We start from the raw sequence: 57,671 nt of genomic DNA on the forward strand, positions 1-57,671 counted from the left end.
ATAATCACCTCTTCCTACATGCTTAGGATCATTAATAAGAATGTCCCGCATGACATCGTTAGGTGACATAAGTATATCTGTTATATAAACCTTCCCCTTGGCATTAGCCTCGAGAACTCCTGTTTTCATTATACTCTCAAAACCGCTTTTATCCGTATAATGTATAAAGACACTTTCACCACTCAACCCCAGCGGATCCACCCACATCAGCGGGTTAGGCGCATACTGATAAAGGTTCAACCCACCGCGCAGCCCTATCGGATCCTGCGTGGTGAAACGCCCCACCTCGGGTTCGTAGTAGCGGAACAGGTTGTAGTGCAGGCCGCTTTCGTCGTCCTGATATTGCCCGGCGTAGCGCAGCGGCTGCTGATACTGCGCGCCCTGCCGCTTCGCCGCGCCGGCCACCGTCTGGCCCTGCAGCTTGCCGAAGGTGTCGTATTGCCCGGACCAGCACAGGTTGCCCGCCGCGTCGGTCACTTCCAGCGGCGCGCTGTTCAGATCGGTATGATACCAGTAAATATCCGCCGAGCGGCTGTCGCCCGCCTGCTCCAGCGCCGCCAGCGGGCTCCACGGGCTGGCCGGATCGTAGCTCCAGCTGCGGCGGCTGCCGTCGTCGCGCTGCTCCTGCAGCAACCGGTAGCCCTGCCACAGGAAACGGGTCGTCTGTTCGGTTTTGCCCTTGTAGCGCACCGCTTTGCGGCTGCGGCGGCCCAGCGCATCGTAATGGTACTGCGCGTCGAACTCGCCCTGCGGGCCGCGGCCGTGCGCCTGCACCAGCCGGTTGTCGGCGTCGTAGCGGTAGTGCTGTTCGTACAGGCCATTGCGCCGGCTGATCAGGTTGCCCCAGGCATCGTAACGGTAAAACAGTTTTTGCCAGTGCGTCAGGCGATTGTCGGCGATCGGCGCCAGCGGCAGGTGCGCGTCGATGTCGCTCTGCGGGCTGCGCTCGCCCAGCAGGTTATCCGCCAGATCGTACACCAGCCGCGCGCCCGGTTTGCCCTGATTGGGTTCGCGGTGTTGCAGCAGGCGGCCTTCGGCGTCGTAACCGTAGTGCACTTCGCCGCGCAGCGCGTCGCTCACCCCGGCCAGCTCGCCGCGGCCGGTGTAGCGATAAGCGCGCCACAGCACGCCGTCTTCCGGCCGGGTCAGTTTGTCGTGGCCGAAGGCGCTGCTCTGCCAGCTGCGGCGGCCCATTGCGTCGTAACGCCGCTGCTGCTGCAGCGCGCCCTGGCTGCGGCCGGTTTCCCGGTGCAGGCGATCGCGGGTGAATTCGCTTACCACCTGCTGGTTGAATTTAATGGCGCTGGCGTGGCCGGAGCCGTAATACAGCCACTGCAGGCGATCGCCCTGCGGCAGCGTCAGCGCCTGCAGGTTGGCCAGCGCATCCCATTGGTATTGCAGCTCGCCGTTCACGCCCTGCTCGCCAAGCAGCCGCCCGGCGGCGTCATAGCGCATCTGCACGCTGTCCGGCTCGATGCCCAGCGCCGCGCCGCTCGCCGTCGGCAGGCGGTTCAGCTCGCGCAGCCGTCCCATGGCGTCGAAGCGGTAATGCCATTCCGCGCTGGCGTTGCCGCGCCAGACCAGCTGCCCGGCCTCGTCGAAGCGGAAGCGCTGTTCGCGCTGCGTCAGCTCACCCGCGCTGCCCGGCAGGCCGACCTCGCGGTGCTCCTCCAGCAGCCCGGCCGCGCCGTAGCGATAATAGTGGCGGGTGTCGTCCGGGCGCTCTTCGGCCAGCACTCGGCCGACCGCGTCGTAGCTGAAGCGGTATTCGCCGCCGTTGCCGTTCTCCAGCCGCGTCAGCCAGCCCTGCTGGCTGTAGTGATAGCGCCGGGTGCGGTTGATGCGGTCGGTAATGCTGACCGGCAGCCCCAGGGCGTTGTACTGCCAGCGGGTCAGGCTGCCCAGCGCGTCCTGATGTTCGGCCAGCTGGCCGTGCGCATTCCAGTTAAAACGCTCTTCGCCGCCGTCCGGGTGGATCAGGGTGTGCAGGCGCCCGCCGTTATCCCATAGGTAGCGCGTCTGGTGGCCTTCGGCATCGGTCTGCGCCGTCAGTTGCCCCAGCGCATCGTAGGTATAAGCCGTGACGCTGCCGGAACAGTCGGTGTAGCGCGTCAGCTGGCCGCGGGCGTCCCACTCCAGCTTCACTTCCCCGCCCAGCGCGTCGATCACACTGGCCGGCAGGCTCTCTTCGTCATCCGGATAGCGGTACAGCGTGGCATTGCCCAGCGCATCGACATAACGCGTCGGGCGCCCCAGCGTGTCCCAGTGCTGCGCCTCGCTGCTGCCATCCGGGTACGCGACGGCGAACAGCCGGCCGCTGTTGCGCGAATATTGATAGCGCGTCACGCGGCCGAGCGGATCGGTCTCCGACAGCAGGCGGCCATAAGGATCCCATTCGCTCTGGCGCTGCGCGCCGCCGGGCAGCAGCACGCTGCACAGCTCGCCGCGTTGGTAGATAAAACCGTAGCGGCGCTGGTCGAAATCGGTGTACTGCGCCACGTTGTCGTCGTCATCCAGCCGCCACTCCGCGCGCTTGCCGTCGCCGCGCACCGCGCTGCGGCGCCCGCCGGCGAAGTCGTAACCGAACTCAAGGGATTCTCCGGCGCTGTTGCGGTAGGCCGTCACGCGCGGCACGCCGTCGATCTCTTGCCATTGGTATTCGTTCAGCAGCCCGGCGGCGTCCTGGTGGCTGATCATCAGGCCGTCGCGCCAGCCAAAGCGGCGCGTCACCTCACCGGCGCGGTTGCTCACCGTCGTCAGTTGGCCCTGCTCATCGTAACCGTAGCGCGCCAGCGTCCGTTCGCCTTCGGCGGTTTGCAGCGCCACTTCGCGCAGGCGGCCCTGCGCATAGCGGCACATTAGGCGCTGCCCGGCGCTGTCCACCAGTTCGCTCAGCAGCCCCTCGTCGTCGTAAAACAGCGAGGTGGCGTTGCCGATGGCGTCGGTGATCATGCTGAGCCGGCTCGGCTGCTCGCCCGCCAGCGGCGGGTAGTAGAAAATCTGTTCGCCGACGTCAAACAGCTGCCAGCTGCCGTCATCGTTGTGCATCAGCCAGCATTTTTCGGCTTCGCAGTAAGTTTTGTGGCCGCGCGGCACCATAGGGAAAGCGACGAAGTCGCCGGAAGGCGCGCGCCACACCAGGCCGTCCTGATACGGCTGCAGGCTGCTCTCCCAGAACAGATTCCAGCCGCGGCCCAGTACGCTGTCGCCGGGGTTGCCGCTGCGCCAATAGCGCTGCCAGGCGACCGGCAGGCGCGATGGCAGCACGAAATCGAGATCGTCTTCGCCGTCGAGGAATTTCTGGCCGCTGACGATATCCACCGGCCGGGCGATAATGCCAACCGCGGCGGTCGCGGTCATCAGGGTGCCGGCACGGCAGGCGATGCGCGCCAGTTTGTTGATGCCGGGCAGCTTGCCCAGCAGTTTGCCGAGCGCCCCCAACTTGCCGGCGGCGCCGCCCACGCCGCCCACCAGGCCGGCGAACAGCAGCGTCAGGTCAGAGACCTTGTACAGCCAATCCGGCACTTCGGGCTTGATCGGCAAGGTGGTGACGGTGCCGCCGCCGATAAACACGTTGGGTGAGCCTTCCATCACCTGCGCGTCGCAGTTGGTTTTGTCCCCCACGCGCGAGGCGGGCTGGCCGTTGATGCTGACCTTGTCTGAGCCCTGCGCCATCTGCATGCTCGGGCCGTCGTCGCTGCAGGCCACCTGGCTATTGGTGGCGAGCGCGGCGGGTTTGCCGTTGATGAAAACGTTGGGGGAGCCGGTGACGATATTGCCTTTGGGGGTCAGGCTACCGGCACCGGCGTCGGCAATGCCGTCGCGCGCCGCGGTGGCCGCCTCCCCGGTGAGATATCCCACCGCCAGGCTGGCGCCGATGAGCAGTACGCCGACGCCGATACAGGAAGCCGCCAGGCCGGCGACGAACAGCGCACCCGCCGCCACCGCGCCTGCGGCGGCGATCAGGCCGCCGACAAGGGTGCCGGCAATCATGCCGGCCAGGGCATGGGAATGCCCGATAATATCGCCGACGCGGGCCGCTTCGGTCATCGTAAGGTCCTTTTACGTGAAGAGTTCATCGTTATGCCGCCCGGTAGCTGCTCAGCACCTGCAACAGCAGCGCGTCGTCTTGCGGCGTCAGCTTGCGCGCCATCGCCAGGGTGAACACCAGCACCCGCCCCTCCGCCAGCGCGAACACCGCCTGGTTTTGCCAGATGCGCTTGCCGTCGCGCAGGTAGCTGGCGCGCACCCATTCACCGGCGGCCAACCCGTCACCCAGCGTCGCCGGTTCGCGGCTTTTGAACGCCCAGCCTTTCAGCCCCTGCGCCAGCGCATCGAGCTGGCGGGTGACGTAGCCTTCCAGGTTCTCCGCCGGCTGCAGCGCATCGCGGGAAATATTGACTGAGGGGGAAACATCATCGCCGGCCAACAGGACGTTGACGGTGCGATCGGCATAGCCTTCCGGCAAAGCGACGCTGCCTTCGCTGAAAGCGCAGCGGGATAAAGCGGACATGCGAGGATCCTTTTGCATAAATAATGCTTAAGCATCGCATAACTTAGCCTTGAAATAAAACCATCAGGCGCCGCCAATGTTGCGCGGCGTGACCGCGTTCACTGTGAAAAAGAGCGTGGCCGGAATCTGGCCGGGAATCAAACCGTCATATTACAGAATTATCTGAAACCACTGGCGCGCCGCCGCGCCGATTATGGCTATACTCGGCTCTCGTCCGTTTTCAGGAGATCAGGATGCTGAGATTCACCCGTAGTACGCTGCTGTGCGCCGCGCTGGCCGCGTTCAACGCCGGCGCCGCCGAAACGCCGACGTTCGGCCCTGAGCTGCAGGGCTTTCACTACCCCTACCCGTTGCAGCAGTTCAGCTTCACCTCGCAGGGGCAGCCGTTAAAAATGGGCTATATGGACGTGCCGCCGGAAGGCGCCGCCAACGGCCGCACCGCGCTGTTGCTGCACGGTAAAAACTTCTGCGCCGCCACCTGGCAGGACACCATCAAGGCGCTGAGCAAGGCCGGCTACCGCGTGATCGCGCCGGACCAAATCGGCTTTTGCGCCTCTACCAAGCCGGCGCATTACCAGTACAGCTTCCAGCAGCTGGCGCAAAATACCCACGGCCTGCTGCAGAACCTGAACATCAGCAAGGCCATCGTCATCGGCCACTCCACCGGCGGCATGCTGGCCACGCGCTACAGCCTGATGTATCCGCAGGCGGTGGAACAGCTGGTGATGGTCAACCCGATCGGCCTCGAGGACTGGAAGGCGAAAGGCGTGCCGTGGCGGAGCGTCGATCAATGGTTCGCGCGCGAGCTGAACACCACCGCCGAGGGCATCCGCAATTATGAGCAGCACACCTACTACGGCGGCCGCTGGAAGCCGGAGTACGATCGCTGGGTGGATATGCTGGCCGGGCTGAACAACGGGCCGGGCCACCGTCTGGTGGCGTGGAACTCGGCGCTGATCTACGACATGATCTTCACCCAGCCGGTGTACTACGAGTTCAAGGATCTGCAGACCCCCACCACGCTGATGATCGGCACCGCCGACACCACCGCCATCGGCAGCGATATCGCCCCGCCGGCAGTCAAGGCCAAAATCGGGCATTACGCGGTGCTGGGCAAACAGGCGGCGAAGCTGATCCCGCACGCCACGCTGATCGAGTTCGCCGGGCTGGGCCATGCGCCGCAAATGGAGGAACCGGAGCGTTTCCATCAGGCGTTGCTCAAGGCGCTGCAACCCTGAGCGGCCGGTTGGCGCGGCCGCCGCACGGCGGCTAAACTTTCAGCTGGCACTCAATTGCAGGAGACAGCCATGCGACAGATTATTGCCAGCGCGTTCGTCAGCCTCGACGGCGTGATGCAGGCGCCCGGCGGGCCGGACGAAGACCGCAGCGGCGGCTTTCGCTTCGGCGGCTGGACCGCGGCCTACTGGGATGACGCCGTCGCGGAAACGATGAGCGATCTTTTCTCTGCGCCTTTCGATCTGCTGCTCGGGCGGCGCACCTACGATATCTTCGCCGGCTACTGGCCGCATATCACCGACGAGGCCGACCCGTTTTCCGCCGACATCGCCCGCGTGTTCAATCAGGCCACCAAGTACGTCGCCACCCACCACGGCGAGACGCTGGCGTGGGAGAACAGCCAGTGGCTGGGGCGAGACATCCTCGCCCGGCTGCGCGAGCTGAAGCGCACCCAGGGGCCGGTGCTGCTGGTGCAGGGCAGCAGCACGCTGATGCAACAGCTGCTGGCCAACGACCTGGTGGACGAACTGCGTCTGCTCACCTACCCGGTGTTGCTCGGTGGCGGCAAGCGGCTGTTCGATGACAACGCGGCGCCGGCGGCCTTCACGCTGACCCACTCGGTGGTCTCGCCCGGCGGCGTGATCGTGGCCCACTACCGCCGCGCCGGCGAGGTGACGACCGGTTCTTTCGTAGCGGAAAGCGCGGCGGCGGCCGGGTCAGTGTAAATGAAGTAGTTGTCTTGCAACCGGCTGGCATCCTTCTCGGCGTCAAGTGTCAGACAAAGCTCAACGTCTTTGGCAAAGCCGCGTTCTATCAGCTCCCGGGCAGAACTGCACTCGAACAATATGTTAATTGGTAGCGTTCGATAGCAAGCTGCGGCCGCCAAGGCTTCTGGGGACAGTGTTTTCCCCGAGAACAGAGAGGCTATGCCGCCTGCAACCACCCAGTCCTCTAGCGCCGGACGCAAACTGCCGTCCGGCCACTTCTCGCCCCCAGCAACGATCAATATTTTTTTGTACCCGTTGCAAGCATCCGCCGTCGCCGTCAGATTTCTCAAACAGCCGGCGTACACCACGGCTCCTGACTCACGAGCCTTAAACGCCAGTGCAGAGCCATTAGGTGATGGCAGCACTAATTTTGTGCCCGGATTCAACGCGGCCAGTGAAGCAGGTGAAAGAGAGTAGCCTTCTCCGGCGAAGCGTCGGTTGGCATTGGCAACTACCGCCCCGAATGTTTCGGCATACTGCTGTACCCTGTCATCTTTCCATGGATAAGGGTAAACCACCGCACCTCGAGATAATGCAACGCTCACACAGGTTGCGAAAGACATCACATCGACGATAACGACGCAATCCACATCCTGCGCCATCAATTCAACCGCCTGAATTCCCCATTCAAGACGAACATCGAATCTTGATTGTGAAAAAAAACCGCTCATGATCACGCTCCCAAAAAAGGGCCGTCAGGCCCTTGTATAATGAGACGATTTGCTCAGTTTATCAGGCAAACAAGATATCGCTCTGCTCGACCTGCCCGACCACATGGATCTTGAAGTCGGCGGCGTAGCTGTTGCTCTGAGTGTTCATCAGCAGATCGGTGGTGCCGTTGAAGGCGTCGAAGTTGAGCTGGATCTCGCCCTTCTGGCCGCTGAAGGCGCTGCCGCTGTCGATAAAGCGCAGCTCGCTCAGGCTATTGTTGAAGCGCAGGCCGGAGAGATCGATTTTGTCGATGCCGTGCTCGAAGTCTTCAATCACGTCGAACGCCGCCATCGTGGACTCTTTGGCATTGAGATAGACAAAATAGTCGGTGAAGTTGTTGGCGTCTTTGCCGCCCCACAGATGATCCGCCCCCAGACCGCCGTACAGGATATCGGAGCCGGCGTTGCCCGCCAGCAGGTTGTCCTGATCGTTGCCGATGATCACATCGCGCCCGCTGCCGCCGATGGCGTTCTCGATGATCGCCCCGCGCGCGATGGCGACGTTCTGCGTACCGCCGCCGACGCTGGAGAACGCGCCGTCGTTCAGGTTGATCATCTGCTGCTGGCTGTAGCCGGAGAAGTCCAGCGTGTCGTTGCCGCCGGCGTCCCACACCGCGAAGTTGACCGGTTTGCCGTTGTCCGCCGTGGCGGTCAGGAAATCGCGCCCGGTGTTGGAGTTGAAGCCGTACACCGTGTCGCCGGTGCGGGTGTTCATGTTGGCGCCGTACAATTTTTGGATCGCGGCGATGTCATCCACCATCGGGCCATAGCCATAGACCCCTTTGGTGTCGGCGCCGGTGTAACCGGCGTTGAAATAGCTCATGATCGAGTATTGCAGCGAATCCTGATAATAAGCCGCGTCGTTCTGGTAGCTCGGGTTGCCCAACGACGCGTCATAAGATCCCGGGTGCGCCAGCCCCAGGGCATGCCCCAGCTCGTGGGTGAAGGTCTGGCTGCTGAAGTCGCCGCTAACCGGCGCCTGATGGGTGGCAAAGTTCTTGTTGAACCACACCGTGCCCGCAAAGGCGTTATCGCTGCCCGATTTGGAACTCGGCGGGTAATAGGCGTACGCGTTGATGGCATTCGGGCCGCTGCCGGCGGCGGTGCTGCCGTCGGCGCGCTGGGTGAAGTAAGCGAAGGTGATGTCCGCGCGGTGGTTGATATCGGTGGACGCCGCCTCGGTAAAGGTCACGTTCGCCACGTCGGCCCACGCCTGCATCGATTTCAGCGCCTGAGCCTGCGCCGCCTGGGTCAATGGCTGCAGCCCCTTGTCGCCGTCACCGGTCTGGCCGATGCGGTTCAGCGCGCTCTGCGTCAGGAAGGAATAGGTCAGCGCGACCGGCTGGTGATACACCTGGTCGCCGTTGTGCGTCAGGCCCGGCCGCGTCAACTGATCGGCGGCGCGATCGAAGCTGAAGTTATCGCGGATTTTACCCAAATTATTAATCGCCGCCCCGCCGCGCTGGTTGCTGTACAGATTAGCGTTGTCCAGCGTGAACAGCGCGCCGTAGCCCAATCCGTCATAGGGGCTGCCGGGCTGGTGATAGTAAAACTGATAGTTATGATCGTTGGGGGATGTGGCGGCCAGGCTGGTGAACTCATCGTCATCTTGCAAAATGTCGTTGTGGCGACTGCGCATTGTATTCTCCTTTTACACAATAGGAACCCACTCGCTTTGTAAGACTATTCATCAGTCGTTCTAATCTAAGCCAAGGCTTAGGAATGACCAGTATAGTGACTCACCCCGCTGGCGCGAGCCCACCCGGCCTGGCTTCACCGCGCCGGGCATAGAGATGGAGATACGCATAACAATTTGTATTCTCACTATATTAATGAGAAAAATGAGCGCATTAACGGGTTAATTATTCGTCTTTTTGCGTATTTTATCACCGATCAGATCAGAATAATCGAGGATTAAAAAACCTAATCCTTCCCTCATCATCAAGATAGGTACGTGCTAAAGTGTGAACGGACAGCCGAAAGGAGTGACCCGATGCCAACCCATTTCCTTATGCGCGCCTTGCGCCGCGCCAGCCTGACAGGAGTCGTTATGAGCATATTGTGCAGCAGTGCCCTGGGCAGTTCACTGCCGTTGCTGGAACCCGCCGCGTTGAAGGGCGACTGGCAGCTCGCCGCCATCGGCGACGGCAAAGCCGTCTGCGAGGTGCAGCTGAGCGACGAAACGGTAGCCAACACCAACGCCTTCCGCTTCACCGCCTCCGCCCAGTGCCTGCAGCCGCTGGCGCTGCACGCGCTACCGGTCGCCTGGCGGCCGACGCCGGACGGCATGACGCTGACCGACGCCGAAGGGAGCATGGTGGCGTTTCTGGCCCTGACCGCACCGAAGCGCTATGAGCTGATCGACCGCAACGGCCCTTCGCGCTTTGTGCTGATCCCGCGCTAACCCTTCAGGCAAACAGCAAGCCGAGCAGCGCGCCGCCCGCCAGCACCCACAGCGGATGGAGGCGCTTGCTCATGCTCAACCCCGTCGCCAGCGCCACGATCGCCGCCAGCCGCCAGCTGGGCGCGGAAGCCTCGGCGATCAAGAGGCCGCTGGCCGCCACCAACCCCACGGTCAGCGGCACCAGCCCGGCCTGCACGATGCGGCGCCACGGGCGATCCTTAAAGCGCCGCCAGGCGCCCATCACCAATAGCGTAACGATGGAGGACGGCCCGAATTTGGCGACCGAAGAAACCAACAGCCCTGCCCAGCCGGCCACATGCCAGCCGACCAGCGGCACGATCATCATGTTCGGCCCCGGCGCGGCCTGCGCCATGGCGAACAGCGCGCTGAACTCCTGGGCGCTCATCCACTGATGCACCTCAACCACCTGCCGCTGCATTTCCGGCAGAATGGTCATGCCGCCGCCGAACGCCAATAAAGAAAGCTCGGTGAAGATCAGCGCCAACGCAATCAACACCCCGCTCATGACGGCCACCGCCACATCAGCAGAATGCTCAGCGGCGCCAGCACCAGCATGGTCGGCAGCAGCGGCAGGCGCAGCCAGGCGATGGCGATCAGCGCCAGCGCGACGATCGTCAGAGCCGGCCATTTACCGCGCAGCGGCAGCAGCATCTTGATCCCGGTAGACAGCAGCAGCCCGGCGGCGGCGGCGGCCAGCCCGGCGAACACATGCTGCACATGCGGATCGTTTTGAAAGCGGGCGTACACCACGCCCAGCCCCACCACGATCGCCGTCGGCGCGCTGATGAGGCCCAGCAAGGCGCACAGCGCGCCGCGCAGCCCGCGAAACTCCATGCCCACCGCCACCGACAGGTTGATCACATTGCCGCCGGGCAGGAACTGGCACAGACCGAGCAGCTCGGTAAACTGTTCGCCGCTCAGCCAGCGCCGGCGCTCCACCAGCATACTGCGCGCCATCGGCAGCACGCCGCCGAAGCCGATCAGCCCCAGCCACAGAAAGCCCAAAAACAGCTCCGCATTACCCGGCGCTGCCGCCGGGTGCGGTTTTAACGTATTGATATCTGACATGACATTGCCGTTCCACATCGCTTGTTTTGATGTCTGGTATCATGCGCGCCGCCGTGCCATGATGTCTAATGCATTCCGGAGAAACTAACAATACCTTTGAGGTATGGCTATGATCGAACTGCGTCGCCTGCGGGCATTCGTCACCGTGGTGGAAGAAGGCAACATCACCCGCGCCGCCGAGCGGCTGTTTATCCAACAGCCGCCGCTGACCCGCCTGCTGCAGGGGCTGGAAGACGAACTGGGTGTAACCTTGTTGCAGCGCCTGCCGCGCGGCGTGCGCGTCACCGAAGCGGGGGGCGTGCTGTTTGAAGAGGCCCGTGCCCTGCTGGCGCGCGCCGAACGCCTGCGCGAAGCGGTACAGCGCGCCGCCCGCGGCGAGCAGGGCCACATCGCCATCGGTTTCACCAGTTCCGCCGCGCTGCATCCGTTCGTGCCCAACCTGCTGCGCCGCTACCGCGACATCCTGCCGGGTATCACCACCCAGTTGGAAGAAGCCGGCAGCGGCGAACTGATGGAGGCGTTGCTGGAACAGCGCCTCGACGCCGCCTTCGTGCGTTCGCCGGCCAACGGCATTCCCGGCCTGAGCGTCGAGCCGGTGCTCAGCGAGCCGATGATCGTCGCCCTGCCGCTGGGCCACCGGCTGGCGCAAGAAACGCAGCAGCCGCTGCCGCTGGCCGAACTGGCCCACGAGGCGTTTATTCTCTATCGCCGCCCGGCCGGCCAGGGGCTGTACGACGCCATCCTGGCCGCCTGCCACCGCGCCGGCTTCAGCCCGCGCATCGTGCAGGAAGCGCCACGCCTGCCGGCCACCCTCAGCCTGGTCGGCGCCGGGCTGGGGTTGTCAATCGTGCCCGGCTCGATGCGGCGGCTGGGCGGCGACGGCATTGTCTACCGCACCCTCGCCGAAGAAGCGCAGCTCAGCGCCCCGCTTTACCTGGCGCTGCGCCGCAGCCCGGCCTCGCCGATCGTCGAGCGCTTTCGCGAACTGGTCGCCGAGGCGGTTCAGGCCTCGGGCTGATCGGTGATGCGCGTCAGGTGGATCATCAAATACAGCAGCTCATCGTTCGACATCTCCATTTGCAGCAGATTCTTCACGTAATCGCGGATCAAGAGCGCGCCGCGATAGGCATGCGGGTACTCGGCCATCATCTGGGCAAACAGAAAGTCGGCCTTCGAGGTCATCTGTTTGCCGTCGAGCATGCGCTGGATAAAGAACTGCATATGCACTAAAAAGCGCGCGTAGTTCAGCGAATCGGTGTCGATATTGAGGCGAAAGTGATACTTGATGATATTGAAAATATCTTTCAGCATCTTCACCGCCAGCAACGTGTGCTCCATGTTTTGCACTTCGGTCTGGCCGTTGACCAGGTGAAAGGCGATATTGCCCGCTTCCTCTTCAGGCAGTTGGATACTCAGCCGCTGGTTAATGTAGGCCAAGGCTTGCAGCCCCACCGCAAACTCTCGCGGGTAGAAACGCTTCACCTCGAACAGCAGGCGGTTTTGGATGGCGATACCCTTGTGATGACGTTCGATAGCAAAACTGACGTGATCCACCAGCGTAAAGAAAATCTGTTCATTAATGTTGCCGTTCAGTTGGCGGTTGGCCTCACTGAGGATCATCTGCACAATTTCGATGTGTTCCGTCGGGGCAGTTTCAATCAGCCGCAGGTAATCGCGCCCCTTTTGCCCCTCCTGCACCACATACACTTTCTCAATGGCGGCCGGGTTGATCTCGTCTCCGGTTTTGCTGTTAAAACCAATTCCCTTGCCCATGACGATAACCTCACGGTTATCGTCGTCCGCGGTTAACACCAGACTGTTGTTGAGCACCTTAATGACTTTCATCGTCTCGGCCGTCACCTTGCTTATTTGCCTAACCTGCCATTGGCGGCGATAAGCTGCCGATACCAGTCAAAACTGCGTTTTTTGATGCGCCGCAGATCCTTAAGATCCCGTTCTCCGCGGTTCACGTAGATAAATCCATAGCGCTTGGCGTAGCCCTGATGCGTGCTGACGACGTCAATCGCCGCCCACGGGCAGTAACCGAGCAGCTCGACGCCATCGTTGATCGCCAGCCGCATCTGTTCGACATGCTGCCGCATGAATTCAATGCGATAGTCGTCGTCGATGGTCTCATCCGCCCGCAATTCATCCGGCGCGCCAATGCCGTTCTCCGTGATCAGTATCGGCAGGTGATAGCGTTCGAAGGTCTTGCGCAGCGTTAAGCGCAGGCCAACCGGATCGATCACCCATCCGTAGCGCGTCTTGCCGACAAACGGGTTTTCCGCCGCACGATACACGCCCGGTTCGCCGAGCATGATTTGCTGATCGCCGGCGCGTGCGCTCACGTCTGCACCGTCGCCGCGGCTGGCGGCGATCGTGGCGGTGGAATAGTAATTGATCGCCACATAATCCGGTCGTGCCGCCAACAGCAGCGCCGCGTCCTCCGGCTTCCTGTCCGGCGCCCACCCCCGATCCTCGAGATAACGCCAGGCCAGGGCGTTGTAGCGGCCATGCACCGCCACATCGAGAAAACTCCAACAGCGTAACGTCTCCCAGTTATGAGCGGCAATGGCATCCAGCGGATTGCAGGTCTCCTGATACATCGAGGTGGTATTGATCGCCGGGCCAATTTTCCCGCCGGGACAGCGCTGATGGCATAATGCCATGACTTTGGCCTGAGCGACCAACATATGATGACTCTGCTGATACAGCGTCCGTTTGTCAGGCAACGCACCGCCTTTGGGCGTGCCGATAGCGCCGGGGTGCAGGATCATGGTGTTCTGTTCATTGATGGTGAGCCAATACTTCACCCGATCGCCGAAGGCGTCGAACAGCACGCCGGCGTAAGTGACAAAAGCCTCGATGGTGGCGCGATTGGACCAGCCGCCCTGCTGCTCCAGCACATAAGGCAGATCGAAATGATACAGCGTCACCACCGGCTCGATGCCGTGCGCCAGCAATTCGTCGATCAACTGCCGGTAAAACGCCAGCCCCGGCGCATTGACTTCGCCGACGCCATCGGGCAACACGCGCGTCCACGCAACCGAAAACCGGTAGGCCTTTAACCCCAGTTCTGCGAACAGCTTCACATCCTCGCGAAAGCGATGATAGTGATCGCTGGCCACCGTAAAATCCGCCGTGCCTGCGGGATGTTCAAGCATATCGACGATCGACGGGCTTTTTCCGTCTTCATTCCATGCGCCCTCCACCTGATAGGCGGAAGTCGACGCGCCCCAGAGAAACTCGGCGGGAAAATCGTGCAAGCGTTGATAAATCATGCCGGCTCCTTATTGGCCTTCAGCGCCATAATCGTCTCACCGGCATGAACGCCATGCGGCTTAGGTAACACCTGAACCTGAAACGCTTCGCTGTTGACGATCAATACCGGCGTCGTCAGATCGAAGCCCAATGCGGCGATCGCGCCGATGTCAAAACGCACCAGCTCGTCGCCGACCTTCACGCGATCGCCAATCTGCAGTCCGGAGTCAAAGTGCTGGCCACCCAGGTTTACCGTGTCGATGCCGATATGCAGCAACAGCTCCGCACCGTTGTCCCCCTTGATGCCGACCGCATGTTTTGACGGCAGGAAAGTCACGATCTCGCCGTCCAGCGGCGCACGCAGCACCCCTTCCGACGGTATGATCGCCATGCCCTGGCCCAACAAGCCCTGTGAGAAGACGTCATCGTTGACCTGATCCAACGTCACGGCTTTGCCAGTCAGCGGGCTGAAAACCGGCGATACCTCGTCGGCCGCCACCTGAGTCACTTCGGTCGCCTCCTCGACCGGATCGTCGAAGCCAAGGATCCAGGTCAGGGCAAAGGTCACGACGATGGCAATGGCGCAAGTGATCAGCGCATGCACGATATTCATCGGGTTCTCACCGATAAACGCCGGCAAAGCAGCCAGGCCAGGAGAAACGAAGGCATAGCGCACCAACCCGCTCAACCCGGCGTAAATGCCGGCGCAGCCACCGCCGATCATCGCTGCGATCAACGGCTTGCGCAGTTTCAGCGTCACCCCGTACAGCGAGGGTTCAGTGATCCCCAACAACGCGGTAAAACCGGCGGAGGACGCCAACTGGCGCAAATTCGTGTTCTTGGTGCGGAATGCCACACATAGCGTCGCCGCACCTTGCGCAATATTGGACGCCAACATGCCCGGCCCGTTAATCATCTCAAAACCATTCTTGGTCAATTGGCCGGTGGCGATCGGTGTCATCGCCCAGGCGGTGCCGGTGATCACCAAAAATGGCTGCAGCCCGCCCATCAACATAGGAATCAGCCAGCTAGCCCTACCATCGACGATCGCCGCACCGGCGGCCACCATGTCATTGAGGAAAATGCCGAACGGCCCGACCACCACCAATGCCAGCGGCGCGGTGACCAGCAGCACAATCATCGGTTTGGTGAAGAACTTGATCATCGTCGGCGAAACCTTCTCGGCAAACCGCTCGATATAGGACATCAGCCACACGGTAAAAATGATCGGCAACACCGAGCCGGCATAATCCGCCAGCCGCACCGGCATGCCGAGAAAATCAATCGCGGTGCCTGCCGCCAGCATCTGAGCCAGATTAGGGTGCAGCAACGCGCCGGCGAGGGTCATCGCCAGGATGGGATTGCACTCGAATTTTATCGCGGCACCGTAAGCCAACAGCACCGGCAGGAAGAAAAACGCCGCATCGGCGACGGTATCCAGCAATCGATAGGTCGTGCCGGCGGGATCTATCGCCCCGGCCAGCTTGAGGATCGCCAGCAGTGCCTTGATCATCCCCGCGCCGGTAATGGCCGGGATCACCGGGGTAAAGGTCGTGGAAATCACGCTGATAATCCGTGACACCACGCCACCTTTCGGCTGCTGCTTTTGAGCGCCGGTTTGCGGCTGGCCAATCTCCTTTTGCAGCACGCGGAACGTTTGCTGCACGTTATTGCCGACCACGATCTGAAACTGGCCGCCGCGCACCACCACGCTGATAACGCCCGGCAGGGCTTCGATCGCCTTCGAATCCACTTTAGCGTCGTCGTTGAATTCCATACGCAAACGGGTCGCGCAGTGCGTCAGCTTGCTGACGTTGCCTTTACCGCCGACCCGCGCCAATATTTCTAAGCCAAGTTTCTGATAGTCCATCGTTTTCCCCAGTAAAATGCAAAAAAAAAGACCAAAATGGAAATGCGCCTCGTCACAAGGAGAAGTGCATTCCTATTTTGGTCTTGCCTGCTTTAGCAGTAACACGCCGCAATAAAAATGGTGTGCGGTCTTCTCGACCGCGCTAAAAGTATCACCATACTCGCGAATACTCGGCAATAGCCAGACGTCAGCGTTGTGAAAGGCGTCACGATTTAGCGTAAATGCACTGCAATGTCGCCGCTGCACGCTTTTTGCGCACACCCATAGCGCAATCGGAAGGAAATAACCCAAAATAATGCGCTTTATTGTCACTTTGTTTATTTAATTACAGGGGAAGATTAATTCAGATCCATGACTATTCAACTTCCGGGCAATTAATTAAACCTGCACTCACTTAGTAACAAACGCAAACAAATAAGCGCCTACGCAATACATTCCAGCCGCTAGGATTTAAGGGTCACAGCCTATTCCCGCCGATGACAAAAAATCATTTCAATGGCGATCGCGCCTTCCCCGTCGCCTGCTGCTGCAGGCGCACGGTTTATATTGGAGAAAATGCTATGCTATCGCGTCGTGATATATTGAAAGTCTCCGCCGTCAGCGCGGCCGCCGCCGGCATGATCGGCGGCATCGCCAAAAATGCCGCTGCCGACGACCATCGTAATATCGTGCCTCCCAGCAGCTATCAGCCGCCTGCCGATGCGCAGCATCTCTATAAATACAAATTCACCGACAGCAAAAAACGCAGCCTGCCCAACGGCTGGGCACGCGAAGCCACCGTCGAGCAATTCCCGATCTCCGAAGGCGTGGCGGGCGTCGACATGACGCTGGAGCCGGGCGGCGTGCGCGAACTGCATTGGCACGCCATCGCCGCCGAATGGGCATTCATGCTGGAAGGCCATGCGCGCATCACCATCCTCGATCCCGAGGGAAAATGTGAGGTGGCGGATTTCGGCCCCGGCGACGTCTGGTATTTCCCGAAAGGCTATGGCCATTCCATTCAGGCGCTGGCGGACGGCGCGCATTTTATTCTGGCATTCGATAACGGGCATTTCTCCGAATTCGGCACCTTCAGCATCACCGACTGGGTGGCGCATATGCCGAAAGAGGTATTGGAAAAAAGCGTCGACATGCCGGCGGCGGTATTTTCCAAGGCCAAACAGGGTGAAGCTTATATTGTCGGCGGCGCCGTCCCGCCCACATTACCATTGCCGAAAAACGACGGCGGATTAAATAATGCCCCGCTGACCCACCGCTATGAATTAATGAAGCAAAAGCCGTTCTTTGAAAATGACGCCGGCAGCGTCCATTTGGTGTCGTCGAAAGAATTTCCTATTTCCACCACCATGACCGGCATCATCGAGATCGTGAAACCCGGCGCGATCCGGGAATTGCACTGGCACCCCAACGCCAACGAATGGCAATACTATATTGCCGGCAAAGGCCGGATGACGGTGTTCAGCTCGCACGGCCACGCGCAGACGGAAGAGTACGCCCCTTCAGACGTCGGTTACGTGCCGCAGGGCTTCGGCCATTACATCGAGAACATCGGCGATGAGGATTTGAAGGTACTGATCGTGATGGACAACGGCATTTATCAGGATATTTCGTTGTCCGACTGGCTGGCGAAAACCCCGGCTTACCTGCTGGCGGACAACTTCAATAATCAGGTTGAGGACTGGCAGGATAGACCGAAAGACAAACGGGTGATGTCGCGGCGCAGCCGCTGACGCTGCGGCGAGGGAGAGACTCCCTCGCCGCTTTCTTTACTGCTTGCGCTGCTCCGCCACCTGTTTGGCGGTGACCTTGCCCTGCTTGTCGCCAAAATGGCCGACCACGAAGTTGGCGACCGCCGCCACTTCCTCGTCGGAATAGGCGCTGCCGAACGACGGCATCATCTCATGCCGCTCGCCGACGCTGATGCTCGTCCCCTTCAGGATAGCCTGCACCACGCTGCGCCCCTGCGGATCGTTCACCGCCGTGCTGCCCACCAGCGACGCGTACTCGCTCTGGCGGCCCGGCCCGTTCCACTGGTGGCAGCCGCTGCAGTCGTTGGCGAACATCCGCCGCCCGAGCGAGCTGTCTTGCCCGCCCGGCAGGATCGGGGTGGAAGCCCCCGCGCCCTTCGGCTGCAAGTTCACCGCTGCCGCGCTGTCGCCGGCAATCGGTTCGATGTCGCGCAGGTATTTCACCAGCGCCAGATTATCTTCCGGCGTCAGGAACTGCAGGCTGTTTTCCACCGCTTCCGCCATCGGGCCGGCGGCGCTGCTGCGCCCCGGCGCATGGCCGGTGGCCAGATATTGCGACAGCTGCTGGTCGCTCCAGCCGCCGATGCCGGTCTGTTTGTCCGGCGTGATGTTGGCGGCGAACCAGCCCTGCACCACTTCACCGCTCAGGTGCTTGCTCTGGTTAAGACCGAACCCCAGATTGCGCGGCGTATGGCACTCGCCGCAGTGGCCGAGCGCCGTCGCCAGATAGGCGCCGCGATTCCACTGTTCATCCTTGTTGAGATCCGGCGCGAAACGCTGCTCCTGGAAGAACGCCAGGTTCCAGAATTTCATGCCCCAACGCTGGTTGAACGGGAACGACAGCTCGTTTTGCGGGTTGGCCTGTTTCACCGGCGGCAGACTGAACAGATAATCCTTGATCGCCAGCACGTCATCGCGGCTCAGTTCGGTGTACGAGGTATAAGGCATCGCCGGATACAGATTGCCCTGTGGGCCGATTCCCTCACGCACCGCGCGTACGAACTGATCGTCGCTCCAGTTGCCGATGCCGGTTTCCTTGTCGGCGGTGATGTTGGTGCCGTAAATGGTGCCGAACGGCAACTTGAAGGCGAAGCCGCCTGCATAAGGCGCGCCGCCCGGCGCGGTGTGGCACGCCACGCAGTCGGCGGCACGCGCCAGGTACTCGCCGCGCGCCAGTTTGTCGGTGATGCCGGCCGGCGCCCCGGCGATCGGCGCCGCAGGCTCAGCGCCGGTGGGCCGCAGCAGCGTATACAGCGCGTATCCTCCCGCCAACACCACCACGGCGATAATCAGCCATAACAGCCCTTTCAAGGCATTGCTCATCGCATCTCTCCCTAACCCAACGCCTTGGCGGCCTGGTGGATGGCGGCGCGAATGCGCACATAGGTGGCGCAACGGCAAACGTTGCCGCCCATCGCCGCGTCGATGTCCGCATCGCTCGGGTTCTTGCTTTGCGCCAGCAGCGCGCTGGCGCTCATGATCTGGCCGGACTGGCAGTAACCGCACTGCACCACGTCCAGATCAAGCCAGGCTTCCTGCACCGCCTTGCCTTCCGGCGTGGCGCCCACGGCTTCGATGGTGGTGATTTTTTTGCCGACGGCGGCGGAGACCGGCGTCATGCATGAACGCACCGGCACGCCGTCCAGATGCACGGTACAGGCGCCGCACATGGCGATGCCGCAGCCGAATTTGGTGCCGGTCAGGCCGGCTTCGTCACGCAAGAACCACAGCAGCGGCATGTGCGGATCGCCCTCGAAGGTCAGCGGCTGCTCGTTTACGGTTAATTGAATCATCAGGTTCTCTCCTTGTCAGACGCCGGATTCGCAGTGGGATTATGCAGCGGCAGGCTCAGCGAGGTGCGCGGCCGCCCGAGCAGCGCCAGCGCGTTGCCGACTGCCGGGGCAATGGTCGGCACCCCCAGCTCGCCCACGCCGGTCGGTTTCTCGGTCGAGGGCACAATGATCACCTCGATCTCCGGCATCTCATCGATGCGCAACGGGCGGAAGTTATTGAAGTTGGACTGTTCGACCACGCCGTCTTTCAGCGTGATATTGCCGTACAGCGCCAGGCTCAGGCCGTAACCGATGCCGCCCTCGATCTGCGCGCGGATCACGTCGGGGTTCACCGCCACGCCGCAATCCACCGCGCACCACACTTTATGCACTTTCGGGATGCCGCCTTCGCCGATCGACACCTCGGCCACCTGCGCCACATAGGTGTCGAACGCCTTGGCGACGCCCACGCCGCGCGCGCGTCCGTCTACCACTTTAGCGCCCTGCCAGTCAGCGGCTTTCGCTACCGCCCGCAGCACGCCCGCCGCGCGCGGCGCATCGCCCATCAACGCCAGTCGCCCTTCCACCGGATCCTGGCCGGTTTCCTGCAACAGCTGATCGATAAAGCTCTCCACCGCGTGGCCGGTGTGGGTGCTGGCGACCGACCGCAGCGAGGTGGTCGGCACCTTGCCGGGCACGATATGCGCATCGCAGCGGAAGGCTTCGAAGGTGTATGAGACCTCGCTGGCGCCCTCGACCATCATCTGATCGAGGCCATTGACCACCAGCGCATCCATCGCGCTGTGGCGCGTCCAGGAGTGACCGACCACGGTATCGGTCCAGCCCACCACCTTGCCGCCCCGAATGGCGCCGCGCAGGCGGTGCAGGATCATCGGGCGATACCAGCCGTTGCGGATGTCGTCCTCGCGCGTCCACACCACCTTCACGCCGTGGCCGGGGCCGATGCCCTTGGCCGCCGCCGCCATGTCGGCCGCCAGATCCGGCCCCAGCGTCGGGTTGCCTAAATCGATGCGCCGGCCGAAGCTGCCGCCCGCCAGAATGGTTTCAATCTGTACCTTGTCCGGCGGCAACTCGAACAGATCGCACAGCTGCTTGTGGTCGAGCGTTTGGATTTGGCAGCCGTAGCGCGCCTTGACGCTCTCGCCGTCCCAGAACAGATAGCCGTCCAGCGGTTCCATCGGCGCGTGCGCGACGTACGGGAAGGTGTATTCGGCCTCGATCACCTTGTCGGCCTTGTCGAACACCTCGTCCGGCTTGCCAAGACTCTTCGCCACCACGCCGGTTTTCTGCGCCACCTGACGGAATTCGGCGTAGATTTCCTCGGTGTTGCGTCGCTCCGCCTGCGCGTCGTCCCAGGTGACCCGCAGCCGGTCCCGCCCCTGGATCGCCGCCCAGGTATTGTTGGCGTAAACCGCCACGCCGGTGGCAACCTGTTTCACCGCCACCACGCCCGGTACCGCCAGCGCGCGTTCGGCGTCAAACGTCGCCACCTTGCCGCCGAAACGCGGCGGTTTTTTGATGGTGACGGTCAACATGCCCGGCTCGTGGATATCCTGCGAGAACTGCGCGCTGCCGTTGGTTTTCGCCAGCGAATCGACGCGGTGCAAACCGCGCGTTTTGCCGATCAGGGTGAAATTGGCCGGATCCTTCAGCGTCAGGCTAGCGGGATCGGGCGGCGGCAGCGTGGCGGCCAGCGCGGCGAATTCGCCGAAGCCCGCTTCGCGCCCGCTGGCGGCATGGCGGATCTTGCCCGCCTGCACGGTGATTTCCTGCGCCGAGGTTTTCCAGCTCTGCGCGGCGGCCTGCACCAACAGCGCGCGCGCCATGGCGCCCATGCGCCGCATTTGCTCATAGGCATTGGCCACCGAGCTGGAACCGCCGGTGCCCTGGAATCCGAAGGCCAGGTTTTTGTAGACATTGGTGTCCACCGGCGCGGCCACGACCCGTACCTGTGCCCAGTCGGCATCGAGCTCTTCGGCGACCAGCGTCGCCATGCCGGTATAGACCCCCTGGCCCACTTCGGTGTGTTTACTGATGACGGTGACGACGCCGTCGGCGCCGATCTGAACGAAGGCGTTGGCGTCTAACGCCGCCGCGCCGGAGGCGATCGGGGCAGCCGAACGCGCCAGCGCGCCGGTGGATGGCAGATAGGCGCCGATCACCAACGCCCCGGCGCCGACGATAAACCGCCGCCGCGAAAGCGGAACTTGGGATATGCTCATTGCTCATGACTCCAAAAAAACCGAAGGCGTCACTGCCTTCGGCGAAACAAATCTTGTTATGGGAATGGCTTGTTGCGCCCGTCAGGTGATATAGCGCAACAGAGCAATAATTAGCGTAGCCTATTATCCAGTAGACTTAATGTTGAAGAGGGTTTTTCTATTGGAGAATCGTGCGGTGCGGGCAGGCACCCGCACCGGGGTCAACTCTGCGTCGTCGCCAGATAGGAGAAGACGCTGAGCAGGTTGATTTGCGCCGCCATGTTGTCGCTGTCGAAGGCCACGGTCAGCGCGTCCTGGCGCTCCACGCCAGGCACCAGGCTGAACAGATCCGCCAGCACCGGTTTGGCCGCCATCAGCGTCAGCCGGTAAGGCGGCATAAAACGGCGCTCCACCGGCAGTCTGGCGCCCTGGCGCACCTGTTGCATCGCCCGCTCGCGGATCTCCGCCCGCGCCCGCTGTGGGCTGAGCGATTCGGCGGCGGTTTGCGAGAGGGCACGCTTCACGCACACATAGCCAGACTGCGGATAACGTTCAGCAATCCAGCGTTGCAGCTCATCGTCACCGCTCACCAGCCACAGCGGCACATTCAATTCGGCCGCCGCCGCCGCATACAGATCGCTTTCGCCCACCACTTCGCCGTTCAGGCTGACGCGATAAAAGGCCCGGCCGTTGATGGTATGCGCCAGCACGCCGCGTTCGCCGGCGGCGCTGTGGTAGCCGATAAACATCAGGCCGTCGTAGCGTTGATGCTGCAGCCCTTCCACCATCGACAGCCCGCGCGGTTTGCCCTGCACCAGGCGCGCTCGCGCATCGATGCGATCGGCGCGCAGGTTCTGCATCATGGCGTGGCTGTCGGCCACCGTCACCTCGGTAGCGCCGCCGGCAAAAGCGCCGTCGATCGCGGCGTTGACTTCCTGCTCCATCAGCTCGCGCGCCGCCGCATAGTCGGCGTGGACCGGGTTGCACTGCTCCGGCCGCATCACGCCGGCAATACCTTCGATATCCGCAGAGATAAAGACCTTCACATCAGGCTCCCGTTATTTAATTTGCCGCCGCCAGCCGATCGAGCAGCGGGCCCAGCGCTGCGCGCGCATGCTGCTGGAAACCGCTAACGCCTTCGGCGCTCAGCAACGCATCCAACACCGCGTATTCGGTGGCGTCCGCCGCCGCCGCAAACAGCGGCTCCAGCCGTTCGTCCGGCAGCGTAGCCCCCAGCAATCGGGTGGAGAACGCCAGCGCAATGTCGCCGGAGCCGTGCCCCCAATGGCTGCCCACCCGCCCCAGGCCCGCGCCTGCTCTGCGGGCAATGCGGCTCAGCTGGCGGCTGTCCAGCGCCCGATCGCAGGCGATGATGATAATGACCGAACCGGCGTCCACCTGCGGCGGTGGATCCGCCAACAGCTTGCCCAGCGCCGGGCCAACGCGCACGCCGCTCAGCGTCAGCGAGTCGAGCGTGCCGAAGTTGGCCAGCACCAGCACGCCAAGCGTGGTGCCCAGCCCCGGGCAATAGCGCGAGGCGGTGCCGATGCCGCCCTTCAGGCCGAAGCTGCTCATGCCGCGCCCGGCGCCGACGCTGCCGCGTGCAAAGCGGGTGGAATGGTTATCCAGCGCGCTGAAGACGTGCTCCTCACGCACCGCCATCGCCTGAATATCGTTGAGGTAACCGTCGTTGCACTCCAGTACCAGCGGATTAATGGTGGCGCTGCCGCGGCCGATCTGCGGGTAGCGCAAGCAGCTGCGCCGCACCATGGCGTTGAACAGCGTGCCGACAGCGAAGGTGTTGCTCAGCAGAATAGGCGTCTGCAACTCCCCCAGCTCATTCAATTGCACCAACCCCAGCGGCTTGGCGAAGCCGTTGAGCACCGCGCTGCCGCACGGCAACGGTTGGTTGAACAGATCGCCCGGCGGCACGATGGCGGTGACGCCGGTCTGGCATTCGCCGTCGGCCAAGGTGTGATGCCCGACGCTGACGCCCGGCACGTCACACAGGCTGTCGGTCGGCCCGGCCGGATAGCGCGCGCCCGGCAGGCGGCGATGGCGCCGCCAATAGCTCAGCAGATTGTCGAGGCTTTGTTGTTCAAACACCTGGCTGTCTATCATGGTTCCCTCATCCGCCGTTAGCCCATCAGAAAACCAGAATATCGCGCAATACGCCGCGCCGTAAATTGAAAGCCGAAGGCGCAGGTAAAATTTACCGCCTAATGCATCCCCCGCCACACAATCTCCGCCCCCAACACCAATAGCCCGCTAAAAAAGCCGCGGCGAAAAATCAGCGGGCTGCTGTGACGACGCACGATCCCACCCAACCACATGCCGCCCAGCGCCGGCAGCAGCGCCAGTAGCGAACCGCCGAGCAGCGCGCCGGGCAGTGCCTGATGCCAGGCTAATCCGGCGGCCAGCGCCAGCGTCGAGACGGTGAACGACAGCCCCAGCGCCTGCACCAGATCGTCACGCGCCAGGCCCAATGCGTTCAGATAGGGCACCGCCGGTATGACGAATACGCCGGTGGCGCCGGTCAGCACGCCTGTCACCAGGCCGCACAGCGGCCCCAGCCAAGGCTCTGCCGTGGCGGAAACGCGCCAGTCGAAACGGGTGAATCCCAACAGCGCATAGCCGATCAGGCAAACGCCCAGCGCCAGCGGCGCCAGGCGGCCATCGGTTGCGGTGAGCGCGCCGGCGCTCAATAACGTGCCCAGCATGACGCACAGCATCATCGGCCAGAGCCGTCGGCACAGCGCCCCCAACCGTGGCCCGCACAGCAACTGCCACAGGTTGGTGATCAGCGAGGGCAACAGCAGCAGCGCGGCGGCCTGCCCCGGCGGCATCATCAGGCTGAGCAGCCCCATCGACACCGTCGGCAACCCCAGACCGATCGCCCCTTTGACCGTGCCGGCCAGCGTAAAAATGCCCGTCAGGGCGATAATCTCGAGTAACGTCAGCGACATGCGTCTATCCTTATGGCGAATCAACGGCCCGATTGTGGCCGGCGCCGCGCCGCGGCACAATGCGGCAATGGCAGAGCCTGCCTGCGGCAAAGACAGAGGAAGAACGCATGCATTTTGACTTTATCGATCTGCGACTGTTGGTGGCGGTGCTCGAGACCGGCAGCATCACCGCCGGCGGCGAGCGCGTCGGGCTGTCGCTGGCCGCCGCCAGCGCCCGCATTCGCGGGCTGGAACAACAGGCCGGCGTGGCGCTGTTGACGCGCAATCCGCGCGGCGTCCAGGCGACGCCCGCCGGTGAGCGCCTGTTGCAACACGCGCGCGTGCTGCTGCAACAGCGTGACCGGCTGCGGGGTGATATGGCCGAGTTCGCGCCGGGCCAGCGCAGCCAGCTGCGCATCGTCGCCAATACCGTCGCCGCCGACGCTTTTCTGCCGGAGCTGTTGGCGGATTTTCTGGTGCTGCACCCGCACACCGACATCGCGCTGGAGGAGCTGCCCAGCCCGGCCATCGCGCAGGCCATCGCCGAACGGGCGGCGGATATCGGCATCGTGGCGGACCACGCCGATCTGCGTGGGCTGGCAAGCTACCCTTTTCGCCAGGATCGTCTGGTGCTGGCGCTGCCGCCGGGGCATGCGCTCAGCGGCCGCCGCACGCTCAGCTTTGCGGACGCCCTGCCTTTTGATTTCATCGGCCTGCCGGAAGAGAGTGCGCTGCAACAGCATCTGGAACAGCTGGCGATACGCAGCGGCGGCCCGATGCGGCTGCGGGCGCGCGCGGCTAATTTCGACGCCATCTGTCGCATGGTGCTGCGCGGCGCCGGGCTGGCGGTGGTGCCGGAAGAGAGCGCCCAACGCCATCCGGAGATCCGACACGGCGCCCTGACGCTGACGGACGAGTGGGCGACCCGGCGTCTGTCGATCGTGGTACGTGAGCAGGCGCAGCTGCCGCTGCCGGCGCAGCGGCTGGTGGCGTTCCTGCGCCATGCCTGAGGCGGCTCAGTGCGTGCCCGGATCTGCACGCAGCCGCGCCACCTGTGCCTCCACGTCGCGCCAGGCCGGTTTGTCGCCGGCATAGCGTTGGCGCAGATAATTCACCAGCGCCGTCACCTGCCGATCGGAAAAACTGTCCTTGAAGCCCGGCATAAAGCCCAATTCGGCGGTGGCCGGTTTGGGGATCCCTTGCAGGATCACTTTGATCAGGTTATCGGGGCGATCGCTGAAGATATTGGTGTTATTGGCCAGATCCGGGCTGACGCCGAACAGCTGCGGCCCGCCGGCGGCGGCGCTGTGGCAGGCCTGGCAAGCGCCCTGAAACAACCGCTCGCCCGCCAGTTGACCCGCAGGCAACGCGCGGGCCGCCAACTGCGCCTGCGGTTCCACATTCAGCGTCGCCTTGGCGCTCAGCGACATCACATAGTTGGCCATCGCCCGCAGATCGCTTTGCGGCAACGTCGCCAGTTCGCTGACCACCGGCCCCATCGGCCCGGCCGCCACGCCGTGCTCGGCGGAATGCCCGGTGCGGAAGTACTGAAACAGCTGCTCCTCAGTCCAGGGCTTGTCCGCATTGGCCAATTGATTCAGCGCCGGCGCTTCCCACCCGTCCACCATCCCTCCCGCCAGGAAGGCCGCGCCGCCCTTTTCCGCCCCCAGCAGATTACGCGGCGAATGGCAGGCGGCGCAGTGGCCAAGGCCGTTGACCAGATAGGCGCCGCGGTTCCACTGCGCGCTTTGCTGCGGATCGGGTTGATATTCCCCCTGGCGCAGGAATAGCGCGTTCCAGCCCGCCATCAGCGGCCGCAGGTTAAACGGGAAGCGCATCTGATTGGCCGGATTGCTCTGGCGCACCGCCGGTTGCGACATCAGATAAGCGTACAGCGCCTGCATGTCGCCGTCGGTCATTTTACTGAAGGCGGTGTAAGGAAATGCCGGATAGAGGTGGCGGCCGTCGCGGGCGATGCCCTGACGCATCGCCCGATCGAATGCGGTAAACGACCAGTTGCCGATGCCGGTTGCCACGTCCGGGGTAATGTTGGTGCTGTAGAGCGTGCCGAACGGCGTCGCCATCGCCAACCCACCGGCGTTGGTCGCCCCTTCCGACGCGGTATGGCAAACCGCGCAGTCTCCGGCGGCGGCCAACTGACGGCCGCGCTCCAGCGTGGCGGCCGACCAGGTGCCGGCGCCAGGCGTCGCCACCGGCGCGATCTCCGTCCGCCATGGCAAGGCGCTGCCGGCGATGCCCAGCACCGCGCCGAACAGCCCCGCCGCGCCGCCGAACCACCATTTACCGCGCTTCTTTTTCTTGGGCGGCGCGGCCTGCCGCTCGGCATCCGGCCCGTTCAGCGCTTCACGCAGCTTGTCCGAGGTGATCGGCAGCTCGCGAAAACGAATGCCGGTGGCGTCGAACACCGCGTTGGCGATGGCCGCCGCGCTGGGCACCGACGCCGACTCCCCGGCGCCCAGCGGCGGATCGTAAGGGCGCGGCATCATGACCACGTCCACCTCCGGCACCTCCGGGAAGGTCAGGATCGGGTAAGCCCCCCATTCTTTGGCGGAGACCGTCGATTCCTCAAAGGTCACGCGCTCTTTCAACACCCGGCTGGTCGATTGCAATACGTTGCCATGAATTTGGTGGCGCACGCCGTCCGGATTGACCATCATGCCCGCGTCGTGGCCGACCACGATGCGCGTCACCGCCACTTCGCCGCTGGCTTTGTCGATCGCCACGTCGGCCACCCAGGCGGCCCAGGCCGCGCCAAAGCCGGGAAACTTGCTGTGGATGTAACGGGCATAGGCAAAGCCGCGCCCGCGCAGCACGCCGTCTTCCGCCGGGGTCTGCATCGGTTCGGTGTGCGGCGTCCAGCCGGCGCGTTCTGCGGTGCTGCGCATCAGTTCACTGGCGCGTTCGTCATGGATATAGCGCAGCCGATATTCCAGCGGGTCGACGCCGGCGGCGTGGGCCAGCTCATCGATATAAGATTCGTGGGCGAAGGTGTTCGGCAAGGCGGAAACGCCGCGCATCCAGGAGGCGCGCACGATCGGCGCCATGTCCTCGATGCTGACGCGCAGCGCCGGATACGCATAAGGCGGCACCGAAGTGCGGTCGCCCATTTCATAGGCCACCGGCAGCGGTTCGACCCGGCCGGTCAGCAGCAGCGCCAGCGTCGGCGCGCCGTTGGAAGGGTAATAGGTGCGAAAGTCATAGGCGACCGGGTGCCCGGCGGCGTCCAGCCCGCCGTCCACCTCCATCAGCTGCGCCGTGCCCTTCGGTTCCCACACATGTTCTTGTTCGCGGGTCAGCTGCACCCGCACCGGCCTGCCCACCGCGCGCGACAGCAGCGCCGCGTCGGCGCAGACGTCATCGGCGCAATTGCGGCCATAGCAACCGGCCGCCTCCATGCGAACGATCTCGATCTGCGCTTCCGGGTATTCCAGCAGCCAGGCCAGATCGGCGCGCAGCAGGTGCGGGTTCTGGCTGCCTGACCAGACCTGCAGGCGCTCCGGCCGGTAATCCGCCAGCGCGCAGGAAGGGCCAATCGAGGCATGCAGCTGATACGGCCACAGGTAGCTGCGGGTGAAACGCCTGTCGGCCGCCGCCAGCGCCGCGTCCACATCGCCGGTATCGTGCACCACCCGGGTCGAGTGCGGATTGTCGCGCAGCGCCTGCGCCACGTCGGTCATCTGCGGCAAATTGCGGCGCCAGTCTTTCCAGCTGACCTGCAGCGCCTGCGCCGCCTTGATCGCCTGCTCTTCGCGCTCGGCGACGATGCCGATGAAATCGCCGATCACCACCAGTTTGACGATGCCGGGAATATGCGCGATCGAAGTTTCATCCACCGCCAACAGGCTGGTGCCGACAAATTCGCCGCTGTCGTACCCGGCATAGGGCGGCCGCACCACCCTGCCGTGCAGCATGTTCGGCAGGCGCATATCGTGTACGTAGGTGGTTTCGCCGGTCGCCTTGGCCGGAATATCGACGCGCGCGGCGCTGGTGCCCACCAGGCGATACTCCGCCTGCGGTTTCAGCGGCGCGTCGCCGGAAATCGACAGCTCGACATGACCGCCGGCCACCAGCTCGGCGTAGCTGAGCGCCTGCCCCTGCGGGCTGCGGATCACGCCCTCCTCCAGCGTCAGCTGTTCCACCGGCGCATCGAAGCGCTGCGCCGCCTGGCGCAACAGCCAACGGCGCGCTTCGGCGGCGGCGTTGCGCAGCGGCACGGCGGAGATCTGCAGCGTGGCGCTGGCGATGGTGGCGCCCTGATTCGGCGCGCGTTCGGTATCGCCCAACACCATTTGCACCTGATCCATGCGCAGGTACAACTCTTCGGCGACGATCTGCCCGAGCGCGGTGCGCACGCCGGTGCCAAGATCGACATGGCCGTTAAAGGCATAGATTTCGCCGCTGCCGCACAGGGCGATAAACAGCCCCTGCTCTTTGGGCTTCAGCACCGGCGTTTGCCCTTTGGGCACCAGCCCCGGCGGCGGTTGCACGCTGTCGACGATCAGCAGCACGCCGTCGCGCTGCAGCAAGTCGGCCTGGCTCGGCGATGGGGCACGGGAATCAGTCATGGGCGTGGGCGTCCTCATCGCGGCAGAGAATGATGGCGCGCTGAACCGCACGCAGGATTTCGAGATGGGTGCCGCAGCGGCACAGGTTGCCGGACAGCGCCTGACGGATCTCCGCCTCGCTCGGGGCGGGATTACGATCCAACAGGGCTTTGGTGGTCATGATCATGCCATTGAGACAGTAGCCGCATTGCGCCGCCTGCTCTTCGATAAAGGCACGCTGCACCGGGTGCGGGCGCTGGCGATCGCCAAGGCCTTCCAGGGTCACGATCGCCCGGCCGGACACGCCGAGCGCCGGGATCACGCAGGAGCGCGCCGCCACGCCGTCGATCAACACGGTACACGCACCGCATTCGCCCAGGCCGCAGCCGTACTTCGGGCCGTTGAGCGCCAGATCGTTGCGCAGTACCAGCAAGAGCGGCGTATCCGCCATCACCTGCGCATGAAGCTGTTCGCCGTTCACCGACAGCATCAGCGGATGCTCCGTCAGCGTGGTTTTCGCGCCATCCCTGAGCGATTGCACTTCAGATATCGCCATTGTTCGCGTCTCCGCCTGCACGTGATGATCTTATGGGCTGGCCTCTCGCCGCCGACCACCAGGCAACCGACGTTGCGCGGGCGAATCAGCCGGTGGGCGGATCTTCCAGCATTTTATTCAGCAGGAATATCAGCGCTATCCGTTCGGCCGGGTTGAGCGTTCCGAACGTCAGCTCTGTGATTTTCGCCGCCTGCGGCACCGTTTCCGTCAGCAGCACGGCGCCGGCGTCGGTCAGGCCGACCACCACCTTGCGCCGATCGATCGGATCCGGCGTCACCGTGATCAGATCGCGCGCCTTCAGCCGTTCGACGATACCGCGGATGGTGGCCTGATCCACCGCCGTCACCTGCACCAGCTCGGTCAGCGAGCTCGGCCCCATATCGCGCACCGCGCACAGGGTGATGAACTGCACCGCCGTCAGCTGCGAATCGCCGACGTTTTGCTGGAAAATCGCCACGTGGCGCTGATAAACCTTGCGCAGCAGGTGCCCGACTTGCTCGGTAAAATGATAATTTTCAGGTTGGCCGCTCACGGCTGACGGGTATTCGGGGGGCGTCATTGCGTTACTCTCACCATCTATGGAATCCACGAGAATAGTACAAACCCCCGCCGTTGGCAGCAACGATTACGCCCGGCGCACGCGCGACGCCTCCGGCGCCACTACTTCACCGTCCGCCACCACCGTTTGCCCGTCGAGGCGAATGTCGCAGCGGCGCAGCGCGATATCCATATGGCAAGGCGTTTTGCGCGTGCCGCCCACTTCGGTGTTCGGCCCGGTGGAGAACAGGAAGTTGCCGTAGAACGCGCGCGCGTCCATGCACATGCCGTCGTTCTTGTCGTGCAGGCCCATCGCCGTCCACTGGGCGCGCGGCTGCAGGCCCCAGCCGATGTGCGAAATGCCGTACACCTCCGGATCGTCGAAGTATTTCATGTATTCGCGCAGGTATTCCGCCTCGAAGCCGCCGTGAATGCGAGTAACGAACCCTTGTTCGATCTCCAGCGTGATGCGTTCACGCGCATAGCTTTTGAACGGCAGCAAGATATCGCCGACCTCCAGCACCAGCACCCCTTCCGCCTGCTCCTCATTCGGCCAGGTGAACAGGAAACCGCTCGGCCAGTGATCCCAGCGCCCCGGTTCATCGGCATAGCCGTACTCGGTCACCGTCGGGTATTGCCCCAGCGGCGCGCGGAAATCGCTGCCGGCGGCGGAGGTCACCTGCATCAGCTTCGCCTGCTCCAGCACGGCGGCGGCGGCCAGCACCCGCGCCTTGTCCTCCGCGTTGGGCAACATGCGCGCCAGCACCTCCGGCGGCTCCACCGCCAGCAGGATGCGGGTGCCAGTTTTCAGGATCTGTTCCTGCTCCGGCGAATGCAGCAGCATCATGGTATCGACGATCAGGTCGGCGGCCTCCAGCGCACGCTGCGCCGCCAGATTGCCGGTCAGCGCGGTATCGCCGCAATAGGCGGTCATGTCGTTGCCCATCGCTCGCGGATGGTTGAACGCCGGCAGTTCGACGGCATACACCTTGGCGCCCAGCCTCAGCGCTGCGTCGGTCGCGGCGCGCACCGTGCGCGCATCGGAATAATGGCTTTTCAAAATCGCCACGCTCTGCGAAGCATCGACCTTCGACAGCGTAAGCACCTGCTCGAACAGCTGTACCAACTGGGTTTCATTGACCGCCATGGCCTGTCTCCTGTCTCGTCAAGGGTGACCGACGCCCGCAAGGCGGCGGTGATTTTTCAAACAATTTAAAGCGAACACACTCATTTCATCTAAGTCAAAAAAGCAAAGGAAAGCAAGCTGCGAATATCCACCATAAGAAAGTCCTATTTCATCCCGCATCAATCCTGTGATTAACATGAGTTTAACAGTAATACGCCGTCAATTAGCGTGAGCGAGATCTGATTTAACACTTTTGCAACTTTGCGTTATCTAGTGCATACACTATAAATCGATCGTCCAGCCACGCGTTGGGCCTACGCTGAAAAAAGCCAACAGACAGGGGAAACATGATGAGCAAACAACCACGCATCGCCGTCGTCGGCGCCGGGCTGGGGGGCGCCGCCGCCGCCGGGCTGCTGCAAAAAGCCGGCTTTACCGTCGATCTGTATGAACAGAGCCCGGCGTTCTCACGCCTTGGCGCCGGCATTCACATGGGGCCGAACGTACTGAAGATTTTCCGCCGTCTCGGTATTGAGCAGCGGTTGGAGCAGATGGCGTCTCATCCCGATTTCTGGTTCAGCCGCGACGCCGAAAGCGGCGACTATCTGTCGCGCATCGAACTGGGCGCCTTCGCCCGCCGGGAGTACGGCGCCGCCTATGTGACGGTGCACCGCGGCGATTTGCAGGCGTTGCAGCTCTCCGCGCTGCAGCCCGGCACCCTGCACTTCGGCAAATGCCTGAGCAAAATTGAAGATCGCGGTGACGAGGTGGTGCTGAACTTCGTCGACGGCACCTCGGCCCACGCCGACATCGTGATCGGCGCAGACGGCATCAATTCGCGCATTCGTGAGCACCTGCTGGGCGCTGAAGCGCCGACCTACAGCGGCTGGGTGGCCCACCGCGCGCTGATCCGCGGCGAGAAGCTGGCGAAATACAACCTGACGTTCGAAGACTGCGTGAAGTGGTGGTCGGCGGATCGCCATCTGATGGTCTACTACACCACCCAACGGCGCGACGAGTATTACTACGTCAGCGGCGTGCCGCACCCGGCCTGGGATTTCCAGGGCAGCTTCATCGACAGCAGCCGCGAAGAAATGTTCGAGACCTTCGCCGGCTACCACCCGATCGTGCAGGCGCTGATCGAATCCAGCGAACAGGTCACCAAATGGCCATTGCTGAACCGCAAACCGCTGCCGCTGTGGAGCGAAGGCCGTCTGGTGCTGCTTGGCGACGCCTGCCACCCGATGAAACCGCACATGGCGCAGGGCGCGGCGATGGCGATCGAAGACGCCGCCATGCTGACCCGCTGCCTGCAGGAAACCGGCCTCGGCGACTACCGCACCGCTTTCCAGCTGTATGAAGCCAACCGCAAGGAGCGCGCCTCCCGGGTGCAGGCGGTGTCCAACGCCAACACCTTCCTGCGCACCCAGGAAGATCCGGCCTGGGTCTACGGCTATGACCTGTACGCGCAAGCGCTGAAATCGGAGAACGCCGCATGAGCACCTTCCTCTACGGCGCCCACGTTCACGCCAACGACATTCGCCAACACTATCTGCGCTACGGCGGCCACGGCCCGGCGCTGATCCTGGTCCCCGGCATCACCAGCCCGGCGATCACCTGGGGCTTCGTCGCCGAGCGGCTGGGGGAAAAATACGACGTCTACGTGCTCGACGTGCGCGGCCGCGGTCTGTCGTCCAGCGGCCCGGAACTGGCTTATGACGCAGAGACCTGCGCACAGGACGTCAACGCCTTCGCCGCTGCGCTGAACCTGGGCAGTTACGCCCTGCTCGGCCATTCGATGGGCGCCCGCTTCGCCCTGCGCGCCGCCGCTCTGCAGCCCGCCGGCGTGCGGCGGCTGGTGCTGGTCGATCCGCCGGTTTCCGGCCCCGGCCGCCGCGCCTATCCCGGCCAATGGCCGTGGTACGCCGACTCCATCCGGCAGTCGCTGCCGGGCATGAGCGCCGAGCAGATGCGCGCCTTTTGCCCAACCTGGAGCGAAGAGCAGCGCCGGCTGCGCGCCGAGTGGCTGCACACCTGCTACGAGCCGGCGATCCAACGCGCCTACGACGATTTTCATCAGGTGGACAGCCACCGTGACTACCCGCTGCTGACCATGCCGACGCTGCTGATGGCCGCGGGCAAAGGCGGCGTCATTCAGCCCGAAGACCGGGCAGAGATCCGCGCGCTACAGCCGGAGATCGCCATCGTCGAGGTCGAGAACGCCGGACACATGATCCCGTGGGACGATTTCGACGGCTTCTTCCGCGCCCTGGGCGATTTTCTGGATTAACTGAGGAACACCGACATGAGCAACCACTACCGCATCGGCCAGATCGTGCCCAGCTCCAACACCACGATGGAAACCGAGATCCCGGCGATGCTGGGCGCGCGCCAGCTGATACGCCCGGAGCGTTTCACCTTTCACTCCAGCCGCATGCGCATGAAACACGTCAATAAAGAAGAATTGGCGGCGATGGACGCCGAGTCCGATCGCTGCGCACTGGAGCTGTCCGACGCGCGGGTCGACGTGCTCGGCTACGCCTGCCTGGTGGCCATCATGGCGATGGGGCTGGGCTATCACCGCGAATCGCAGGCCCGGCTGGCGCAGGTGACGAAAGACAATCAGGCCGCCGCGCCGGTTATCAGCAGCGCCGGCGCGCTGGTCAACGGCCTGAAGGTGATCGGCGCCAAACGCATCGCGCTGGTGGCGCCCTACATGAAACCGCTGACCCAGTTGGTGGTGGATTACATCCAGCACGAAGGCATCGAGGTCAAGGTATGGCGCGCGCTGGAGATCCCGGACAACCTCGACGTCGGCCGGCACGATCCGGCCAGGCTGCCGGGGATCGTCGCCGAGATGGATTTACGCGAGGTCGATGCTATCGTGCTGTCCGCCTGCGTGCAGATGCCTTCGCTGCCGGCCGTCCCGACGGTGGAGGCCCAAACCGGCAAACCGGTGATCACCGCCGCCATCGCCACCACTTACGCGATGCTGACCGCGCTGGAGCTGGAACCGATCGTTCCCGGCGCCGGCGCCCTGCTGTCCGGCGCCTATTGAGGAGGCAGAATGAACGACACCCTCAGCGACAACTATCGCGGCGTCTGGGGCCAGCGCATCGGCTTCGGCCGGCGCCCGGCGCTGCTGGCGATCGATTTTATGCAGGCCTACACCACCGAAGGCGCGCCGCTGTTCGCGCCGGGCGTGGTGAGCGCGGTCGAGGAAAGCCGCGAGCTGCTGGCCTGCGCGCGCCGAACGGGAATTCCGGTGATCCACACCCATATCCGCTATCATGCAGGCCATTTTGCCGATGGCGGCCTGTGGGTGAAGAAAGCGCCGGTGATGAAAGACATGGTGGCGGGTAACCCGCTGGCGGCGTTCTGCCCGCCGGTGGCGCCGCTGGCCGATGAGGTGGTGCTGAGCAAGCAATACGCCAGCGCCTTCTTCGGCACCGCGCTGGCGCCGCTGCTGGTGGCGCAAGGGATCGACACGCTGCTGATGATCGGCTGCTCCACCAGCGGCTGCATCCGCGCCAGCGCGGTGGACGCGGTGCAGCACGGCTTCCGCGCCATGGTGGTGCGCGAGTGCGTCGGCGATCGTCACCCCGGCCCGCACGAAGCTAACCTGTTCGACATCGACAGCAAATACGGCGACGTGGTGCACAAACGGGAGGCGCTCGACTACCTGAACCGGTTATGAGTCAACGATTCACCTGCAACGACAATAACGAAGGCGCAGACAGCGCCTCACGCGACCGCCCGAAACAGGGCGGCGCCCATGCAACGCAAACACAACAGGCGCCTCCTGCGGAGGCCAACACGCACCACCTGGAGACAACATCATGGCCATTGTCGACACCCCGCTGGCGGGGAAAGCGGACGCAGAATCGCTGCTGCTGTACCGCAAAATCACCTGGAAACTGATCCCGTTTCTTTGCCTGTGTTACCTGGCGGCCTACCTCGATCGCATCAACGTCGGGCTGGCCAAGCTGCAGATGGCCGACGCGCTGCAGCTGAGCGAAGCGGCCTTTGGTCTGGGCGCCGGGCTGTTCTTCGTCGGCTATATTCTGTTCGAGGTGCCGAGCAACCTGATCCTGCAGCGCGTCGGCGCCAAGATGTGGATTGCCCGTATCATGATCACCTGGGGGCTGCTGTCCACCGCCACCATGTTCGTCACCACGCCGACCCAGTTCTACGTCATTCGCTTTCTGCTCGGCGTGGCGGAGGCCGGTTTCCTGCCCGGCGTGCTCTTTTACCTGACGCTGTGGTTCCCGACCTATCGCCGCGGCCGCATCATCGCGCTGTTCATGATCGGCCTGCCGCTCTCCAGCGTGATCGGCGGGCCGCTCTCCGGCTGGATCATGGGCCATTTCGACATGCGCCACGGGCTGCACGGCTGGCAGTGGCTGTTTTTGCTGGAGGGCATTCCCAGCGTGCTGTTGGGCGTGCTGACCTTCTGGCTGTTGCCTAATACCTACCAGCAGGCCAAGTGGCTGACGCCCGAGGAGAAACAGCGCATCGCCGACGATCTGGCGCGCGACGACGCCGAGGCCGATCACGGCAAGCACAGCTTCCGCGACGGCTTCTTCAACCTGAAGGTGTGGATGCTCGGCGGCATCGACTTCGCTATTCTGCTCAGCGCCTACGCCATGGGCTTTTGGATGCCGACCTTCATCAAAACCGCCGGCGTTACCGACATCACCACCATCGGTTACCTGACGGCGATCCCCAGCGTCGCCGCCCTGCTCGGCATGCTGCTGATCGGCAGCAGTTCCGACCGGCTGCGCGAACGGCGCTGGCATATCATCGTGCCGTTTATCATCGGCGCGCTGGCGATGGCCGGCAGCACCTTCTTCACCCACAATGCGCTGGCCACGGTGCTGCTGTTCTCCATCGCCCAGGCGGCAATCATCGGCGCAGTGCCGGTGTTCTTCAGCCTGCCGGCCACCTTCCTGCGCGGCACGGCGGCGGCGACCGGCTTCGCGCTGGCCTGTTCTCTGGCCAACATCGCCGGGCTGGTAAGCAATTCGCTGATGGGGCTGGCGCTGGATCTGACCGGCAAGAGCGGTGGCGCGCTCTGGGCCTTCGCCGGCTGCCTGCTGCTCAGCTCGCTGCTGGTGGTGGCCCTGCCGGCCAAGGTGGTGAACCGCTGAATGTCGGCCACGCCAAAAAGACGAAGGGCGCATAACGCGCCCTTTTGTTTGCTTACCGGGAGTGGCCGAACTTATTCGTCCTTCAACCCGCGATTGATCAGCATCGGTTCGATGCTCGGCTCTTTGCCGCGCCAGTCGATGTACAGCTTCTCCAGATCCTGGCTGTTGCCGCGCGACAGGATCATGTCGCGGAAGCGCTGGCCGTTTTCGGCGGTCAGGCCACCGTGCTCGGTGAACCACTGGAAGGCGTCGTCCGCCAGCATTTCCGTCCACAGATAGGCGTAATAGCCCGCGGCGTAGCCGTTACCCCAGATGTGCTGGAAATAGCTGGAACGGTAGCGCGGCGGCACGTAGCTGAGATCGACCTTGTCTTTTTGCAACGATTCGGCCTCGAACTTGTCCACGTCTTGCTGCGGCTGGTCGGCGGTCAGCATGTGCCAGTGCATGTCCAGCAGCGCGGCGGACAGCAGCTCGGTCATGCTGTAGCCCTTGTTGAACTTGTCGGCCTTCTTGATCTTGTCGACCAGTTCCTGCGGCATCGCCTCGCCGGTCTGATAATGCTTGGCGAAGTGGCTGAACACTTTCGGATCGCTGACCCAGTGCTCGTTGAACTGCGACGGGAACTCGACGAAATCGCGCGCGGTGTTGGTACCCGACAGGCTCGGGTATTCCTGATCGGCGAACATGCCGTGCAGCGCGTGGCCGAACTCGTGGAACATGGTGATCACGTCGTCATACGACAGCAGCGCCGGCTGCCCCGGCGCCGGTTTGGTGAAGTTGGCGACGTTGTAGATCACCGGCTTGGTGCCGTTGAGCTTCGACTGATCGACGAAGTTGCTCATCCAGGCGCCGCCGCCCTTGTTGTCGCGCTTGAAGTAGTCGGTGTAGAACAGCGCCAGCGATTTGCCGTCCTTGTCGAACACTTCATACACCTTAACGTCCGGCTGGTAGACCGGAATGTCCTTGCGTTCTTTGAAACTGATGCCGTACAGCAGGTTGGCGGCGTAAAACACGCCGTTGTTCAGCACGTTGTTCAGCTCGAAGTAAGGTTTGATCTGCGATTCGTCCAGATCGTACTTGGCCTTGCGCACCTGTTCGGCGTAGAACTGCCAGTCCCAGGCCTGCACCTTGAAGTCGCCTTTCTGCTGATCGATCACCGCCTGAATGTCTTTGGCTTCACGCTCGGCGCGCGCGGTGGCCGCCGGCACGATGTTGCGCATAAAGCTCAAGGCGGCATCCGGCGTCTTGGCCATCTGGTTTTGCAGCTTCCAGGCGGCGTAGTTCGGGTAGCCCAGCAGTTTGGCCTGCTCGGCGCGTACCTTGGCCAGACGGGAAAGGGTCTGGCGGGTATCGTTGCCGTCGCCCTTCTCCGCGCGCGTCCAGGAGGCGTCGAACAGCGCTTGGCGGGTGTCGCGATCTTTCAGGCTCTGCAGCAGCGGCTGCTGGGTGGTGTTCTGCAGCACCAACAGCCACTGTTTCTCCAGCTTGCGCTCGGCGGCCGCCTGCGCTGCCGCGGCCAGCTCACCTTCGGACAGACCGTCCAGTTTCGCCTGGTCAGTTATCGCCAGCGCGCCGTTTTTGCTCGCCGCCAGCAGTTTGTTGGTGAACTGGGTGCTCAGCGTCGCCGCTTCCTGGTTCAGCGTCTTCAGCTTGGCCTTGTCGGCGTCCGACAGGTTGGCGCCCGCCAGCTCGAAGTTCTTGTAGGTCACTTCCACCAGCCGGCGCGATTCCGGATCCAGCTTCAGCGCATCGCGATCCTGATAGATGGCCTTGATGCGCGCGAACAGCTTGCCGTTGAGCATGATGTCGTCGTTCAGTGCCGCCAGCATCGGCGAGGTTTCTTCATCCAGCTTCTGCAGCGCATCGCTGGTGTTGGCCGAGGTCATGGCGCCGAACACGTTCATCACCCGCGTCAGCAGCGAACCGGCCTGCTCCAGCGCCACGAAGGTATTCTTGAAGTTGGGCTTGGCCGGGTTGTTGGCGATCTTCTCCACCTCTTCCCGCTTTTGCTTGATGCCCGCCTCGATCGCCGGCGCGTAGTCGCTTTCCTTGATCAGGTTGAACGGCGGCGCCTGGAACGGCAGACGGCTTTGATAGAAGAACGGGTTTTGGGTCTTTTGCTTATCGTGCTGATTGGCTTCACCGGTCACGGTAGCCTCCTTCGCCTGGCCGCTGGGCAGCGCACTATGGTCGGCGTGAGGTTGGGTTTCTGCTGCCTGTGCCTGCGAGCCCAGCGCCATGCCGATCGCCAGCACCAATGTGGATAAACGCATCAAATCGAAACTCCTCCATGTTCACGGAATAAGGTCTCGGGGAATGGCTCCCTCAGAGTCATCACCTAGCTTAGGCGCAGTTGGCAGTTTGAGCAAAAACAAGTGATTAGAAGTTAACCGCCTCGCCGACCGCGGCCAAACGCTTCTTTGACATCTTTATTTTTCATCATCGACACATAGTCACAAAAGGTAATCATTTTATGATTAATTAATTCAATACTATGATAAATAAAGAGGAATCATAAAATACCCTGTTGACTTATCAGGTTACCCAATGTAACTTGATGTAAATTTTGATTAATGGAGCTAATCAAATTGCATCTTATAACGGAAATAGTTCTTATTGTCATTTTCATCCTCATTATCAGTGCGATCTATAAAAACGCGAAGAAAAAAGGCGTGCGCACGTACCACATCGTTATGCTGTTCTTGATATTTCCCCTTGCCGTATTTTTAGACTACTGCCTGCAGCGCCAGGCGATCCTTTTGGATACGGCCGCCCTTAAAACCACGGCCAGTTATGGTTTGCCGATGGCGATTATTTTTTCGCTTGTTTTATCTATCACCTCTCGCAAGAAGGAGTTTAAATGAGAGCCTTAACGGAAGTTGAATTGTCATGTATTAACGGTTCTGACGGCAACGATTCTTATAATCCGACTTCGCTCATTGTCGGTAGCCTGAGCACAATAGCGAAATTACCCACCCCCGTATCCTTAGCCGTGGGCGTCGGGACGGAAATAGCTATTCAAGCCGCACCACACATGCCGGTTAACGTTGCTATTCCACAGGTTCCTATGGGCCCAACCTGGAATGGCAGTGGCGGTGGCCGCCCTTCACCTTCGTCTTCACTTTCAACACCGGATTCATCAAATTAAAAAAACAGTCTTATTATTCCTTGTGCAATAAGGCCGGGATTTAACTTACTCTGCACCAATAAAAATAACGATTAAAAAATGACAAAGCTCGCCATACTTCACGAAAGCTTGATCCCTTTCGTCGCAAAAAAGACAGGTTCTCAATTACTCTGGCACAATGCATTAAGCCCTGCTGAACAAGACGAACTGAAAAAAGAGACCAGCTATCTCATCGAAGAAAATAATCGCCATGCTATTTTTGATGATGGTACGCCGCGCTTAAACGATGAAAAAGTCTTTTTCGCCGAACGTTATGGCGGCGGCGCTATTTCGCGCAACGGCGGCGGAGCACGCTGTGGCTTTGATGGGCGTTGGCAGGTTAAAGGTATTGGGGCTAATGCGTTAGTCGGTCAAGGGGCAAAGCATGTCGATGGCGAGTTGACGATGACCGGCGCAGTATTGGAGGCATTATGGGGGAACGTCATGGCCAAACTGCTGCCTTACGGTGCCGTGCCCAATAAAGCGATCTTGGTGACCGATAGCCCCTTAGCCGCCATTTCTCCTGAATCGGCGAGAAGTCCCCATAACCGTAAGGCGTTGCTGGTGCGTGAGCCCGTCGTGCGCCCTGCACATTTTTGCCGCGCACCCTACTATCATCCTCATGATGCGATGCAAAGGCAGCCTTCGGATATTCAGCGGGTCGAAAAGCTGATTGTCACCGCACCGGCTTTTCTGCCTCGTCCCCCGGAGTTTGACGCCGCAAGCTGGTTGGCATTGCCCCAGGAAGAACAAGCATTCTACGGACTCTGCGAGCTTGCCCGGCGTCTCGCGACGCAGATCGCGTACTGCCGCACCCGGCATTTGGTGATGATGACCTCACCCTCCAATTGCGATATGGCCGGTAGGCTGCTGGACTTTCATGGTGTTCGCAGTGTTTTTCCCGCAGAACGTCGCGATCCCGGGCGCAGCTACATTCAACACAACAAGCTCAATGAAGACGCCCCTTTGTTGCTGAGAGGCTTGCAAGATCTCGCTTTTTATTTAGCCAAGCATCAATTCGGCCCGGCATTTCTCGCGGCAGCGCACCAAGGCATCGGTGCGGCCTTCAACATGGCCTATAAACGAGCCTGCCTGCTGGATAATCTCGGTATGGCGGGTTTTGACCCTGCATTTTTACAACGCCTGCCTCTCACCGCCGAGTGGTTCGCCTTAGGCGAACGCTTGCAAAAAATGTTCGATTTGGCTCCCGGCGTCTTTACCCGTCGACAAGGTATTGGCCTGGGGAATGCTCATCCGGCGATTGCCCTATTGCACCGGCTCATCGACGCACCCGTAAGGGTTCCCGCCGAACAACAGGGTACGACCGCGGAGGAGAGATTTTCTCTGGCGTTCCGTCGGTTATACGCGCAATACCTTCAGGAAACATCAGCAGCTCAAACCTCCGCCGGATTACAACTGGCGATGAAGCAGACCGTCACCAGAAGGTTGGGTTCCCGCACGTTCATGCGCCGTGAAGTGATTTTTCAAGAAATTTCTGGCTGGCGCGGCGAAGTCAGCGAGATCACCGAACAATTGCAAACCTATCTCGACCGTTTCGAGCGCCAGGCGATCAACGTATTACAATAACAACGCTGAGGATATTTCGTGAGTTTTATCAAAGAAAACCAGCAGGGTAAAAGTAGGTTCAGTCAATACGAGAGCCTGGGCTTCGCCGTTAACTGTATGTTGATGAATAAAAATTACAGCTTGTACCATATAAAAACGTTGCAGCTATGGACTCAGGAAGCGATTAATCAAAACCAATTTAAAATATTATTCGACCATTTGGATAACCCGATAGGGTATATAACCTGGGCCTACCTGAAAGATGAGACGCTGAGTCGATTTATTAACGATCCGCAGTTTCTTCTCCATAACTCAGAATGGGATGAGGGCGGTACGCTGTGTATTTTAGATTTTTGCTGCAAGCCAGGCAGCGCGCATTTATGTTTGGAACACCTTAAAAGAGTTCACCCCATCGTAGAACGCCGCACGGTTGTGTGGCGCTCCCGCCGAACGGGCAGACTGATGACTGTAAAAAATAAAGAAAAATAATTGTCAGGGATGAGGCAATGAGCAAACATCAATTACTGGATTCACAGGCAGGATTTTACTATGGCACCAAGATCGGCGATGATAAATCGAGCTATAATATCGCGGAATATGTCGAAATAAATCACACTCTCGATATCGCAAGAATGAAACGTGCTATTCATCGTGTCATCAGCCAAACCCCTACGCTGCACGTTCTGTTTGATGAGAATAACGGCACGCCTTATCAATATTCCGTCACCGCCAATATCTCAGTGGAATGGGTAGATCTTTCGCAGAGCGCCAACGATATGGCCACCGCTATCGAATTAATGGAAGCGGATGCTAAGCGCCCCTTCTCGCTGAACGCGGCGCCGTTATTCAGACAAAAAATCATCAGGCTGGGTGAGAAACGCTTTCTGTGGTATTTCTGCAGCCACCATCTGCTGCTTGATGGTTACGGCACTTATTTGCTGATCCATCAAGTGGCGCAGGCCTACCGAGACCAGACACAACAACCGCAAGACGTACCGGCGATCGATGCCTTGCTCAGGGCTGAATCTGAGTATAAACAGTCAGCCGCCTATCAAGCAGACCGACATTTTTGGCAAGCGGCCAGCGCCTCACTGCCAGACCCGATGACATTAGCCTGCGCCAATATTCCCTCGGGACAGACCATCCGCCATGTGACGTCGTTGCCCTATCCTGCCGAGCGCCTTGCGCTGCAAACCGAACATCCTTCCTGGCTGGCGCGCACTTTTGTAGCGGTGATGGCGTATTTGTACCTATGTACCGGCGAGAAGCAGCAAACGATCGGCGTCCCTATGATGGCGCGAACAGACGCCCTGTCGAGGCAGGCGCTAACCTGCAAGACCAACGTTGTTCCTTTGACTCTCGATATTGAGGACACCGCTTCATGCCGACAGTTGGCGCAAACCATTGAACACGCGCTCAAGCAACTCAAGAAACATCAAGCGTTTCGTTACGAAGAGATAAAAAGTCTGAGGAGCGTCGCCAGCCGCTCGCCGTTGTTCAACATCGTGGTCAATATCATTCCCTTTGAAGCGGCAGCCTCATTCTCTCCCGCTCAGCGTAGTGAAATCCGTAACTTACGCTCAGGAGGCGCGCAGGATCTGGTCTTCAACATGCGTCCCGATCTCGATAACCAAACGCTGCGGCTGGAGATCGATGCTGACTCAGGGCTTTACGATGCGGCCAGTCTGGTGCGGCACAGCCAGGGGATACAGACCTTGTGCACCTTGCTGTACGACGATCCGGAAAATCTTTCCGTCGCGGCATTGCGACAACGTTTCCCGCTCTCGCTGCTGGGTAAAACAGCCAACGACAACGTGGTCGATATCATGCAGCGTATCGATCGTGCCGTCGTTCAAGCGCCGCAACGCACGGCGATCCTCACGCCTGAACACGCTTCGTCATCGCTCAGAACGCTGTCTTATGCCGTTTTGCAGCAGCAGTGGCGTGCGCTGGCCGATGTCCTGGCTCCCGTTCGCGCCGCACATACCGTACTGTTGCTCGACTTGCCGCAAGGGCCGGAGGCCATCATCTGCATGCTTGCTGCGTTGCAATTGAAAATGCCCTTCGTCAACCTGAATGCCAAAGGGGATGGAGCGGCTTACCGTCAACTGCTTGAACAGTTTAGCGACGCTATCCTGATTACCGATCGCACGCGTCCCTCCGTTCATTCCGAGCCTGGCGCATTGGCGCATTGGCGCGCATCGACACTCAATATGCCGACGGATTTCGCACACTTCACCGTGTTTCGCCGGCAAACATCGACTGAGGCGCCGGCGTTCCCGGTCGGTACCAGCTATATCATGTTTACCTCCGGTTCGACGGGAATGCCTAAAGGCGTGATAGGCGCCCGACATGCTCTCAACGTTTTTGTCGATGCGGCGATAAACTGCTATGGCATTCAACCGCACGAACGCGTGTTGCAATTTGCGCCCTTGCATTTCGATGCCTGCATCGAAGAAATTTTCATGACGCTGGGGGCCGGCGCCCACCTGTGTATCGCCCCCGAGACCGTCAAGCAAAGCTTTGCCGCTTTCTTCACATTCTGCGACGATCATCAAATCAGCCTGTTGGATCTGCCGACCGCCTACTTTAATGAAATGCTGTTCGCCTCCGGCGGTGAACAGACGCTACCGCCGGCCGTCACTACCGTTATCATCGGCGGCGAAAGCCTTTCACCGCGAGCCAAAGAACGCTGGTTCGCGCACTACCCCAAAGGCAGGAAGTTATTCAACTCCTACGGCCCAACCGAAACAACCGTGGTGGCGACGGCCGCAGAAATCAAAAACGATGGCGCCGCCGTGACGATAGGCACACCGCTGGATGGTATATACACGGCGATCGTCGGCGAGGATCTCAGGCCGTTGCCGCTCGGCTGCAGCGGCGAATTACTGATAGCCGGAGCGACCGTCGGCCTGGGATATTGGCATCAGCCAACGCTGAGCGCGGAAAAGTTCGTCACCCTTGAGGCCAACGGCCATCTCATGCCCGCCTTTCGTACCGGCGATATCGCCTGCCAGCGCCAAGATGGGCAGTTGGTGTTCCTTGGCCGCAAAATTCGTGAAGCGAAAATCGCCGGGCAGCGCGTCAATATGGGTGAGATAGAAAGCTGTCTGGCCCGCTTGCCCTCCATTGTCGAGATTGCCGTACTGGCCAAAAGCGGCGACGCGGGAACGGAACTGTACGCGCATTATCACAGCCGGCAGCCGCTCAGTGAGGCAATGCGCCGCACACTGTACGGCGAACTGCCCAATGCCCATATTCCTCAGCGCTTCGTGCATCATCCAACGCCGCTGGTCAAACTGGCTAACGGCAAGATTGATTATCGCACCCTGGAGAGACAATCCCGGATGCCTGAACCCACACGGGAGTTGCGTTCGACGACATTCAACACCCTGGTGCATGAAGTTTGGCTGGCGACGCTGGGCAGTGACGATGGTGACTTCTTCACGCTCGGCGGCGAGTCCCTGCAGGCCATAAAAATCATTAACGTGCTTAACGCCCACTGTCGGTTGGATCTGAACCTGAGCGACATTCTTGAACATCCAAGACTCGCCGATTTCTGCCGACACCTGACGCAGTTGGCCCATGCACGCTATGGTCTGGATCCGCAGCATCTGGACATCCGTTGCGCTATCGGCCGCTGTCTATCAACCGAGGCGCCGACCAGCAGCAGGCTGTTTATTCAATCTCCCGAAGGCACAGATGAACGGCTTTTATTGGCCGCCCTCGCCGACAAACGCGGTGTGGACATTCTGTCACCGCAGGCGCTGCCGTTGCCTGCTGAATGGTCGCTGAACGCGGCCATATTCAACGTACCGAACGAAGCCACTCAATATGCCAGTTGGCTCGATGCACTTTCGGCCCTGCTGCACACCCTGCCCGGCCGAGTTAACCACATGATCTTTATGCATGATACGGCCGGCGGAGCCAAACTCACGCAAGGCCTGCTACGCGATTTCCGGCATGAGCGACTACTGTTGCTGCATAAAGTCGATGCGCGCCGCCAAGCCGTCGACGCCGGTGTTACAGAGTTGATAGCCCTCTCTGCGCGGCTGGGTTATTTCCCGCACATTCGGTTCGATACGGCCAATGAGCGATTGAACGGCTGCGTACTGAGGATCTTCGGTTTCGATGATGGCGAGAATATCGACCATCGCGCCGCCTTCACAATGGCGCAGCGGAGAAACCCGGGAGTGCAGTTGTGTAGCTTAGCGCATTGGCTGAATTTGATTTCCGCCCACAGCGGCAAACGCCCGAATAAAAGCGGTCGAACAGCGAAAACTATCGACGTCAACATGGAAGGAGCGCACTGATGAGCGTCATCGGCTTGATCAATCTGATGGAAATGGCGAAACAGGGAGCAAAATTCGGCGAGCTGTCGCCTCGACGCCAAACCATCGAGCATGTTGACGCCGCCGCACTCAGTGCGGTGCAGGAAGACATTACCGCATTTTTATCTGTCTGTACGCCAGACAATTCAGAGCGGCACACCGGCGAGAAGCCTTGTTACACCGTCAATCACTACGCGGGCCAATACCTGTGGCTGTATGAAAACTTCACCAAGAACAGCCCGCTGTATAACATTCCGATCGCTAAAGAGATCCTGGGGCCCTTTGAACCCGAGCGTTTGCTCGCCGCGTTGAAAAAACTGCTCAAGCGGCACGGTGCGCTTTGCGGCCGCTACCGGCTAGACGGTGAAGCCATCACCGTTGACATCGTGCATCCTGATGAAACCATTTTCGAACACAGCCTCGAGGACATCAGCAGGCTGAACAGTGAAGAGCAGCAAGAAAATATGCTGGCGGCGCTTAACGCCCAGTGTACGATTCCGTTTGACCTCGCGGCTGAGTATCCCCTGCGCTGCCGGATCTTGAGAAAGAGCGCGCAGCACCACTATCTGTTCTTGACCTTCCACCATTGCGTGGTCGACGGCTGGACGGCCAATTTGCTGGTGGATGAACTGAGCCGTGACTATCAAGCGTACGAAGAGCATTGGCATTATGACAACGGTCAGGCGTTTTTCCGCTATCTTGAAGACCCTTTCCTCGCCGTCGCCAATGTCGATGACAGCATGGCGTTTTGGCGCGATGAACTGGATGGTGCGCCGGAAAAACACGCGCTTGAATACGATATCGCCATCACCGCGGCAGGCAAAACACAGAATATCGTCAGAACATCGCTGACGAACGAACTGCAGCCGGCCCTGGCCCAGTTAGCCAAACATAACGGTACGACACTGTTTACGCTGTTGCACTCCGCCTTCGCGTTACTGATTGCCAGAGAATCGGCGACGGATCGCGTGGTCATCGGTAGCCCGATCGCCAACAGGAACGAGCCGACGTTAAACGACGCCGTTGGCAGCTTCGTCAACACGATCGCTCACCAATTTATCATCACTGGCGACGACAGTTTCACCGCGCTGCTGCAAAAGAACGCCAATAAATTTGCGCGCGCTTTCAAACATCAGGGATTGCCCTTCTCTTACCTGGTTGAACAACTCAAGCCCACGCGCGGCAAGTTCCACCCCATTTTTCAAATCATGTTCGTCTGCCAACATCGCAAAAGCAACGAGCTAAATCTTGGCAGTGCGCAGGTTAACACCCTGCCAAGACGCTATGCGCCGCCCAAGTTTGATCTGGTTCTGGAAGTAATTTCTGGCGCAGAGGGCATTCAGTTGGAGTGGCAATACAACGCCAAGCTGTTTACGCCGGAGCGTATTAACGGATTGGCGCAAGCTTACGCATTGCTGTTGCAGCAAATTGCCTGCGATCCTTCGCGGGCCGTCGACCACTATTCGCTGGCGCCAATGGCCGATAACCGGCAATTGCGGCAGCTCTCCGTCGGGCAGGCGATGCCGGTATGCTTGCGGCAACCTCTTTCCGATCGGCTGTTACGCGCTGCCCACCAGCATGGGGATCGCCCGGCGTTGTTCGAGGGAGATCAGGTGTGGCATTACGATCGGCTATTGCGGCACGCCGGCCTCGTGGCGCATTGGCTGAACGCCCATACCGCTCCAGGCGCGCTCATCGCCATCGATCTTCCACGCGGCGCTCATCAAGCTATTGCGGCGCTCGGCGTGATCCTCGCCGGACGCGCCTACTTGCCGTTGGCCGAAGGATTACCGGATGCCCGCGTAGCGGCCATTATGCGAATATCGGGTTGCGTCTGGGTTTTGAGCAATCGGGCTCACCATCGCGCCCGCTATCCGCAGACAACCCGCGTTCAGGATCTGGAGGCGCTGTTTTCTCCCCCTGCCACAGGCACAGCAACCTTCCCATCAGGCGAAGCGGAAGCACTCGCCTATGTCATTTATACATCGGGGACGACAGGCACGCCAAAAGGCGTGGCGATGGAACACGGCGCCGTCACCAATACCTTGCTGACCATGAATCAACTGTTTAACGTTTCACATCGTGACAACGTATTGGCGCTCGCCGACCTGGCCTTCGATTTATCGGTCTATGACCTGTTCGGCAGTTGGCTAGCCGGCGCATCGGTAACCGTGTTATCGCCGCACGACGCTAAAGAGCCGTCAGCATGGCTACATGCGATACGCCAGCGGAAAATCAGCATCTGGAACTCGGTTCCCGCCATCTTGCAAATGCTGGTGCAATACTGCGCACAAGAAAACATCCTGTCGCTGCCTCAACTGCGGCATATCTGGCTGAGCGGCGATCGTATCTCTCCGCGGCTGATCGCCGAAGCACATCGGCTTTGCCCCAACGCCACCATCACCAGCCTTGGCGGTGCCACCGAAGGGGCAATATGGTCAATTTATCATCCACTTACACGAGATACGCACTACAGAAACGCCATCCCCTATGGAACCGCATTGCCGAATCAAAGCATGTGGGTGTTAAATGAAAAACTCGAGCCGTGCGGTTTCGGCGTTACCGGCGACATTTATATCGGTGGCGTTGGCGTTGCCCGCGAGTATTGGCGCGATAGGCAAACCACCGCCGGCAGCTTTGTTCTTCTCCCAACCACCGGAGAACGCGTGTACCGCACCGGCGATCGTGGCCGTTGGCATCGCAGCGGTTACATCGAATTCCTCGGCCGCGAAGACCAACAGGTGAAACTGCAGGGTTTTCGCGTCGAATTGGGTGACGTCGAATTCGCGCTCAAAAGCAGCGAACTGGTCGCTGAAGCGTGCGTCGTCTGTCGCGATGAAACCAGGAACGGCACACCGTATCTGGAAGCCTATATCACATTGACCGAGGCGGGGAAAGCCAGCGTCCAGGCGGAGCAAAGAATACGCGAGCAGGTTACGGCCGCATTGCCCGCGTATATGGCGCCATCCCACTATCATCTTATTGAACGTTTCCCGCTTTCACGCAACGGCAAATTGGATCGCACCTTGCTATCGCCAGGCACCGAACGGAGCCAGGCCAGCGATGCTGTTCCCGCCGCGTCCGCGGAACTCATGCTGCTACGTGAGTTGTTGGCGGATACGTTAGGCTGTGCTCCAGACAAGATCGACCCCTATGCCAGCTTCTTCAGCAATGGCGGCAGCTCGCTTTCCGGCATTACGTTTTTGGGTAACATCAAGCGCGCCCTTAATGTGGAATTAACCCTGGCGGAAATCCTTGGCTACTCACAGCTCGATAAACTTGCCGAGCGTCTGCGCGATAACGCGCCCCTGCCGTTATCGATGTTGTCCGGCGCAGCCGATCGCCCCTCTCTGCCCACCTTGTATTTGGTGCATGGTGCCGGTGGCCAGGTACATCAATATGCAAAGTGGACAAAACAACTTTACGCCTGCGCCAACATCATCACCATCGCCAGCCCGGGGTTGGCCGCGCCAGGCGCAGACGACACACTCACCCTGCAGCGATTGGCCGCCTCCCATTTGGCGGCCATACCGCGTGCCAAACGCGACACTGCCGTTATCGCCGGCTGGTCATTGGGCGGCCAATTAGCTGTCCATATGGCGGCGCAGGCTACGGAACAAGGCGCGCCCTTTGCGCATGCGGTGCTTGTCGACAGCGGTTTGCCCACCCAGCACCCCTCAGTGAATCGAGGTTTCAGCGTGGCGCAAAGTTACCTCAGCCTGTTCGACTCTCTCGGTATTGCGCGCCATTTGTGTCGGCATCAAGAAACGAACGCGATAGACAGCTTCGCCAACGAGATAAAAATGCACTATGCGCTGAATCAGAGCGTGCTTGCGGAGAAGATCACGCTGGAACATGCCGAAGCCTTTTGTTGGGCGCTGAAAAAATCCTTTGATCTGACGAATAACGCCGGCCCTCTGCCACAGATAGCGATACCGCTGACGCTTTGGCTCAGCCAGCAACGTCAGCGTAAACACCCCAATCTTGCACAACGCTGGGAGAGGCAATCCTCTCATGACGTTCAACTCAATTATTGTGCAGAAACGCATTACAGCATTTTAAACAACGCTCAACTTCTTCGAGCGCTGACGCGGATGCTGCGCGCGTTGTCCACATCATTGGAATAACGCGAGAAGATACCCCTGGCCAATCAAACCTATCGAGGCACTGATGAAATTACCCAGCAGTTGGATTTTTTTGTTCTGCTTTTACTACACATTCATGGATATTTTTTATTCGTTATTTTTTTCCGAAGACAGGAGGTTTACCAGCACAATCATTCAATCCTTTATCTTTTCAACCTTGCTAGTGGCATTTTTCTGGTATCGGAAAACTGCAAAAACCAAAAACCAATAATATAAGGAAGTCGTTATGAGAGAACTTACGATTAATGAAGTGAACTTTATCGCAGCCGCTGGGGATTTCAGCTATGCGGAACTGGGCGGGGCCGTCGCGGCCGGCGCGGTTGGTGGCGCGATGACCGGCGCCATGGCTGGCGGTGTCGGTGCCGGCCCAGGCGCTGTTGCCGGTGCCGTTATCGGTGGTGCCGCCTATACCGCAGGCAAAATGGTGGAATCCATGTTGGGTGGCAATAAACAAACATCGACGAACAATCCTGCCGACAGTAACTAATACAGGAAGATTCGTGTTCATCATATGAAAAAGTCACTTATTGTATTGTTCGCCATTTTAATTGGGCTTGTTGCTGGCACGATTGCGGATTATTTCACCCTCAATCGCTTCTTGAAATACGCCCTTATCGCCGTTGCCGTTATCGGCACGCATAAATTGCTCAATAGCGATCGCGGGCAACGCTCGGCATGATAAACGTGGCTTATTTTAAAATTTAATGATTAAGGAGCAAATATGCGCAATCTTACCTCTGAAGAATGTTCAATCATTTCCGGTGCAGGAGATCGCAGCGGTACATTGACGGTTTCCGCGGAAACGGTCGGCGCAGCGATCGGCGGTGGCATCGGCTCTATCGGTGGCGTGGCGGGCGGCGTTGTCGGCACCATTGTCGGCGGTGCTGTCGGTAACTATGTCACCGGCGATCGTGCCCCCGGCTCTGTTGGCCCATCAGGCATTCCCTGGGGCGGGAGCAACGGCGGCGGTACCATGTGGGGGAACAACAACAATACCGATTCGAACTGATCGGGGCCCTGCCAGCCACACGGCTGACCTCCCCGGTTAACGTTGGCTTCAGCGCCTAAAGCGTCATTTCATGCCAGGGTTATCGTTATGATAACCCTTTTTGTCATGGGCCCACCACAGGGTGAGCAGCGCGGTTGGCGTAGCGAAAATGTCGAGATGAAGAAGCCAGGTGAAGCGAAGCTGACGTTACCCGAGTTGAATGACTCTATCCGCAGAGGCAATCGTCGATGGACGGTGCGCAATAATCACGCGGGTAATGTTCAGTTGTGAAATAGCGCGGTTAATATGTGTTTCATTATCGAGATCCAGGTGGCTGGTCGCTTCGTCCATAAACAGAATGCTGGGGCGACGATAGAGCGCACGGGCTATCAATAAACGCTGTTTCTGTCCGCCAGAAAGGCTTCCCCCCAATTCGCCGATCAATGTTTCGTAGCCCATCGGCATGTTTTGAATATCATCATGCATATTGCAACGCCGTGCGCACGCCTCAATACGTTTCAGATCCATTTCGGCGTCAAATCCTGAAATATTTTCAGCGATAGATCCCGCCAGCAGCTTGTCATCTTGCAGCACGCAAGCGATACATTGGCGATAATTATTAACGCCAATGTTGCTGATATCCATACCATCGACCAGCACGGCCCCTTCATCCGGCGACAGCAACCCACACATTAACTTCATCAATGTGGTTTTACCCACGCCGGAGGGGCCGACAATCGCCACGCTTTCTCCCGCGGCAATGCTGAGATTCAAATCCGTGATAATGGGTTTCGCCAAACGATCATACTGGTAGCGCAGATTCCGCACCTGAAGCTCTGCGGCGTTGCCTTTTGTGAAGAGCTGACGCGCGGGCATTTGCGGTTCCGGTGACGAAAGCACAATGTCCGCCACCCTTTCATTGTGCAAGCTTAACATTCGCAGCTGAAGCATCATGTCGATCAAGCTGCTGGCACGCTCCGAGAACTGCCCACGGTAGGCGTTAAACGCGATAAACATGCCGATCGTCATTTGATTGTCTATGACCAATGCCGCGCCGAGCCAAAGGATGATCACCTGATCGCAGGTGGCAATAAACGCCCCCAAACCGCCAAACATCATGTTTAACTTGGTCAGTTTGATACCCGCATTGATCGTTTCTACGTTTAGATTCAGCCAATACTGTGAACGGGTTTCAGATAACCCCAACGCCTTTAACGTACTGATGCTATATAACGTCTCCATGAAATGAGACCCGGCCCGCGCGCCCTTCACCAACTGCTCTTCCGACAGCTGCCGATAATGTTGATAAGTCGACAGCCTGAGAATGACGTATATCGCCGTAAAGCCGAGCACCACCCAAACTAACCAGCCGCCATAGAGCAGCATCATGACAAATACCCCGACAGACATGATGCCATCAATAATGCTGCTGACGATGCTGGTAGTGAAAGTCGCTCTTATCGTATCCAATGAGCCGAAACGGGATTGAATATCACCCAACTTGCGCTTCTCAAAGAAGGAAAGCGGCAATTTCATCAGATGATCAAACACTCCCGCCTTCCATTGCACGTCTATCAACGCGCCCATGACGATAGAGATCCACGAGCGCAACATGGATACGCCGGTGCGGAATAAAATAAAGAACAGCAATCCTATACATATCAGCGCTAAAAGATCATGATCGCCGGCCAAAATCACATGGTCCATGACCAACTGCGTACCAACGGGCAACAGCAGATTAACCGCTTCAATCACGATCGACAGACAGAAGATCTTTAGCAAGGCTCCCTTAAGGCCGCGCACATTGCTCATCAGCTTACGAAAGCGCAATCTGCTTTGCTGTTTGATCGGCTGAAATTCACTGTCTGGCCATAGCTCAAGCGCTACGCCGGTAAAATGCCGCGACAGTTCATGCAACTCCAGCACTTTACGGCCAAAGGCAGGATCATGGATCACCGCCCGCCCTCGGCTGACACTGACAAGCACCACGAAATGCTTCATGTCCCAATGCAGAATACAGGGCATTTTCAACGCTTTGAGCTCATCGATATTCAGCGATAACGCTCTGGATTGCAGCTTCAGGGCGCTCGCGATGTCAATCAACGCGGAGAGCGTCGCCCCGCGTGAAGAAAAGCCGTAGCGGCTGCGCAGATTAAACAGATCGATTTGCAAACCATGGTAATGGCATACCATCGCTAAACTGGCCAGCCCGCATTCCGAGGCTTCAGTTTGCAGGATCTGCGGCACTTTGCGGCGCAGCGACAAATTGAGTTTGCCCTTTAGCACGTCTAAATAAGATTCAGTCATTGATTGGCCCCATCAGGCTGTTTTTCATATCGTAGAAAGGTGAGAACATCCATTGATATAGAGGCCTTTCTTCCAGAAACAGCGTGGATTGAGCCCGCATGCCGTTAGTGAGCTGCAACGCTTTGCCCTGGTAACTGACATGCGTTTTATCCAGGGAAACGGTCACCTTGTAAAAAGATGCCGTTTGCGCGCTGGGTTGATGCACGGGAGAACTGCTGTAAGTTGACATTTCTTGAATGGAGGCCGGTACATAAGCGATGCTTTCTATTCTGCCGGGAAACTGACCGAACTTCTCATAAGGGAAAGCGTCATAGCGAATGTTAATGCCGTCCCCCGCTGAAACATAAGGCACACTGGTGTTCGGCAACCATAAAACTAGCTGATAAATCGCGCCATTACGTGGAATAATCTGTACCAAGCTGTCACCGCTATTGACCATCTGACCCGGCGTAACGCTGAGAGACTCAATGCGGCCATCGCTTGGGGCGTTCACGATCAATGCGCCGCTGGCATCGGCTTCCGCTAACTGCCGTTGCAAATCATTGCGCTGAAACTGGTACTGCGAAATTTGGTTATCGAAATCTGCCGCGCGCGTAACGATGTCACTTTCCAAATTCGTAATTTGCAACGACTCTTGAATGTGTTGACTATGCAGGTTTTGGAACAGACTTTGTTGTTGATAAAATGAATAGGTTTGCCCGCTAAGCTGATCCTTGGTAATCAGACCGCGTTGCTGATATTCCTTATAGGAACGCATGTTGTCCTGAGCAAATGCCACCCCCTCTCGTGCATTATCCAACAGCTGTTTGGACTGCATATGCGCCAATTCATACTGTTTTTTTTGCGCGCGTAGATTTTCCAGCGTCATACGCTTGTTGTCTTGCAACTTAAGAATGATGCTGTCGACATGTTTTAACTGGTTTTCAAGCGCCAGGCGCGTATTGGCGCTCACTTTCCCGTTATCCGTCACTCGGCTGACATCAATCTGATAAAGACGCTGGCCTTTTTTAACCACATCCCCCACTTCGACGAAGCGTTCCGAGATAAAACCCTGTTGGGGCGCAAACACGTTGACTGAGCGGGGGAAGGTGGTGATTTCACCATAAACATTAATGCGGCGTGTATAATGACTGAATATAAGAAAAGAGAGGAAAAAAAGAATAAATAAAAACGATAAAAGACCAAAGCACCAGGCAGGCAAGCCGTTTATCAATAAAGCCTTACCCGCCCATTTCGCCCGCTGATGATCCGTGGCTTCCTGTCGAAACAAATCACGCATGACATCCCTTTCCAGAAATAAAATTCAAGCCAGCCTTGGCTCGTAAAATGCGGAAGCATATCGAAAAACAGCAGCAGAGATTAAAACAGATCTGTTGTTTTTAATTAGCGATATCGTAAAGATAATTATTCTCATTATGATATCGGGCGTTCCGAAGAAATGCAATTTTTTTTACGCACTTACCCAGCCACATAGCCGTATATCACTATGCATATCGATAAAAAACCAATAAAGAGCCTCCTAATCAAATAACTCTATTCATTCTATCTCTCGCCATATGTAATAGGCAGCGGCGTGACCGCCGGATCGAGCAGCAATGTGGATAAACGTATCAAATCGAAACGCCTCCATGTTCACGGAATAAGGTCTCGGGGAATGGCTCCCTCTGAGTCACCTCCTAGCTTAGGGCAGTTTGAGCAAAAACAAGTGATTAGACGTGAGCCGCCTCGCCGACCTGCTGTATCAGAAAGGTCAGCAGCGCGCGCGTTTTGGCCGGCAGATAGCGGCGACCGGGGTAAACGGCATACAGCTGCAGCGGCGCCGGCGGCAGTGCCAGCGGCACCTCAACCAAACGGCCATCGGCCAGAAACGGCCGGCAGCCGAGCTCAGAGAGCATGGCGAACCCCACGCCGGCCAAGGCCGCCTTCAGCGCCATCTCCCCGCTATTGACGCGATAGCGCGCATTGACCGGGACGGTAACGAAGGTTCCGTCCGGGCGGACGAACTGCCACGGCATGCCCTTCAGCGCATCCACCGTGCTGATGCAGGGCAATTGCGTGAATTGTTCAATCTCCGATGACGGCGACCACTGCGCCAGCAACGCCGGAGCGGCCACCACGATGCAGGGGAAAGACGCCAGCGGCTGCGCGACATAGTCGCTGTCGTCCAGCATGCCCCGGCTGATCATCACCGCCAGATCGACATCGTCGAGCAGCGACGTCATACCCGCCAGGTTGGTCACGCAGCTGATTTCGATCTGCGGATGCTGCAGGGCGAACGCCGCCAGCGGCTCGCCCAACAGGTATGGCCCCACTTCATTGGGCACGCACAGGCGCAGCGGCCCACGCAGCTGTTGCTGCCGTTCGCTGAGGGTTTGCGCGGTGTGTTCCAGCGACGCCAGCAGCGGCTGGGTGCGTTCATGCAACAGCTGGCCGTTCGGCGTCAGCCGCATCGAGCGAGTGCTGCGTTCGAGCAATCGCTGCTCGAGCTGGCGCTCCAGCTGAGAGATATAGCGGCTGACGTTGGAGGTCGGCATCGCCAGCGCCCGCGCCGCCCCGACGAAGCTGCCTTGCTCCACCACCGCCACGAAGATGCGTAACAGGTTTAAATCCAATTTATCGCGCATGATTATCCCTGATTTGATAACAAACCATGCCATTTCTACCATCTAATCCCGATCAACGCCAAGCGCTACACTGCCGGCCTGACTCTGCAACCGATAGATGCTTATGACACCCACGAGAAAGCTGACGGCGATAGCGCTGGTCATCGCCTTTATTCAGTTCACCAACGCACTGGAATACATGGTATTCAACCCGATATTCCTCTACATGGCCGCCGACTTTTCCGTGCCCGTCAGCTACGCCGGCTATGTCAGCGCGGCCTATACGCTGGCGGCGGTGATTTCCGGCATCGGCGCATTTTTCTGGATCGGCGGCGTTGAGAAGCAGCGCTTTCTGATGCTCAATGTCACGCTACTGGGTGTGACCACCTTATTGATCGCCACAACCCAGCAGTTTTACTGGCTGTTAGCGCTGCGGCTGCTGGCCGGGCTGTTGGGCGGCACCACGATGGGCGTCGGGATCGGCTTGCTGCTCAACGCCGCGCCGGCCGCGCTGCACGGCAGAATGCTGGCGACGGTGATCGCGTCTTTTTCGCTGGTGAGCATTGTCGGCATGCCGGGCATGCTGTACCTGTGCGAAGTGGCAAGCTGGCGCGTTGCGCTGGCGGCTATCGGCGGGCTATGTCTGCTGGCGGCGGTGTTGGTGGCGCTGTTCGTTCCCAGGGATGCGCCGCAGCCACAGGCTGCCGCGCCCGTCACGCTCGATCGCCGGTTGTTGCCGTTCGCCGCCGCCGGCCTGACGCAGTTCAGCCCAATGCTGCTGATCCCGGTGCTGGCGCCGCTGCTCACCCAGCGGTTACAGGTGGTAGACGCGCATTTGTCCTGGCTATTTTTCATCGGCGGCGTGGCCGGTTATCTGGCGACCGTGCTGGCAGGCCGCTGGCTGCAACGCTTTGGTGCCGTGACGCTGACGGTGGGCGCCACGCTGTTGCTGCTGGGCAGCCTGTGGCTGGCGGCGCGCGGTGGCGATCGCGGTGAACTGTTCATGGTCGCGTTTCTCGCGGCGGCCTATGCGCGGCTGGTGGCGATCTCTTCCCTGAGCATGCGCTGGCCGGACAATCGGCAACGCGCCGCCTTCGGCGTACTGCAAACCGCCCTGATACACCTGAGCGCCACGGTGGCCTTCTTGCTCTCCTCCACGCTGCTGAGCGGCGGCCTCACCCCGCTCAGTTTGCAACGTCTGTTATGGCTGTGCGCGCTGAGTGCCGTCGCCGTCGCACCGCTCAGCGTTTGGCTGCAGGCGCGGCTGTGTCAGCGCGACGCCTCATAAACCACCTTACCATTCACATAGGTGCGATAAATGTTGCGATCGTCTCCCAGGGTCATCAGCACGAACCCTTGCTCCGCCGACGTGGCGCTGTTGGCGTAGCGCAACTGCTGCAGCGGCGTGACCGCCGGATCGAGCACCACGAAATCCGCCTCTTTGCCGACGTTGAAGTTGCCGATTTTGTCGTCCAGCGACAGCGCGCGGGCACCGCCCAGGGTGGCGTGATAGAACGCTTCTACGGCGGCGAGCCGGTAATGCTGCAGTTGGCCGACCTTGTACGCCTCACCCAGCGTGCGTAGCATATTGAAGGTGGTGCCGGCCCCTACGTCGGTGCCGATACCGAGCTTCACCCGCTTGCGCCAGGCCTGCTGCAGGTCAAACAGCCCGCTGCCGAGAAACAGGTTGGAGGTGGGGCAAAAGGCGATTGCCGAGCGGGTCTCGCACAGGCAGTCCCACTCCTGCTCCTCCAGGTGCAGGCAGTGGGCGAACACGCTTTTGCTGCCGGTCATGCCGTAGCGGTGGTAAACGTCCAGATAGCTTTGGCTCTGCGGGAACAGCGCTTTTACCCAGGCCACTTCCTGCGGATTCTCGCTCAGGTGCGTCTGCAGCCAAACGTCGGGGAATTCTTCGCGCAGCCGCTGCACCTGCGCCAGCAACGCCGGCGTACTGGTGGGCGCAAAGCGCGGCGTAATGGCGTAACCGAGGCGGCCTTTGCCGTGCCAGCGTTCGATCAGTTCACGCGTTTGGCGGTAACTCTGCTCCGGCGTTTCCAGCAGCGCCTCCGGCGCATGGCGATCCATCATCACCTT

The 57,671-nt window shown here is 60.3% G+C and carries 45 protein-coding genes (1 of these 45 running past the window's edge); 21 read left to right on the forward strand and 24 right to left on the reverse strand.

What is annotated here, in order from left to right; all coding sequences use genetic code 11:
* Window positions 1-4,050, reverse strand: a 4,050-nt coding sequence (locus tag ACJ8IL_RS06465; protein ID WP_442516426.1) for an RHS repeat-associated core domain-containing protein, incomplete at its 3' end; no start/stop codon positions are given.
* A gap of 31 nt (window positions 4,051-4,081) precedes the next feature.
* Complete coding sequence (locus tag ACJ8IL_RS06470) at window positions 4,082-4,513, reverse strand: DcrB-related protein (RefSeq protein ID WP_096242224.1); 432 nt, start codon at window positions 4,511-4,513, stop codon at window positions 4,082-4,084.
* Window positions 4,514-4,746: 233 nt separating this feature from the next.
* Between ACJ8IL_RS06470 and ACJ8IL_RS06475 the strand changes: the two genes are divergently transcribed.
* A complete protein-coding gene (locus ACJ8IL_RS06475; RefSeq protein ID WP_442516427.1) occupies window positions 4,747-5,751 on the forward strand; it encodes an alpha/beta fold hydrolase in 1,005 nt (334 codons plus the stop codon).
* 69 nt (window positions 5,752-5,820) lie between these two features.
* Window positions 5,821-6,474 carry a dihydrofolate reductase family protein gene (locus ACJ8IL_RS06480; RefSeq protein WP_442516428.1) on the forward strand — a complete coding sequence of 218 codons (654 nt, stop codon included), beginning with the start codon at window positions 5,821-5,823 and terminating at the stop codon, window positions 6,472-6,474.
* On the opposite strand, the gene ACJ8IL_RS06485 is transcribed toward ACJ8IL_RS06480, so the two are convergent.
* Window positions 6,402-7,187, reverse strand: a complete 786-nt coding sequence (locus tag ACJ8IL_RS06485; RefSeq protein ID WP_115117046.1) for a 2-phosphosulfolactate phosphatase — start codon at window positions 7,185-7,187, stop codon at window positions 6,402-6,404. The genes ACJ8IL_RS06480 and ACJ8IL_RS06485 overlap by 73 nt on opposite strands.
* A 61-nt stretch (window positions 7,188-7,248) precedes the next feature.
* Window positions 7,249-8,865 (reverse strand): serralysin family metalloprotease, encoded by a 1,617-nt coding sequence (locus tag ACJ8IL_RS06490; protein WP_442516429.1) that lies wholly within the window; start codon window positions 8,863-8,865, stop codon window positions 7,249-7,251.
* 411 nt (window positions 8,866-9,276) lie between these two features.
* Here ACJ8IL_RS06490 and ACJ8IL_RS06495 point away from each other — a divergent pair, with 411 nt between their 5' ends.
* On the forward strand, window positions 9,277-9,630 hold the full coding sequence (locus tag ACJ8IL_RS06495; RefSeq protein ID WP_442516430.1) for a protease inhibitor Inh/omp19 family protein: 354 nt from the start codon (window positions 9,277-9,279) through the stop codon (window positions 9,628-9,630).
* A gap of 4 nt (window positions 9,631-9,634) precedes the next feature.
* Here the strand turns inward: ACJ8IL_RS06495 and ACJ8IL_RS06500 are convergent, their stop codons facing one another.
* Both ACJ8IL_RS06500 and ACJ8IL_RS06505 read right to left on the reverse strand, forming a co-directional pair.
* Window positions 9,635-10,156 (reverse strand): chromate transporter, encoded by a 522-nt coding sequence (locus tag ACJ8IL_RS06500; protein ID WP_103682005.1) that lies wholly within the window; start codon window positions 10,154-10,156, stop codon window positions 9,635-9,637.
* Window positions 10,153-10,719 carry a chromate transporter gene (locus ACJ8IL_RS06505; RefSeq protein WP_043143217.1) on the reverse strand — a complete coding sequence of 189 codons (567 nt, stop codon included), beginning with the start codon at window positions 10,717-10,719 and terminating at the stop codon, window positions 10,153-10,155. The genes ACJ8IL_RS06500 and ACJ8IL_RS06505 overlap by 4 nt, the downstream gene beginning before the upstream one ends.
* 103 nt (window positions 10,720-10,822) lie before the next feature.
* Between ACJ8IL_RS06505 and ACJ8IL_RS06510 the strand changes: the two genes are divergently transcribed.
* On the forward strand, window positions 10,823-11,737 hold the full coding sequence (locus ACJ8IL_RS06510; RefSeq protein WP_060433011.1) for a LysR family transcriptional regulator: 915 nt from the start codon (window positions 10,823-10,825) through the stop codon (window positions 11,735-11,737).
* Here the strand turns inward: ACJ8IL_RS06510 and licT are convergent.
* Genes licT through ACJ8IL_RS06525 form a run of 3 tightly spaced genes read right to left on the reverse strand, consistent with a single transcriptional unit; the run spans window position 11,722 to window position 15,850 of the window.
* On the reverse strand, window positions 11,722-12,564 hold the full coding sequence (gene licT, locus ACJ8IL_RS06515; RefSeq protein WP_060433010.1) for a BglG family transcription antiterminator LicT: 843 nt from the start codon (window positions 12,562-12,564) through the stop codon (window positions 11,722-11,724). The two genes, ACJ8IL_RS06510 and licT, sit on opposite strands and share 16 nt — an antisense overlap.
* 20 nt (window positions 12,565-12,584) lie before the next feature.
* Window positions 12,585-14,000, reverse strand: coding sequence for a glycoside hydrolase family 1 protein (locus ACJ8IL_RS06520; protein WP_197827675.1), 1,416 nt, complete (start codon window positions 13,998-14,000; stop codon window positions 12,585-12,587).
* Window positions 13,997-15,850, reverse strand: a complete 1,854-nt coding sequence (locus ACJ8IL_RS06525) for a beta-glucoside-specific PTS transporter subunit IIABC (protein WP_043143225.1) — start codon at window positions 15,848-15,850, stop codon at window positions 13,997-13,999. The genes ACJ8IL_RS06520 and ACJ8IL_RS06525 overlap by 4 nt, the downstream gene beginning before the upstream one ends.
* Window positions 15,851-16,410: 560 nt before the next feature.
* Between ACJ8IL_RS06525 and ACJ8IL_RS06530 the strand changes: the two genes are divergently transcribed.
* Window positions 16,411-17,580 carry a cupin domain-containing protein gene (locus ACJ8IL_RS06530; RefSeq protein ID WP_049206103.1) on the forward strand — a complete coding sequence of 390 codons (1,170 nt, stop codon included), beginning with the start codon at window positions 16,411-16,413 and terminating at the stop codon, window positions 17,578-17,580.
* Window positions 17,581-17,616: 36 nt separating this feature from the next.
* Here the strand turns inward: ACJ8IL_RS06530 and ACJ8IL_RS06535 are convergent, their stop codons facing one another.
* From ACJ8IL_RS06535 to ACJ8IL_RS06560, 6 genes are all read right to left on the reverse strand, one after another.
* On the reverse strand, window positions 17,617-18,921 hold the full coding sequence (locus ACJ8IL_RS06535; RefSeq protein ID WP_043143228.1) for a c-type cytochrome: 1,305 nt from the start codon (window positions 18,919-18,921) through the stop codon (window positions 17,617-17,619).
* Between the two features lie 11 nt (window positions 18,922-18,932).
* Window positions 18,933-19,391 (reverse strand): (2Fe-2S)-binding protein, encoded by a 459-nt coding sequence (locus ACJ8IL_RS06540; RefSeq protein WP_025302752.1) that lies wholly within the window; start codon window positions 19,389-19,391, stop codon window positions 18,933-18,935.
* Window positions 19,391-21,613, reverse strand: a complete 2,223-nt coding sequence (locus ACJ8IL_RS06545; protein WP_049207190.1) for a xanthine dehydrogenase family protein molybdopterin-binding subunit — start codon at window positions 21,611-21,613, stop codon at window positions 19,391-19,393. Before ACJ8IL_RS06545 ends, ACJ8IL_RS06540 begins: the two co-directional genes overlap by 1 nt.
* 200 nt (window positions 21,614-21,813) lie before the next feature.
* A complete protein-coding gene (locus ACJ8IL_RS06550) occupies window positions 21,814-22,638 on the reverse strand; it encodes a M55 family metallopeptidase (protein WP_197770585.1) in 825 nt (274 codons plus the stop codon).
* A 16-nt stretch (window positions 22,639-22,654) separates the two neighbouring features.
* Window positions 22,655-23,713, reverse strand: a complete 1,059-nt coding sequence (locus tag ACJ8IL_RS06555) for a P1 family peptidase (RefSeq protein WP_197770583.1) — start codon at window positions 23,711-23,713, stop codon at window positions 22,655-22,657.
* 98 nt (window positions 23,714-23,811) lie between these two features.
* Complete coding sequence (locus ACJ8IL_RS06560; protein WP_197815038.1) at window positions 23,812-24,558, reverse strand: sulfite exporter TauE/SafE family protein; 747 nt, start codon at window positions 24,556-24,558, stop codon at window positions 23,812-23,814.
* Window positions 24,559-24,665: 107 nt separating this feature from the next.
* Between ACJ8IL_RS06560 and ACJ8IL_RS06565 the strand changes: the two genes are divergently transcribed.
* Window positions 24,666-25,547, forward strand: coding sequence for a LysR substrate-binding domain-containing protein (locus ACJ8IL_RS06565; protein WP_442516431.1), 882 nt, complete (start codon window positions 24,666-24,668; stop codon window positions 25,545-25,547).
* 6 nt (window positions 25,548-25,553) lie between these two features.
* Here the strand turns inward: ACJ8IL_RS06565 and ACJ8IL_RS06570 are convergent, their stop codons facing one another.
* From ACJ8IL_RS06570 to ACJ8IL_RS06585, 4 genes are all read right to left on the reverse strand, one after another.
* Window positions 25,554-29,123, reverse strand: coding sequence for a molybdopterin cofactor-binding domain-containing protein (locus tag ACJ8IL_RS06570; RefSeq protein ID WP_442516432.1), 3,570 nt, complete (start codon window positions 29,121-29,123; stop codon window positions 25,554-25,556).
* Window positions 29,116-29,658 carry a (2Fe-2S)-binding protein gene (locus ACJ8IL_RS06575; protein ID WP_025302744.1) on the reverse strand — a complete coding sequence of 181 codons (543 nt, stop codon included), beginning with the start codon at window positions 29,656-29,658 and terminating at the stop codon, window positions 29,116-29,118. The genes ACJ8IL_RS06570 and ACJ8IL_RS06575 overlap by 8 nt, the downstream gene beginning before the upstream one ends.
* Before the next feature lie 85 nt (window positions 29,659-29,743).
* Window positions 29,744-30,217, reverse strand: coding sequence for a MarR family winged helix-turn-helix transcriptional regulator (locus ACJ8IL_RS06580; protein WP_089180871.1), 474 nt, complete (start codon window positions 30,215-30,217; stop codon window positions 29,744-29,746).
* 66 nt (window positions 30,218-30,283) lie between these two features.
* Window positions 30,284-31,342, reverse strand: a complete 1,059-nt coding sequence (locus ACJ8IL_RS06585; RefSeq protein WP_025302742.1) for a 2,5-dihydroxypyridine 5,6-dioxygenase — start codon at window positions 31,340-31,342, stop codon at window positions 30,284-30,286.
* A gap of 326 nt (window positions 31,343-31,668) precedes the next feature.
* Between ACJ8IL_RS06585 and ACJ8IL_RS06590 the strand changes: the two genes are divergently transcribed.
* The 5 genes from ACJ8IL_RS06590 to ACJ8IL_RS06610 all read left to right on the forward strand — a co-directional run bounded on the left by ACJ8IL_RS06590 (window position 31,669) and on the right by ACJ8IL_RS06610 (window position 36,471).
* A complete protein-coding gene (locus tag ACJ8IL_RS06590) occupies window positions 31,669-32,820 on the forward strand; it encodes an FAD-dependent monooxygenase (RefSeq protein ID WP_033645813.1) in 1,152 nt (383 codons plus the stop codon).
* Complete coding sequence (locus tag ACJ8IL_RS06595) at window positions 32,817-33,611, forward strand: alpha/beta fold hydrolase (RefSeq protein ID WP_025302741.1); 795 nt, start codon at window positions 32,817-32,819, stop codon at window positions 33,609-33,611. The genes ACJ8IL_RS06590 and ACJ8IL_RS06595 overlap by 4 nt, the downstream gene beginning before the upstream one ends.
* 15 nt (window positions 33,612-33,626) lie before the next feature.
* Window positions 33,627-34,379 (forward strand): maleate cis-trans isomerase family protein, encoded by a 753-nt coding sequence (locus ACJ8IL_RS06600; protein WP_016927838.1) that lies wholly within the window; start codon window positions 33,627-33,629, stop codon window positions 34,377-34,379.
* Between the two features lie 9 nt (window positions 34,380-34,388).
* Entirely contained in the window at window positions 34,389-35,018 is a 630-nt protein-coding gene (locus tag ACJ8IL_RS06605; RefSeq protein WP_033634448.1) for an N-carbamoylsarcosine amidohydrolase, read from the forward strand.
* A 142-nt stretch (window positions 35,019-35,160) separates the two neighbouring features.
* The gene (locus tag ACJ8IL_RS06610; RefSeq protein ID WP_016927840.1) at window positions 35,161-36,471 is read left to right on the forward strand and encodes an MFS transporter; all 1,311 of its coding nucleotides are present in this window, start codon (window positions 35,161-35,163) and stop codon (window positions 36,469-36,471) included.
* Between the two features lie 71 nt (window positions 36,472-36,542).
* Here the strand turns inward: ACJ8IL_RS06610 and dcp are convergent, their stop codons facing one another.
* On the reverse strand, window positions 36,543-38,744 hold the full coding sequence (gene dcp, locus ACJ8IL_RS06615; protein WP_147823760.1) for a peptidyl-dipeptidase Dcp: 2,202 nt from the start codon (window positions 38,742-38,744) through the stop codon (window positions 36,543-36,545).
* Between the two features lie 300 nt (window positions 38,745-39,044).
* Between dcp and ACJ8IL_RS06620 the strand changes: the two genes are divergently transcribed.
* From ACJ8IL_RS06620 to ACJ8IL_RS06660, 9 genes are all read left to right on the forward strand, one after another.
* Entirely contained in the window at window positions 39,045-39,335 is a 291-nt protein-coding gene (locus ACJ8IL_RS06620; protein ID WP_049208108.1) for a hypothetical protein, read from the forward strand.
* Complete coding sequence (locus ACJ8IL_RS06625) at window positions 39,332-39,619, forward strand: E492 group microcin (protein ID WP_125460888.1); 288 nt, start codon at window positions 39,332-39,334, stop codon at window positions 39,617-39,619. The genes ACJ8IL_RS06620 and ACJ8IL_RS06625 overlap by 4 nt, the downstream gene beginning before the upstream one ends.
* A gap of 78 nt (window positions 39,620-39,697) precedes the next feature.
* On the forward strand, window positions 39,698-41,224 hold the full coding sequence (locus ACJ8IL_RS06630; RefSeq protein ID WP_261127232.1) for an MchC protein: 1,527 nt from the start codon (window positions 39,698-39,700) through the stop codon (window positions 41,222-41,224).
* Between the two features lie 18 nt (window positions 41,225-41,242).
* Window positions 41,243-41,692, forward strand: a complete 450-nt coding sequence (locus tag ACJ8IL_RS06635) for a toxin-activating lysine-acyltransferase (RefSeq protein WP_043143242.1) — start codon at window positions 41,243-41,245, stop codon at window positions 41,690-41,692.
* A gap of 17 nt (window positions 41,693-41,709) precedes the next feature.
* A complete protein-coding gene (locus ACJ8IL_RS06640) occupies window positions 41,710-45,516 on the forward strand; it encodes an AMP-binding protein (protein ID WP_442516433.1) in 3,807 nt (1,268 codons plus the stop codon).
* A complete protein-coding gene (locus ACJ8IL_RS06645) occupies window positions 45,516-49,661 on the forward strand; it encodes a non-ribosomal peptide synthetase (RefSeq protein ID WP_261127236.1) in 4,146 nt (1,381 codons plus the stop codon). Before ACJ8IL_RS06640 ends, ACJ8IL_RS06645 begins: the two co-directional genes overlap by 1 nt.
* Window positions 49,662-49,905: 244 nt before the next feature.
* Window positions 49,906-50,166: a hypothetical protein gene (locus ACJ8IL_RS06650; protein WP_016927848.1), complete on the forward strand. Its 261-nt coding sequence runs from the start codon at window positions 49,906-49,908 to the stop codon at window positions 50,164-50,166.
* Window positions 50,167-50,190: 24 nt separating this feature from the next.
* Window positions 50,191-50,358: a hypothetical protein gene (locus tag ACJ8IL_RS06655; protein ID WP_016927849.1), complete on the forward strand. Its 168-nt coding sequence runs from the start codon at window positions 50,191-50,193 to the stop codon at window positions 50,356-50,358.
* 42 nt (window positions 50,359-50,400) lie between these two features.
* The gene (locus tag ACJ8IL_RS06660) at window positions 50,401-50,688 is read left to right on the forward strand and encodes a hypothetical protein (protein WP_025302730.1); all 288 of its coding nucleotides are present in this window, start codon (window positions 50,401-50,403) and stop codon (window positions 50,686-50,688) included.
* Window positions 50,689-50,874: 186 nt separating this feature from the next.
* On the opposite strand, the gene ACJ8IL_RS06665 is transcribed toward ACJ8IL_RS06660, so the two are convergent.
* From ACJ8IL_RS06665 to ACJ8IL_RS06675, 3 genes are all read right to left on the reverse strand, one after another.
* Window positions 50,875-52,974 (reverse strand): peptidase domain-containing ABC transporter, encoded by a 2,100-nt coding sequence (locus ACJ8IL_RS06665; RefSeq protein ID WP_141997982.1) that lies wholly within the window; start codon window positions 52,972-52,974, stop codon window positions 50,875-50,877.
* A complete protein-coding gene (locus tag ACJ8IL_RS06670; RefSeq protein ID WP_442516434.1) occupies window positions 52,967-54,253 on the reverse strand; it encodes an HlyD family secretion protein in 1,287 nt (428 codons plus the stop codon). Before ACJ8IL_RS06670 ends, ACJ8IL_RS06665 begins: the two co-directional genes overlap by 8 nt.
* Before the next feature lie 430 nt (window positions 54,254-54,683).
* Window positions 54,684-55,598 carry a LysR family transcriptional regulator gene (locus tag ACJ8IL_RS06675; RefSeq protein ID WP_049295526.1) on the reverse strand — a complete coding sequence of 305 codons (915 nt, stop codon included), beginning with the start codon at window positions 55,596-55,598 and terminating at the stop codon, window positions 54,684-54,686.
* A gap of 103 nt (window positions 55,599-55,701) precedes the next feature.
* Here ACJ8IL_RS06675 and ACJ8IL_RS06680 point away from each other — a divergent pair, with 103 nt between their 5' ends.
* A complete protein-coding gene (locus tag ACJ8IL_RS06680; RefSeq protein WP_406903087.1) occupies window positions 55,702-56,865 on the forward strand; it encodes an MFS transporter in 1,164 nt (387 codons plus the stop codon).
* On the opposite strand, the gene guaD is transcribed toward ACJ8IL_RS06680, so the two are convergent.
* Window positions 56,847-57,671 carry the 3' portion of a guanine deaminase gene (guaD, locus tag ACJ8IL_RS06685; RefSeq protein ID WP_025302727.1) on the reverse strand. The gene runs 492 nt beyond the window's last position, so only the last 825 of its 1,317 coding nucleotides appear in the window; its start codon lies off the right edge, out of view — the gene reads right to left on this strand; the stop codon is at window positions 56,847-56,849. The two genes, ACJ8IL_RS06680 and guaD, sit on opposite strands and share 19 nt — an antisense overlap.

This window comes from Serratia sp. CY47444 (genome assembly GCF_052168635.1).
Classification (GTDB): domain Bacteria; phylum Pseudomonadota; class Gammaproteobacteria; order Enterobacterales; family Enterobacteriaceae; genus Serratia; species Serratia bockelmannii.

Excerpts from the sequence above, each read along its gene's own strand:
- ACJ8IL_RS06670 (WP_442516434.1), bottom strand. The coding sequence starts at position 54,253 with ATGCGTGATTTGTTTCGACAGGAAGCCACGGATCATCAGCGGGCGAAA.
- ACJ8IL_RS06565 (WP_442516431.1), top strand. The coding sequence starts at position 24,666 with ATGCATTTTGACTTTATCGATCTGCGACTGTTGGTGGCGGTGCTCGAG.
- ACJ8IL_RS06490 (WP_442516429.1), bottom strand. The coding sequence starts at position 8,865 with ATGCGCAGTCGCCACAACGACATTTTGCAAGATGACGATGAGTTCACC.
- ACJ8IL_RS06530 (WP_049206103.1), top strand. The coding sequence starts at position 16,411 with ATGCTATCGCGTCGTGATATATTGAAAGTCTCCGCCGTCAGCGCGGCC.
- ACJ8IL_RS06600 (WP_016927838.1), top strand. The coding sequence starts at position 33,627 with ATGAGCAACCACTACCGCATCGGCCAGATCGTGCCCAGCTCCAACACC.
- ACJ8IL_RS06580 (WP_089180871.1), bottom strand. The coding sequence starts at position 30,217 with ATGACGCCCCCCGAATACCCGTCAGCCGTGAGCGGCCAACCTGAAAAT.
- ACJ8IL_RS06660 (WP_025302730.1), top strand. The coding sequence starts at position 50,401 with ATGCGCAATCTTACCTCTGAAGAATGTTCAATCATTTCCGGTGCAGGA.
- ACJ8IL_RS06590 (WP_033645813.1), top strand. The coding sequence starts at position 31,669 with ATGATGAGCAAACAACCACGCATCGCCGTCGTCGGCGCCGGGCTGGGG.
- ACJ8IL_RS06560 (WP_197815038.1), bottom strand. The coding sequence starts at position 24,558 with ATGTCGCTGACGTTACTCGAGATTATCGCCCTGACGGGCATTTTTACG.
- licT (WP_060433010.1), bottom strand. The coding sequence starts at position 12,564 with ATGAAAGTCATTAAGGTGCTCAACAACAGTCTGGTGTTAACCGCGGAC.
- ACJ8IL_RS06655 (WP_016927849.1), top strand. The coding sequence starts at position 50,191 with ATGAAAAAGTCACTTATTGTATTGTTCGCCATTTTAATTGGGCTTGTT.
- ACJ8IL_RS06605 (WP_033634448.1), top strand. The coding sequence starts at position 34,389 with ATGAACGACACCCTCAGCGACAACTATCGCGGCGTCTGGGGCCAGCGC.
- ACJ8IL_RS06505 (WP_043143217.1), bottom strand. The coding sequence starts at position 10,719 with ATGTCAGATATCAATACGTTAAAACCGCACCCGGCGGCAGCGCCGGGT.
- ACJ8IL_RS06510 (WP_060433011.1), top strand. The coding sequence starts at position 10,823 with ATGGCTATGATCGAACTGCGTCGCCTGCGGGCATTCGTCACCGTGGTG.
- ACJ8IL_RS06640 (WP_442516433.1), top strand. The coding sequence starts at position 41,710 with ATGAGCAAACATCAATTACTGGATTCACAGGCAGGATTTTACTATGGC.
- ACJ8IL_RS06585 (WP_025302742.1), bottom strand. The coding sequence starts at position 31,342 with ATGGCGGTCAATGAAACCCAGTTGGTACAGCTGTTCGAGCAGGTGCTT.
- ACJ8IL_RS06495 (WP_442516430.1), top strand. The coding sequence starts at position 9,277 with ATGAGCATATTGTGCAGCAGTGCCCTGGGCAGTTCACTGCCGTTGCTG.
- ACJ8IL_RS06545 (WP_049207190.1), bottom strand. The coding sequence starts at position 21,613 with ATGAGCATATCCCAAGTTCCGCTTTCGCGGCGGCGGTTTATCGTCGGC.
- ACJ8IL_RS06535 (WP_043143228.1), bottom strand. The coding sequence starts at position 18,921 with ATGAGCAATGCCTTGAAAGGGCTGTTATGGCTGATTATCGCCGTGGTG.
- ACJ8IL_RS06645 (WP_261127236.1), top strand. The coding sequence starts at position 45,516 with ATGAGCGTCATCGGCTTGATCAATCTGATGGAAATGGCGAAACAGGGA.
- ACJ8IL_RS06540 (WP_025302752.1), bottom strand. The coding sequence starts at position 19,391 with ATGATTCAATTAACCGTAAACGAGCAGCCGCTGACCTTCGAGGGCGAT.
- ACJ8IL_RS06680 (WP_406903087.1), top strand. The coding sequence starts at position 55,702 with ATGACACCCACGAGAAAGCTGACGGCGATAGCGCTGGTCATCGCCTTT.
- ACJ8IL_RS06575 (WP_025302744.1), bottom strand. The coding sequence starts at position 29,658 with ATGGCGATATCTGAAGTGCAATCGCTCAGGGATGGCGCGAAAACCACG.
- ACJ8IL_RS06570 (WP_442516432.1), bottom strand. The coding sequence starts at position 29,123 with ATGACTGATTCCCGTGCCCCATCGCCGAGCCAGGCCGACTTGCTGCAG.
- ACJ8IL_RS06595 (WP_025302741.1), top strand. The coding sequence starts at position 32,817 with ATGAGCACCTTCCTCTACGGCGCCCACGTTCACGCCAACGACATTCGC.
- ACJ8IL_RS06630 (WP_261127232.1), top strand. The coding sequence starts at position 39,698 with ATGACAAAGCTCGCCATACTTCACGAAAGCTTGATCCCTTTCGTCGCA.
- ACJ8IL_RS06665 (WP_141997982.1), bottom strand. The coding sequence starts at position 52,974 with ATGACTGAATCTTATTTAGACGTGCTAAAGGGCAAACTCAATTTGTCG.
- ACJ8IL_RS06555 (WP_197770583.1), bottom strand. The coding sequence starts at position 23,713 with ATGATAGACAGCCAGGTGTTTGAACAACAAAGCCTCGACAATCTGCTG.
- ACJ8IL_RS06475 (WP_442516427.1), top strand. The coding sequence starts at position 4,747 with ATGCTGAGATTCACCCGTAGTACGCTGCTGTGCGCCGCGCTGGCCGCG.
- ACJ8IL_RS06620 (WP_049208108.1), top strand. The coding sequence starts at position 39,045 with ATGGAGCTAATCAAATTGCATCTTATAACGGAAATAGTTCTTATTGTC.
- ACJ8IL_RS06625 (WP_125460888.1), top strand. The coding sequence starts at position 39,332 with ATGAGAGCCTTAACGGAAGTTGAATTGTCATGTATTAACGGTTCTGAC.
- ACJ8IL_RS06610 (WP_016927840.1), top strand. The coding sequence starts at position 35,161 with ATGGCCATTGTCGACACCCCGCTGGCGGGGAAAGCGGACGCAGAATCG.
- ACJ8IL_RS06525 (WP_043143225.1), bottom strand. The coding sequence starts at position 15,850 with ATGGACTATCAGAAACTTGGCTTAGAAATATTGGCGCGGGTCGGCGGT.
- ACJ8IL_RS06480 (WP_442516428.1), top strand. The coding sequence starts at position 5,821 with ATGCGACAGATTATTGCCAGCGCGTTCGTCAGCCTCGACGGCGTGATG.
- ACJ8IL_RS06500 (WP_103682005.1), bottom strand. The coding sequence starts at position 10,156 with ATGAGCGGGGTGTTGATTGCGTTGGCGCTGATCTTCACCGAGCTTTCT.
- ACJ8IL_RS06470 (WP_096242224.1), bottom strand. The coding sequence starts at position 4,513 with ATGTCCGCTTTATCCCGCTGCGCTTTCAGCGAAGGCAGCGTCGCTTTG.
- ACJ8IL_RS06520 (WP_197827675.1), bottom strand. The coding sequence starts at position 14,000 with ATGATTTATCAACGCTTGCACGATTTTCCCGCCGAGTTTCTCTGGGGC.
- ACJ8IL_RS06485 (WP_115117046.1), bottom strand. The coding sequence starts at position 7,187 with ATGAGCGGTTTTTTTTCACAATCAAGATTCGATGTTCGTCTTGAATGG.
- ACJ8IL_RS06675 (WP_049295526.1), bottom strand. The coding sequence starts at position 55,598 with ATGCGCGATAAATTGGATTTAAACCTGTTACGCATCTTCGTGGCGGTG.
- dcp (WP_147823760.1), bottom strand. The coding sequence starts at position 38,744 with ATGCGTTTATCCACATTGGTGCTGGCGATCGGCATGGCGCTGGGCTCG.
- ACJ8IL_RS06650 (WP_016927848.1), top strand. The coding sequence starts at position 49,906 with ATGAGAGAACTTACGATTAATGAAGTGAACTTTATCGCAGCCGCTGGG.